The organism is Streptomyces sp. NPDC057280 (genome assembly GCF_042668605.1).
Classification (GTDB): Bacteria; Actinomycetota; Actinomycetes; order Streptomycetales; family Streptomycetaceae; genus Streptomyces.
This window is the reverse complement of record NZ_JBHUYR010000007.1, coordinates 110,451-167,517: the sequence shown is the minus strand read 5'-3', so window position 1 is coordinate 167,517 and position 57,067 is coordinate 110,451. Positions and strand designations below refer to the sequence as shown.

Annotated in this window: 47 protein-coding genes (2 of these 47 only partly in view); 22 read left to right on the top strand and 25 right to left on the bottom strand. The window is 70.2% G+C overall.

The features are described 5' to 3' along the window. From ACFUO4_RS33105 to ACFUO4_RS33085, 5 genes are all read right to left on the bottom strand, one after another. On the bottom strand, positions 1-229 hold the 5' portion of the coding sequence (locus ACFUO4_RS33105; RefSeq protein WP_383492249.1) for a glycosyltransferase. The gene continues 806 nt to the left of window position 1, outside the view; the window shows 229 of its 1,035 coding nt (coding positions 1-229); its start codon is at positions 227-229; the stop codon falls past the left edge of the window. A 327-nt stretch (positions 230-556) separates the two neighbouring features. Beyond that, complete coding sequence (locus ACFUO4_RS33100; RefSeq protein WP_079310553.1) at positions 557-781, bottom strand: DUF6458 family protein; 225 nt, start codon at positions 779-781, stop codon at positions 557-559. Between the two features lie 80 nt (positions 782-861). After that, positions 862-2,157, bottom strand: coding sequence for a M18 family aminopeptidase (locus ACFUO4_RS33095; RefSeq protein ID WP_079310552.1), 1,296 nt, complete (start codon positions 2,155-2,157; stop codon positions 862-864). Between the two features lie 99 nt (positions 2,158-2,256). Beyond that, positions 2,257-4,083 carry an acyl-CoA dehydrogenase gene (locus ACFUO4_RS33090; protein ID WP_383491802.1) on the bottom strand — a complete coding sequence of 609 codons (1,827 nt, stop codon included), beginning with the start codon at positions 4,081-4,083 and terminating at the stop codon, positions 2,257-2,259. A gap of 133 nt (positions 4,084-4,216) precedes the next feature. Continuing rightward, entirely contained in the window at positions 4,217-5,017 is an 801-nt protein-coding gene (locus ACFUO4_RS33085) for an intradiol ring-cleavage dioxygenase (protein ID WP_383491800.1), read from the bottom strand. A gap of 119 nt (positions 5,018-5,136) precedes the next feature. Here ACFUO4_RS33085 and ACFUO4_RS33080 point away from each other — a divergent pair, with 119 nt between their 5' ends. The 3 genes from ACFUO4_RS33080 (at position 5,137) to ACFUO4_RS33070 (ending at position 8,788) form a co-directional block, all read left to right on the top strand. Continuing rightward, positions 5,137-5,601 (top strand): SseB family protein, encoded by a 465-nt coding sequence (locus ACFUO4_RS33080; protein ID WP_059194285.1) that lies wholly within the window; start codon positions 5,137-5,139, stop codon positions 5,599-5,601. Positions 5,602-5,781: 180 nt separating this feature from the next. Then, entirely contained in the window at positions 5,782-7,701 is a 1,920-nt protein-coding gene (locus tag ACFUO4_RS33075) for a hypothetical protein (RefSeq protein WP_079310550.1), read from the top strand. A 115-nt stretch (positions 7,702-7,816) separates the two neighbouring features. Next, on the top strand, positions 7,817-8,788 hold the full coding sequence (locus tag ACFUO4_RS33070) for a pirin family protein (RefSeq protein ID WP_383491798.1): 972 nt from the start codon (positions 7,817-7,819) through the stop codon (positions 8,786-8,788). 65 nt (positions 8,789-8,853) lie between these two features. Here the strand turns inward: ACFUO4_RS33070 and ACFUO4_RS33065 are convergent, their stop codons facing one another. Beyond that, complete coding sequence (locus ACFUO4_RS33065) at positions 8,854-10,530, bottom strand: recombinase family protein (RefSeq protein ID WP_383491796.1); 1,677 nt, start codon at positions 10,528-10,530, stop codon at positions 8,854-8,856. Between the two features lie 253 nt (positions 10,531-10,783). Between ACFUO4_RS33065 and ACFUO4_RS33060 the strand changes: the two genes are divergently transcribed. Beyond that, positions 10,784-11,848, top strand: a complete 1,065-nt coding sequence (locus tag ACFUO4_RS33060) for an AI-2E family transporter (RefSeq protein ID WP_383491794.1) — start codon at positions 10,784-10,786, stop codon at positions 11,846-11,848. Here ACFUO4_RS33060 and ACFUO4_RS33055 read toward each other — a convergent pair. After that, a complete protein-coding gene (locus ACFUO4_RS33055) occupies positions 11,815-13,956 on the bottom strand; it encodes a SpoIIE family protein phosphatase (protein ID WP_383491792.1) in 2,142 nt (713 codons plus the stop codon). The two genes, ACFUO4_RS33060 and ACFUO4_RS33055, sit on opposite strands and share 34 nt — an antisense overlap. A gap of 184 nt (positions 13,957-14,140) precedes the next feature. Between ACFUO4_RS33055 and aspS the strand changes: the two genes are divergently transcribed. Beyond that, entirely contained in the window at positions 14,141-15,904 is a 1,764-nt protein-coding gene (aspS, locus tag ACFUO4_RS33050; RefSeq protein ID WP_383491790.1) for an aspartate--tRNA ligase, read from the top strand. Positions 15,905-16,022: 118 nt separating this feature from the next. Beyond that, entirely contained in the window at positions 16,023-16,964 is a 942-nt protein-coding gene (locus ACFUO4_RS33045) for an intradiol ring-cleavage dioxygenase (protein WP_383491788.1), read from the top strand. Positions 16,965-17,020: 56 nt separating this feature from the next. On the opposite strand, the gene ACFUO4_RS33040 is transcribed toward ACFUO4_RS33045, so the two are convergent. The 5 genes from ACFUO4_RS33040 to ACFUO4_RS33020 form a co-directional block, all read right to left on the bottom strand. Then, a complete protein-coding gene (locus tag ACFUO4_RS33040) occupies positions 17,021-17,623 on the bottom strand; it encodes a DinB family protein (protein WP_079310543.1) in 603 nt (200 codons plus the stop codon). 38 nt (positions 17,624-17,661) lie between these two features. Continuing rightward, positions 17,662-18,903 (bottom strand): MDR family MFS transporter, encoded by a 1,242-nt coding sequence (locus tag ACFUO4_RS33035; RefSeq protein ID WP_383491786.1) that lies wholly within the window; start codon positions 18,901-18,903, stop codon positions 17,662-17,664. Between the two features lie 13 nt (positions 18,904-18,916). Further along, positions 18,917-19,183: a hypothetical protein gene (locus ACFUO4_RS33030; protein ID WP_126273176.1), complete on the bottom strand. Its 267-nt coding sequence runs from the start codon at positions 19,181-19,183 to the stop codon at positions 18,917-18,919. A gap of 102 nt (positions 19,184-19,285) precedes the next feature. After that, entirely contained in the window at positions 19,286-20,572 is a 1,287-nt protein-coding gene (locus ACFUO4_RS33025) for an MFS transporter (RefSeq protein WP_383491784.1), read from the bottom strand. Continuing rightward, the gene (locus ACFUO4_RS33020; RefSeq protein ID WP_383491782.1) at positions 20,565-21,101 is read right to left on the bottom strand and encodes a DUF3291 domain-containing protein; all 537 of its coding nucleotides are present in this window, start codon (positions 21,099-21,101) and stop codon (positions 20,565-20,567) included. Before ACFUO4_RS33020 ends, ACFUO4_RS33025 begins: the two co-directional genes overlap by 8 nt. A 193-nt stretch (positions 21,102-21,294) precedes the next feature. On the opposite strand from ACFUO4_RS33020, the gene ACFUO4_RS33015 reads away from it, so the two are divergent. Genes ACFUO4_RS33015 through ACFUO4_RS32960 form a run of 12 tightly spaced genes read left to right on the top strand, consistent with a single transcriptional unit; the run spans position 21,295 to position 34,888 of the window. Further along, the gene (locus tag ACFUO4_RS33015; RefSeq protein ID WP_383491780.1) at positions 21,295-22,587 is read left to right on the top strand and encodes an ATP-grasp domain-containing protein; all 1,293 of its coding nucleotides are present in this window, start codon (positions 21,295-21,297) and stop codon (positions 22,585-22,587) included. Further along, the gene (locus ACFUO4_RS33010) at positions 22,584-23,900 is read left to right on the top strand and encodes an ATP-grasp domain-containing protein (protein WP_383491778.1); all 1,317 of its coding nucleotides are present in this window, start codon (positions 22,584-22,586) and stop codon (positions 23,898-23,900) included. Before ACFUO4_RS33015 ends, ACFUO4_RS33010 begins: the two co-directional genes overlap by 4 nt. Next, positions 23,897-25,390 (top strand): ABC transporter substrate-binding protein, encoded by a 1,494-nt coding sequence (locus tag ACFUO4_RS33005; RefSeq protein WP_383491776.1) that lies wholly within the window; start codon positions 23,897-23,899, stop codon positions 25,388-25,390. Before ACFUO4_RS33010 ends, ACFUO4_RS33005 begins: the two co-directional genes overlap by 4 nt. Beyond that, complete coding sequence (locus ACFUO4_RS33000) at positions 25,387-26,712, top strand: lysine N(6)-hydroxylase/L-ornithine N(5)-oxygenase family protein (protein ID WP_079310536.1); 1,326 nt, start codon at positions 25,387-25,389, stop codon at positions 26,710-26,712. Before ACFUO4_RS33005 ends, ACFUO4_RS33000 begins: the two co-directional genes overlap by 4 nt. A 14-nt stretch (positions 26,713-26,726) precedes the next feature. Continuing rightward, a complete protein-coding gene (locus ACFUO4_RS32995) occupies positions 26,727-28,118 on the top strand; it encodes a diaminobutyrate--2-oxoglutarate transaminase family protein (protein ID WP_079310535.1) in 1,392 nt (463 codons plus the stop codon). Further along, positions 28,115-29,413, top strand: coding sequence for a SidA/IucD/PvdA family monooxygenase (locus ACFUO4_RS32990; RefSeq protein ID WP_383491774.1), 1,299 nt, complete (start codon positions 28,115-28,117; stop codon positions 29,411-29,413). Before ACFUO4_RS32995 ends, ACFUO4_RS32990 begins: the two co-directional genes overlap by 4 nt. Before the next feature lie 13 nt (positions 29,414-29,426). Then, on the top strand, positions 29,427-29,909 hold the full coding sequence (locus ACFUO4_RS32985; protein ID WP_079310533.1) for a cupin domain-containing protein: 483 nt from the start codon (positions 29,427-29,429) through the stop codon (positions 29,907-29,909). Beyond that, positions 29,909-31,117, top strand: coding sequence for an FAD-binding oxidoreductase (locus tag ACFUO4_RS32980; RefSeq protein WP_079310532.1), 1,209 nt, complete (start codon positions 29,909-29,911; stop codon positions 31,115-31,117). The genes ACFUO4_RS32985 and ACFUO4_RS32980 overlap by 1 nt, the downstream gene beginning before the upstream one ends. After that, positions 31,104-31,709, top strand: coding sequence for a serine O-acetyltransferase EpsC (gene epsC / locus ACFUO4_RS32975; RefSeq protein ID WP_079310531.1), 606 nt, complete (start codon positions 31,104-31,106; stop codon positions 31,707-31,709). The genes ACFUO4_RS32980 and epsC overlap by 14 nt, the downstream gene beginning before the upstream one ends. Positions 31,710-31,723: 14 nt before the next feature. After that, positions 31,724-33,367 carry a methionine--tRNA ligase gene (locus tag ACFUO4_RS32970; protein WP_383491771.1) on the top strand — a complete coding sequence of 548 codons (1,644 nt, stop codon included), beginning with the start codon at positions 31,724-31,726 and terminating at the stop codon, positions 33,365-33,367. After that, a complete protein-coding gene (locus ACFUO4_RS32965; protein WP_383491769.1) occupies positions 33,364-34,461 on the top strand; it encodes a hypothetical protein in 1,098 nt (365 codons plus the stop codon). Before ACFUO4_RS32970 ends, ACFUO4_RS32965 begins: the two co-directional genes overlap by 4 nt. Further along, positions 34,409-34,888: a rhodanese-like domain-containing protein gene (locus tag ACFUO4_RS32960; protein ID WP_079311288.1), complete on the top strand. Its 480-nt coding sequence runs from the start codon at positions 34,409-34,411 to the stop codon at positions 34,886-34,888. Before ACFUO4_RS32965 ends, ACFUO4_RS32960 begins: the two co-directional genes overlap by 53 nt. A gap of 7 nt (positions 34,889-34,895) precedes the next feature. Here ACFUO4_RS32960 and ACFUO4_RS32955 read toward each other — a convergent pair whose 3' ends face one another. Beyond that, the gene (locus ACFUO4_RS32955) at positions 34,896-35,879 is read right to left on the bottom strand and encodes a helix-turn-helix transcriptional regulator (protein WP_079311287.1); all 984 of its coding nucleotides are present in this window, start codon (positions 35,877-35,879) and stop codon (positions 34,896-34,898) included. A 415-nt stretch (positions 35,880-36,294) separates the two neighbouring features. Between ACFUO4_RS32955 and ACFUO4_RS32950 the strand changes: the two genes are divergently transcribed. Then, positions 36,295-36,432 carry a hypothetical protein gene (locus tag ACFUO4_RS32950; protein ID WP_179143527.1) on the top strand — a complete coding sequence of 46 codons (138 nt, stop codon included), beginning with the start codon at positions 36,295-36,297 and terminating at the stop codon, positions 36,430-36,432. A 220-nt stretch (positions 36,433-36,652) separates the two neighbouring features. Here ACFUO4_RS32950 and ACFUO4_RS32945 read toward each other — a convergent pair whose 3' ends face one another. The 7 genes from ACFUO4_RS32945 to ACFUO4_RS32915 form a co-directional block, all read right to left on the bottom strand. Further along, positions 36,653-38,068 (bottom strand): VCBS repeat-containing protein, encoded by a 1,416-nt coding sequence (locus tag ACFUO4_RS32945; RefSeq protein WP_383491766.1) that lies wholly within the window; start codon positions 38,066-38,068, stop codon positions 36,653-36,655. A 65-nt stretch (positions 38,069-38,133) separates the two neighbouring features. Beyond that, positions 38,134-41,247: an FG-GAP-like repeat-containing protein gene (locus ACFUO4_RS32940; protein WP_079311285.1), complete on the bottom strand. Its 3,114-nt coding sequence runs from the start codon at positions 41,245-41,247 to the stop codon at positions 38,134-38,136. A gap of 161 nt (positions 41,248-41,408) precedes the next feature. Next, positions 41,409-41,774: a PH domain-containing protein gene (locus ACFUO4_RS32935; protein WP_383491763.1), complete on the bottom strand. Its 366-nt coding sequence runs from the start codon at positions 41,772-41,774 to the stop codon at positions 41,409-41,411. A gap of 86 nt (positions 41,775-41,860) precedes the next feature. Next, complete coding sequence (locus tag ACFUO4_RS32930) at positions 41,861-42,325, bottom strand: hypothetical protein (protein ID WP_079311283.1); 465 nt, start codon at positions 42,323-42,325, stop codon at positions 41,861-41,863. A gap of 55 nt (positions 42,326-42,380) precedes the next feature. Continuing rightward, positions 42,381-43,148, bottom strand: a complete 768-nt coding sequence (locus ACFUO4_RS32925) for a toll/interleukin-1 receptor domain-containing protein (RefSeq protein ID WP_383491761.1) — start codon at positions 43,146-43,148, stop codon at positions 42,381-42,383. A 56-nt stretch (positions 43,149-43,204) separates the two neighbouring features. Further along, positions 43,205-44,092: a helix-turn-helix domain-containing protein gene (locus ACFUO4_RS32920; RefSeq protein ID WP_383491759.1), complete on the bottom strand. Its 888-nt coding sequence runs from the start codon at positions 44,090-44,092 to the stop codon at positions 43,205-43,207. 156 nt (positions 44,093-44,248) lie between these two features. Continuing rightward, entirely contained in the window at positions 44,249-44,812 is a 564-nt protein-coding gene (locus ACFUO4_RS32915; protein WP_383491757.1) for an ATP-binding protein, read from the bottom strand. A 136-nt stretch (positions 44,813-44,948) separates the two neighbouring features. On the opposite strand from ACFUO4_RS32915, the gene ACFUO4_RS32910 reads away from it, so the two are divergent. Both ACFUO4_RS32910 and ACFUO4_RS32905 read left to right on the top strand, forming a co-directional pair. Further along, complete coding sequence (locus tag ACFUO4_RS32910; protein WP_383491755.1) at positions 44,949-45,836, top strand: helix-turn-helix domain-containing protein; 888 nt, start codon at positions 44,949-44,951, stop codon at positions 45,834-45,836. Further along, the gene (locus tag ACFUO4_RS32905) at positions 45,833-46,045 is read left to right on the top strand and encodes a DUF397 domain-containing protein (protein ID WP_383491753.1); all 213 of its coding nucleotides are present in this window, start codon (positions 45,833-45,835) and stop codon (positions 46,043-46,045) included. The genes ACFUO4_RS32910 and ACFUO4_RS32905 overlap by 4 nt, the downstream gene beginning before the upstream one ends. 88 nt (positions 46,046-46,133) lie before the next feature. Here ACFUO4_RS32905 and ACFUO4_RS32900 read toward each other — a convergent pair whose 3' ends face one another. The 4 genes from ACFUO4_RS32900 to ACFUO4_RS32885 all read right to left on the bottom strand — a co-directional run bounded on the left by ACFUO4_RS32900 (position 46,134) and on the right by ACFUO4_RS32885 (position 54,174). Continuing rightward, positions 46,134-46,511, bottom strand: a complete 378-nt coding sequence (locus ACFUO4_RS32900; RefSeq protein ID WP_383491751.1) for a hypothetical protein — start codon at positions 46,509-46,511, stop codon at positions 46,134-46,136. Beyond that, a complete protein-coding gene (locus tag ACFUO4_RS32895) occupies positions 46,508-50,446 on the bottom strand; it encodes a CHAT domain-containing protein (protein ID WP_383491749.1) in 3,939 nt (1,312 codons plus the stop codon). Before ACFUO4_RS32895 ends, ACFUO4_RS32900 begins: the two co-directional genes overlap by 4 nt. A gap of 115 nt (positions 50,447-50,561) precedes the next feature. Further along, the gene (metG, locus tag ACFUO4_RS32890; protein WP_383491747.1) at positions 50,562-52,277 is read right to left on the bottom strand and encodes a methionine--tRNA ligase; all 1,716 of its coding nucleotides are present in this window, start codon (positions 52,275-52,277) and stop codon (positions 50,562-50,564) included. Between the two features lie 139 nt (positions 52,278-52,416). After that, complete coding sequence (locus ACFUO4_RS32885; RefSeq protein ID WP_383491745.1) at positions 52,417-54,174, bottom strand: VWA domain-containing protein; 1,758 nt, start codon at positions 54,172-54,174, stop codon at positions 52,417-52,419. A gap of 315 nt (positions 54,175-54,489) precedes the next feature. Between ACFUO4_RS32885 and ACFUO4_RS32880 the strand changes: the two genes are divergently transcribed. Further along, positions 54,490-56,559 carry a PhoX family protein gene (locus ACFUO4_RS32880; RefSeq protein WP_383491743.1) on the top strand — a complete coding sequence of 690 codons (2,070 nt, stop codon included), beginning with the start codon at positions 54,490-54,492 and terminating at the stop codon, positions 56,557-56,559. Between the two features lie 33 nt (positions 56,560-56,592). Here the strand turns inward: ACFUO4_RS32880 and ACFUO4_RS32875 are convergent, their stop codons facing one another. Beyond that, positions 56,593-57,067, bottom strand: partial view of an FUSC family protein gene (locus tag ACFUO4_RS32875; RefSeq protein ID WP_079311278.1) — the final stretch only. The gene runs 1,463 nt beyond the window's last position; the window shows 475 of its 1,938 coding nt (coding positions 1,464-1,938); its start codon lies beyond the right edge, outside the window; the stop codon is at positions 56,593-56,595.

Sequence of the window (57,067 nt, the reverse complement as noted above, 5' to 3'; positions counted from 1 at the left end):
CGTCGAGGTGGGGCAGCATCCAGGCGATGGCCTGGTTGAGGGCGCCGGCCTTCTTGTGGGTGTTGCCCTGGGTGCGGAACACCTGGGCGCCGTGCGCGACGGCGACCTCGGCGGTGTCGTCGGTGCAGTTGTCGCAGACCACCACGACGAGGTCGGGGCGCCGGGTCTGGTCGCGCAGGCCGTCGATGGCGGCGCCGATGCGGTCCGCCTCGTTGTGCGCGGGGATCAGGACGGCGAGCCGGGGGCGGGCCGGCGGCTCCTCGGGGGCCGCGTGGGCGCGGCGGGCCGCATGGCGGGCCACCTGGTGCGGTCTCGGACCGCTCGGCGCCGCGAGGTCGAGCACGCCGGGCCCCCTGGTGCGAAGTCTTGCGAGGACAGGGCTCGGTACCACTCACCCCCCGAGCCCCTGAGTCCTCACAAGTCTTCACGAAATCCATACAAGCCGACAAGCAGTCCGGGGTAACGGACTGCTCACGGTTGTCTGGATATTTCCTGCGAGCCCCATTCGTGGCGAGCTGTCAGAAAGGGGCCGCTGTCGGCCGTTGTTCAGCCGCTGTCAGTACTCCCTGCGCCGTACCTCTTCGTCGACGACCGGCGCGGTGGGCGGCACCACGACCCGCCTGCGCCGCGCGATGCTGCTGAAGGTGGCGACCCCGATCAGACCGACGATCATCAGAATGACCCCGACCAGATCGAGATTGACCCCCTGCATGTCCCAGTCCGTCGCGAACGTGAGAATGGCTCCCACGGCGATGAGGATGATGCATCCGCCGAGGCCCATGTGTGTCGCCTCCCCTGCATGACGTTTCCGTCAGGGGCGGGTACCCAACCGGGGGAAGCTATCCCTCCCGTTCTCGCGACTTATCCCTCCAGGAACGCCACCAACGCGTTGGCCAGCAGATGAGGGTCGTCCGCGCCGCACAGTTCGCGTGCGCTGTGCATCGAGAGGATGGCGACACCGATGTCGACCGTCTTGATGCCGTGCCGGGCCGCGGTGATCGGGCCGATGGTGGTGCCGCAGGGCATGGAGTTGTTGGAGACGAAGGACTGGAAGGGGACGCCCGCCTTCTCGCAGGCGGCGGCGAACACCGCGCGTCCCGAACCGTCCGTGGCGTAGCGGTTGTTGACGTTGACCTTGAGGATCGGGCCGCCGTTGACCCGCGGGTGGTGCGTCGGGTCGTGCCGCTCGGCGTAGTTGGGGTGGACCGCGTGGCCCGTGTCGGAGGACAGACAGACGGTGCCCGCGAACGCTCTCGCCCGGTCCTCGTACGACCCGCCGCGCGCGAACACCGAACGCTCCAGCACACTGCCGAGCAGCGGCCCGTCCGCACCCGTGTCGGACTGCGAGCCGTTCTCCTCGTGGTCGAAGGCGGCGAGTACGGGGATGAAGCCCAGGTCCGAGCCGGCCGCGACCGCGGTCAGCGCGGCCACCCCTGCGTGCACGGACAGCAGGTTGTCCATGCGCGGCCCGGCCACCAGCTCCTGGTCGCGGCCCAGGTAGGCGGGCGGCTCGACGGAGTGGACCATCAGGTCCCAGCCGGTGACCTCGCCCGTGCCGAGCCCTTCCTCCGCCTCCAGGAACGCGATCAGATCGCCCTCGCGGACGTCATCGCCGAGCCCCCAGATGGGCTGCAGATGCCGCTGCTTGTCGAGCTTGAGCCCTTCCGCCGACACCGAGCGGTCCAGGTGGATGGCGAGCTGCGGCACCCGCAGCAGCGGCCGGCCCACGTTCACGAGCCGCGTCGAACCGTCCCGCAGGGTCAGCCGGCCGGCCAGGCCCAGATCACGGTCGAGCCAGGAGTTCAGCAGCGGTCCGCCGTAGATCTCCACCGCCACCTGCCGCCACCCGTGCGCTCCCGCGTCCGGCAGCGGCTTGACCCGCAGGTTGGGGGAGTCGGTGTGCGCGCCGACGATCCGGAACGGCGTGTGCGCCTCGGCTCCCTCGGGGACGTACCAGGCCACGATCGCGCCACCGCGCAGCACGTACTTGCCGCCGCTCGTCCCGTCCCAGGCGTCCGTCTCGGCGACCTGCCGGAAGCCGGCCTTCTCCAGCCGCTCGGCGGCGTTCGCCACGGCGTGGTACGGCGACGGGCTCGCCGCCAGGAAGGACATGAGGTCGTCGGTGTGGCCGCGGTCGAAGCGGGAGGGTTCGCTCATGGGGTTCACCTTAACGACGAAGGGATTCACCTGGACGACGGACGAGGGCCCGCTCCCGGCGAAGGAAGCGGGCCCTCAGGAGAGCTGTGCTGATGTGTCCTAGAACGCGGCCTCGTCCAGTTCCATCAGGTCCAGCTCGACGTTCTGGGCGAGCTTGCGCGCACCCGTGACACCCGGCAGGACGTTGGCCGCGAAGAACTTCGCCGCCGCGATCTTGCCCGTGTAGAACGCCTTGTCCTTGGCGGAGGCGGTCTCCAGCTTCTCGGCGGCCACGGCGGCGCCCTTGAGGAGCAGGTAGCCGACGACGACGTCACCGGAGGCCAGCAGCAGGCGGGTGGTGTTCAGGCCCACCTTGTAGATGTTCTTGACGTCCTGCTCGGTGGCCGCGAGGTCGGTCAGCATCAGACCGACGATGGCCTCCAGCTCGACGGCCGCCTTCGCGAGGTGCTCGCGGGCACCGGCCAGCTCCTCGCCGCCGGTGCCGAGCGCGAGGAACTTCTTGATGTCCTCGGCGAGACCGTTCAGGGCCGCGCCCTGGTTGCGGACGATCTTCCGGAAGAAGAAGTCCTGGCCCTGGATCGCGGTGGTGCCCTCGTACAGGGTGTCGATCTTGGCGTCCCGGATGTACTGCTCGATCGGGTACTCCTGCAGGAAGCCGGAGCCGCCGAAGGTCTGCAGCGACTGGGCGAGCTGCTCGTAGCCCTTCTCGGAGCCGTAGCCCTTCACGATGGGCAGGAGCAGGTCGTTGAGCGCGTGCTCGGCCTTGGCGTCCTCGCCCGCGGCCTCCTTGACCGCGATCGCGTCCTGGATCGAGGCGGTGTAGAGGACGAGCGCGCGCATGCCCTCCGCGTACGCCTTCTGCGTCATCAGCGAGCGGCGCACGTCCGGGTGGTGCGTGATGGTGACCTTGGGCGCGGCCTTGTCGCCGAAGGCGGCCAGGTCGGAGCCCTGGACGCGCTCCTTGGCGTACTCCAGCGCGTTGAGGTAACCGGTCGACAGCGTCGAGATCGCCTTCGTGCCGACCATCATGCGGGCGAACTCGATGATGCGGAACATCTGGCGGATGCCGTCGTGCTTGTCGCCGATCAGCCAGCCCTTGGCGGGGTGCTGGTCGCCGAACGTCATCTCGCAGGTGTTGGAGGCCTTCAGGCCCATCTTGTGCTCGACGTTCGTGGCGTAGACGCCGTTGCGCTCGCCCAGCTCGCCGGTCTCGAAGTCGAAGAGGTACTTCGGGACCAGGAAGAGGGACAGGCCCTTGGTGCCGGGACCGGCGCCCTCGGGACGGGCGAGCACGTAGTGAAGGATGTTCTCCTCCATGTCGTGCTCACCGGAGGTGATGAAGCGCTTCACGCCCTCGATGTGCCAGGAGCCGTCCTCCTGCTGGATCGCCTTGGTGCGACCGGCGCCGACGTCCGAACCGGCGTCCGGCTCGGTGAGCACCATGGTCGAGCCCCAGGTCTTCTCCACGGCGATCTGGGCGATCTTCTTCTGTACGTCGTTGCCCTCGTCGTAGAGGATGCCGGCGAACGCCGGGCCGGAGGAGTACATCCACACGGCCGGGTTGGCGCCGAGGATCAGCTCCGCGAAGCCCCAGATCAGGGAGGGCGGCGCGGTCGTCCCGCCGATCTCCTCCGGCAGGCCGAGCCGCCAGTACTCGGACTCCATGAAGGCCTTGTACGACTTCTTGAAGGACGCCGGGACGGGCGCGGTGTTGGTCTCGGGGTCGAAGACCGGGGGGTTGCGGTCGGCGTCGGCGAAGGACTCGGCCAGCTCGTTCTCCGACAGGCGCTTCATCTCGTCGAGGATGCTCTTCGCGGTCTCCGCGTCCATCTCCTCGAAGGGACCCGTGCCGTACAGCTTGTCGCGGCCGAGCACTTCGAAGAGGTTGAACTCGATGTCACGGAGGTTCGACTTGTAGTGCCCCATGGCGACGGCTCCCTGGAGAGACGGGCGAGGCACTGGATCCTCGCGCTAGTTCACGTACCGACAAGTAGCTTCGATACGATGATGCTACCCGCCGGTAATAAGCCGCAACCCCGATCCGGCCATCTGTGACGGTTCACACCGCAATGGTGAGAGTGGCGGTGTATCCGGAGCCCGTACTCCCCGCCACGACCGCCAGCTGCCGCTCGTACCCGTCCCGGAAGATGCCGTCGCCCTCCAGCGAGAGACTGCCGAGGTGGGTCACGCTCGCCTCGTAGCCCTCCGTGGCGTACACCGTGTCGCAGACGTCCTTGGGGAGGGCCAGCTGCGAGGTGCTGGTGATCGCCGTCGCGGCGGTGGCGTCCGCGAGACTGCCGTAGACCTCGAAGTGGATGTGCGGCCAGCGGCCGGTGTAACACCCCGGGAAGACGGTGGTGAAGGTGACCCGCCCCGACGCGTCCGTCTCCTGCACGCCCCGCAGATAGTTCTCGTCCCTCACGCCCTCCGTATAGAGGGAGTACGCGCCCTCCCGGTCGCAGTGCCACAGATACACGGCGGCGCCCTTCTTCGGCGTCCCGCAGCCCGAGTCCGCGTCGACGACGGTGAGCGTCACGGTCAGCGGGACACCCTGCGCCGTGCCGCCCGCCGAGTCGCCGAAGCTCCTCCTGATGTCGCCGCGCACGACACCGCTCTCCTTGAGGACGTTCACCCCGTTCGAACCGTCGGCGGGGTACGGACCGGCCGTCTCCTCGGGGATCGGCGCGCAGTCCGGGGTCGCGGCGGAGCCGGCGGCGTCCTCGTCCGCGGAACAGCCGACCAGCGGCACGAGGCCCGCTCCCGCCAGAAGCCGGATCATCCGGCGGCGGGCGAGGACGGGAAGGTCGTAGGACAGCCCCCGGTCGTGCTCATGGACCTCGTCCTGTGCGTCTCGGTGCATGGGAACGACGCTAGAAGCGGCGGCCTCCGGAACCCAGAGCCGACGGCTGTCGAGTCGCTGTCGGTTTCCCGCCCCCTGCGGGCCACCGCCACTCCACCCCGCTCGGTACGCTTGCGCCCATGTACGGCTACGACCAGAGCGCGGGTACGCAGCAGCAGTACGCCACGCCACAGCAGCAGATGCCGGGCGGGTACGGCCAGCAGCCGCCGCTGTACCCCGAGCCGTCCCCGCCGTCCCTCGCGGACGCGGTGCGCGCCTTCACCACCGGGCAGCTCGCCGCCGAGGACTTCCAGCAGGTCTTCGCCACGTCCAAGGTGTACTGCCCGCGCGGCGACAACCCCGGCTTCCTCGCCCTGCACAACACCCAGCAGCCGGTGATCCCGATGTTCACCTCGCTGAAGGAACTGCGCCGGTACGCGGGCAAGGAGTCCAAGTACTTCGTGATCACCGGCGCCGAGGTGATCGACCTCCTGCCGACCGGGTACGGCTTCGTCCTCGACATGGAGGGCGAGCACCGGATGGTGTTCGACGCGAAGGCGGTCGAGCAGATGGTCGAGTTCGCGATGCGAAGGATGTACGGCTAGCCGCTGCCCGGCGGAGGAAGAACCTCCACGTGATTGTCACAGGCATGCCATAGAGTGCCCTCTGGCAGCCGCGCCCCGCACGCCACCGCAGTTTCCCGCGGTCCGCGTCCGGGCGCCGCGCGGCGCTTCCAGCTCTCCCGGCACCGCCGGGTCTCTCTGTGGGGGTTCATCACTGTGCGCATGCGCAGCACCTCGACCGCGACGGCGCTCGCGGTCCTCTTCAGCTCGGCGGCGCTGAGCGTCGTCACGGCCGGGCCGGCCTCGGCCGCCACCGCCGTGGTCACCACGCCCGCCGGCATCGTCGCCGACGGCACCCGGGTCTTCCTCGGCGACAACGCCTCCGGCAAGGTCCTGGCCGCCAACCACTCGGGCACCGTGCTCGACTCGGCGACCGGCATCCCCGGCATCACCGACCTCGCCCTCTCCGCCGACGGCAGCACCCTGTACGCCGCCACCCCGGAACTGCACGAGATCGTCGCCCTCGACGCCGCCACCCTCGACGTCAAGACCCGCTACACCGTCGCCACCACCGACGGCCCGCGCCACGTCGCCTTCGCCGGCGGCAAGGTCTGGTTCAGCTACGGCGACCAGTGGTCCGGCGACCTGGGCTCCGTCGACCCGGCGGTGGACCCCGCGAGCGGCACCGACCCGGTCACCCTCGGCCAGTTCTCGGGCAAGGTCTGGGGCCAGGCCCTCCTCGACACCGACCCGAGCGCGCCCGGCCTGCTGGCCGTCGGCGAGACCGGTCTGTCCACCGACTCCATGGCCGTCCTCGACGTCTCCACCGGCACCCCGCAGCAGCTCGCCTGGCACAACGGCGACTACTCGCTCAACAACGGCATCGGCGACATCGACCTCGTCCCCGGCGCCCCGCAGGTGCTGTTCAACGGCAAGGACCGGGCCAAGTACGCCGACGGGAAGTTCACCCTCGCCGGCTCCTACCCCTCCGGCCAGCGCGCCGACATCGCCGCCAACGGTCTGGTCGCCCAGATCACCGGCGGCAAGGTGGCCGTCTACCAGCCGAACGCCGCCCAGCCGCTGCGCACCTACACCGCGTCCGGCACCGTGGACGTGACCTGGGCGCCGGACGCCTCCCGGATCTTCGCCCTGGTCGGCACGTCCGCCGGCTACACCCTCAAGGCGCTCACCGACCCCACGCTCAACGTCCCCACCCTCAAGGTCAACGCCCCGTCGACCGCGACCCGCGCCAAGACGCTCACCGTCACCGGCAAGATCTCGGCGTCGGTGCCGCTGCCGGCCGGCGTCCAGCTGTCGGTCACCCGCACCGACCTGGAGAGCCCGAACGGCAAGGCGCTGGCACCGGTGACGGTCAAGGCGGACGGCACCTACTCCTTCACCAACACCCCGCCGGCCGGCGGCAAGGTGAAGTACACGGTGAAGTACGCGGGCGACACCGCCCACACGGCCGTGAGCGCCTCGGACACCGTCGACGTCTCCCGTGCCGCGACCTCGCTGAGCCTGAACAACAACGGCAAGCTGTACTCGTACGGCGCCGACGTGAAGTTCACCGCGCACCTGGGCAAGACGTACAAGAACCGCTCGGTCTCGATCTACGCCGACCCCTTCGGCAGCGACAAGGGCAAGAAGCTGATCAAGACCGGCACGGTCAACTCCGACGGCAACATCAGCGCCTGGGTGGACATGACCCGGGACACGGCCGTCACCGCGGTCTTCGCGGGCGACTCCCGCTACAAGCCGAAGACCGTCAAGTCCACGGCCTACGCCAAGGTCAAGATCTCCACCGCCGTCTCCAAGCACTACAAGACGGCGAAGATCGGCTCGACGACGTACTACTGGTTCCACAAGAGCACGGACCCGCTGCTCACGACGACGATGTCGTACTACCCGGGCCGTCAGCAGCGCTTCGACCTCCAGGTCTACTACCAGGGCAGCTGGTACTCGACGGACTCGGAGTACTTCCCGCTCGGTTCGAACGGCAAGTCGGCCGTGTCCCTCGGGGCGCCCGGTGAGTCGGGCATCCGGGCGCGGATGCGGTCGGTGTACGTCAACGGCTCGTCCGGCGACAGCGTGAACTCGACGACGTACGGGTCGTGGAAGTACCTGTACTTCAGCAACTGACGCGGGTCAGGCCCGCGTGGTGGAGCCCGGAGGGAATGTCCTCCGGGCTTCTGCCGTTAGGAGTGGCAGAAAGTTCAATGCTCAACTAAACTGGTCGCACCAAGGAGGTACCGACATGCCTGCAGTGACCGTCGAGAACCCACTGACGCTTCCCCGCGTCGCCGCCCCCGCGGACGCCGTGGCCCGTCCCGTGCTCGCCGTCACGACCGCGCCGAGCGGGTTCGAGGGTGAGGGCTTCCCGGTGCGCCGTGCGTTCGCCGGGATCAATTACCGCCATCTGGATCCGTTCATCATGATGGATCAGATGGGAGAGGTGGACTACGGTCCCAACGAGCCGCGAGGCACCCCCTGGCACCCGCACCGGGGCTTCGAGACCGTGACCTACATCATCGACGGCACCTTCATCCATCAGGACTCCAACGGTGGTGGCGGCACCATCACCAACGGCGACACCCAGTGGATGACGGCGGGCTCGGGCCTGCTGCACATCGAGACTCCACCCGAGTCGCTCGTGATGTCCGGAGGCCTGTTCCACGGTCTTCAGCTGTGGGTCAACCTTCCCGCCAAGGACAAGATGAAGGACCCGCGCTACCAGGACATCCGCGGTGGCCAGGTCCAGCTTCTGACCTCGCCGGACGGCGGTTCGCTGCTGCGGGTGATCGCGGGTGAGCTCGACGGCCACGAAGGGCCGGGCATCACGCACACCCCGATCACGATGATCCACGCGACGCTGGCGCCGGGGGCCGAGATCACGCTGCCGTGGCGTGAGGACTTCAACGCGCTGGCGTACGTCCTGGCGGGCCGCGGCTCGGTCGGTGCGGACCGGCGCCCGGTCCATCTCGGCCAGACGGCGGTCTTCGGCAAGGGCTCCTCGCTGACCGTCCGCGCGGACGAGAAGCAGGACTCCCACACCCCGGACCTCGAGGTTGTCCTCCTCGGCGGACAGCCGATCCGTGAGCCGATGGCCCACTACGGTCCGTTCGTCATGAACACCCGTGAGGAACTCCAGCAGGCGTTCGAGGACTTCCAGAAGGGACGGCTGGGGACGGTCCCGGCCGTGCACGGGATGTCCGAGGGCGGACTGTAGCCAGTCGGTCCCACATCGTCGGCCGGTCGATTGCCGGCCGACGATGCCGTACTGCGGGACACTGCTCAGGCGGACTTGGGCAACTTCTCGCTGTTCGCCAAGGCGTCGACAATCACGCCGCCTGCCCAGGTGATGCTGAGACGGCTCGCGGTGGGAACCCCTCGTCCGGCGTTCCGATACGCCTTGCGGACCTCGACGCGGTCGAGGAAGAGGCGGAAGAAGGCGCGTTTGTCGTCCCGGGTGGCCCGATGCCACCAGGAGCCCGGGCCGAGGGGATCCGGGCCGTCCTGCGGTAGCCAGGTGGAGCAAGGCAATTCAGACTGCTTGCCGTCACCGAGTCCGGCGATACGCGCGTCCAGTGCCGCCATGTGCTGGGGGAGATCGCGGGCGCGTTGCTCGTCCCCGTGGTGCTGCTGGAGGGAGTGGCGCAGGTTCGCGCGTTCGGCCAGGAGGCGATCCCGTTCCCGGGTGATGTGCGGGGGTTCGTGTTGCTCCTGTGCTTGTGCGTACCTTGCTGACGCGTGCGCGAGTACGGTCGTCGTCGGCTCGTCGTCCTTGGGTGTGGCGATCATGGCGAGGATCCGACGGGCCAGGTACTCCTCGATGCCTTTCGAGCCGATGGACACCGTGCCCAGGTGCTGGCCCGGTTTCATGACCCGGCGGCGGCAGCGGTAGTGCTTCTTCGAGCCGCTTCCGCCGTGCGTCATGTACGAACCGCACTCACAGGCCAGGATTTTCATCGTGGACAGAATTCCTTTGGGTTCGCTCTGCCAGTCCCCACCACTGGGATGACGGCCTTTCACCCATTGCTGCACGCGGTACCAACGCTCGGGGCTGATGATCGGCTCGTACGTCGTCACGGGGTCGCCGTTGTCGTCCCGGACAATCCGGTACTCGGCGATTTTCCTGCTTGACGTGCCGTCACGGCGGACGCCGTACACGCCTTCACAGGCGAATCCGGCGATGCGGGGGTCAATCAGGATGCGTTTCACGGTGGCCATGTCCCAGGAGGCCTCCGCCTGCTGCTGTGCCGCCCTCTTGCCGCGTGTGAAATGTCCTTCCGCTTCGAGACAGCGGGCGAGTTTCCAGCAGGAGCCGGAGGCGTCGTCCGTGGCGACCCACTCCTCGATGATGTCCACGATGCGTCGGACGATCGGGGCTTCGTGCTCTTCGTCAGGTGTGAGGATCTTGACGCTGACCGGTTTGCCGTCGGCCGACCTCCGTGTCTCGTGGACGAGGGTGAATCCGAAGGGGACCTTTCCCGTGTAGCCGCCCAGGCTCGCTTCCAGGGCCTTGGCGGCTTTGACGGCGAGGCTCTTGTTCAGGCTCTCCTCATGATTGGCCTGAAGCTTGAACAGCAACTCCGTGAGGGCGTGCGGGTTGTCGGCGTGGAACTCGCGGTGCTCGCCCACGCTGATGATGCGTACACGGTTGGTGAGGAGCGGCAGGAGTTCGGCATAGGTCTCCGTGGCGTGCTTCCGGCTGAGGCGGGACATGTAATGCACCATGATCACGTTGATGCGGCCGGCTCGTGCGTCGCGCAGCAGGCGTTCGTACGCTGGGCGTTCCACGTTCTTGTAGGCGCTGATCCCCAGGTCCTCGTACACCTCGATGTGGGCCGGAGGGACGTCCCATTGAGTCAGGGCCTTCATGCACTCGCCGAGCTGAGCCGCGGTGCTGGCCTCGCTGCCGCTGGTGCGCCGCTCGGATTGGCGTAGGTACACCCCTACGTGGATTGCCATGCCGGTTACGGCTGCGGGGCGTGCGGTGGCGGGCAGGGCGGAGTTAGAGTCGCTTCCATCCATGAGATCGGTCCGTTCGATCCTGTGGTGAGACCCCGGCGGGTGCTGCGAACACCTGGCCGGGGTTGTTTGTTACCAGGAACGCTAAGCGATCATTACGGAGTGTCGCAGCCGATTGCGAAAAGTGATCGTCCCGCGCCTCGTTCGGCTGCGACTGCGCGACACCGGAACTGGCGTATGGCCAGATGGGAGCATGCAGGAACCGTCGACAGCGTTGCTTCCGGCCCCGGTTCGCCGTATCGCCGCCTGGTGTGCCGTCACCCTGCTCGTCGCCGGGGTCGGGTACGTCGGGATCCGGCTGTGCGGGGAGTTCCGTACCGCTGTCGTGCCGGTGCTGCTCGCGTTGCTCGGGACCGCGTTGCTCGGGCCGTTGCACCGGTGGCTCATCAAGGTCGGGGTCGGGCGGTCGCTCGCCGCCGGGCTCACCTGTGTGGCCGTGGTGGGGGTGGTCGGTGGGGCCGTCTATATCGTCGTCGCCGCGCTCATCGACACCGGGGACCAGATCGTCGCCTCGCTCAAGGACGCGGCTCAGGGGATCGCCGATCATTTCGGGGCCGCCGGGACCTCGCTCGATGACCTGGCCTCCAACGCCAAGGAACTGCTGGGCCGGTTCGGGGGGACCGCCGCTTCCGGGGTCATCAGCGGGGTGAGTGTGGTCGGGGAGGTCATCGCCATGGCCGTTCTCGCGCTCTTTCTTGTCTTCTTCTTCCTGCGGGACTCGCATCGGGCCGTCGGTGCGTTGCGGGCAGTGGTCCCCGCCGCCTCCGGTGATCTCGTCGAGGCCCTGGCGCGGCGGGCCTTCGGGGCCGTGGAGGGGTTCATGCGGGGGACCACGATCATCGCCCTCATCGACGCCGTCTGTATTGGGGTCGGGTTGTTGGTCCTTGATGTCCCGGGGGCCGTGGGGCTCGCGGCGCTCGTGTTCGTCGGGGCCTACATCCCGTACCTCGGGGCGTTCATCTCGGGGGCCGTGGCCGTGCTCGTCGCGCTGGCCGACCGGGGGGTCGTCATCGCTCTGTGGGCGCTCGGGATCGTGCTCGCCGTGCAGGTGCTGGAGGGGCATGTGCTGCAGCCGGCCATCCAGAGCCGCACCGTGCAGATGCATCCGGCCGTGGTGCTGGTCGCCATCACGGCCGGGGCGTCCACCTCCGGGGTGCTCGGGATGCTGCTCGCCGTACCCCTCACCGCCGCCGCGTTCGCGGTCGGACACGAGCTGCGGGAGCGTTACGCGCGGGACGCCTCGGCCGTGGACTCGTAGAGCTCGAACCAGATGCTCTTGCCCTCGCCGCGCGGGTCGACTCCCCAGGCGTCGGCGAGGAGTTCGATGAGCATCAGGCCGCGGCCGGAGGAGGCGAGTTCGCCGGGGCGGCGTTTGTGGGGGAGGTCGTCGCTGGTGTCGGTGACCTCGATGCGCATCCGGCGGGTGCCGGGGCCGTCGCCGTGGATCTCGGCGAGGAGCAGCGCGTCGGCGTCCGTGTGGACGAGGACGTTCGTCAGCGTTTCCGACAGGAGCAGGACCGCGGAGTCGATCTGGTCCTGGGAGGGCCAGTCGTGGAGGAGTTCCCTGAGCTGTGCGCGGGCCACCGCGACGCGTTCCGGTTCCGCCTGGGCCACCGTGAGCATCGTGCGGCGGACCTGGGGCCGGGTGACGGTCTCGCCGCAGCCGCAGCCGTCTCCCTCGCGGTGCAGCAGCAGGACCGCTATGTCGTCCTCGCGGCGGTCGGTGAGGGGGCCCGGGGTGTGGTGGGAGGAGGGGCCGTGGACCGCCTGGACCAGGGCGTCGGCGAGTTCCTCGAGGTCGTCGCCCTTGTGTTCCTCCAGGATGGTGCGGACCCGCTGCCAGCCGGTGTCGAGGTCGTGGCCGCCGGTCTCCAGGAGGCCGTCGGTGCAGACCATCATCGTCTCGCCGGGTTCGAGGGTGAGGCGGGTGGTGGGGTAGTCGGCGTCCGGGTCGATGCCGAGGGGGAGGCCGCCGTCGGTGCGGCGGGCCAGGACCGTGCCGTCGGCCATCCGGATCGCCGGGTCGGGGTGGCCGGCGCGGGCGATGTCCAGGGCGCCGGTGCCGGGGTCGACCTCGGCGTAGAGGCAGGTCGCGAAGCGCAGGTCGCCGGGGTCCTGGTCGTCGTCGTAGGCCATGCCGTGCAGGAAGCGGGAGGCGCGGGAGAGGACGGCGTCGGGGCGGTGGCCCTCGGAGGCGTAGGCGCGCAGGGCGATGCGGAGCTGGCCCATGAGGCCGGCGGCCCGGACGTCGTGGCCCTGGACGTCGCCGATGACGAGGGCGAGGCGGCCGTTGGGCAGCGGGATCATGTCGTACCAGTCGCCGCCGACCTGGAGGCCGCCGCCGGTGGGGACGTAGCGGGCGGCGACGCTCATGCCGGGTATCTCGGGGCCCAGTTTGGGGAGCATGGAGCGCTGGAGGCCGTCCGTCAGCTCGCGGGCGGATTCCGCGGCCTCGGCGCGGGAGAGGGCCTGGGCGAGCATGCGGGCGACGGTGGTGAGGACCGAGCGCTCGTCGGGGGTGAAGGCCACCGGGTAGGTGAAGGCCGCCATCCAGGCGCCCATGGTGCGGCCGGCGACGGTCAGGGGCAGGAAGGCCCAGGACTGGCGGCCGAAGTGGGCGGCCAGCGGCCAGGTGACCGGGTAGCGGTCACGGTAGTGGTCGGGGCTCGACAGGTACACCGCGCGGCCGGTGCGCACGACCTCCGCCGCCGGGTAGTCCGTCTCCAGGGACATGTGGGAGAACGGGCCCTCGTCGCCGGGCTGCTGGCCGTGGTGGCCGATGATCTTCAGGCGGTCGCCCTCGACGCCGAACACCGCCAGGCCGTCGGGGGAGAAGCCCGGCATGGACAGGCCCGCGGCCACCCGCAGGACCTCTTCCGTCGAGCGGGCCTCGGCCAGGGCGCGGCCCGCGTCCAGCAGGAAGGCCTCGCGGGAGCGGCGCCAGTCGCCGGTGACGGCGGTGCTGCTGCGGGCGGCGGCGGTGGTCGGCGAGGGCTCGGTGACCTCCTGCATCGCGCCGATCAGGACGAAGGCGCGGCGTTCGGCGTCGTACGACGGCTTCGAGCGGCTGCGGACGACGCGGATCACCCGGTTCTGCTCGTCCATGATCCGGATGCGGACCTCGGCGAGGGTGCCCTCGGCGACGGCGAGCTGGATCACGCCCGTGATCTCGTTCCAGTCCACGGGGTGCATGCGGGCGCGTGCCTGGACCTCGGTGAGGGTGGTGGCCTCGGCCCGCAGGCCGAGCAGCCGCGCGGCCTCGGCATCCACGGTGACCAGGCCTGTCGCGGTGTCCCAGTGCCACAGGCCGGTGGCGAGGGCGGAGAGTACCTCCCCCACGGCGGGCAGGGGCTCACCAGTGCGCATTGCCCCACTGTAAGAACAGGCGATCGCACCGTGCCACTGATGGCCCATGCACGCAGGCGACGGAAATGGTGGAGAGCCGATCTTGGGGCGGCCGGTACCCTTGGGAGGTCCGGGCACCATGGCCCGTTCACGTCGGGGAGTGACCCTCGGCACACAGCCCACACTGTAAGGACGATGAACGACGATGCATCGGTACAGGTCCCACACCTGCGGCGAGCTCCGCTCCTCTGACGTCGGCACCGACGTCCGGCTGAGTGGCTGGCTGCACAATCGGCGCGACCTGGGCGGCATCCTCTTCATCGATCTGCGCGATCACTACGGCATCACGCAGCTCGTCGCCCGGCCGGGCACGGAGGCCTACGAGGCGCTGGACAAGGTCTCCAAGGAGTCCACGGTCCGTATCGACGGCCGCGTTGTCTCCCGTGGAACCGAGAACGTGAACGCGGACCTGCCGACCGGTGAGATCGAGGTCGAGGTGAGCGAGGTCGAGCTGCTCGGCGCCGCCGCCCCGCTGCCGTTCACGATCAACACCGAGGACGGGGTCAACGAGGAGCGGCGCCTGGAGTACCGCTTCCTCGACCTGCGCCGCGAGCGCATGCACAAGAACATCATGCTGCGGTCGTCGGTCATCGCCTCGATCCGCTCCAAGATGGTGGCCCTCGGCTTCAACGAGATGGCGACGCCGATCCTGTCCGCCACCTCCCCCGAGGGCGCACGTGACTTCGTGGTGCCCTCCCGTCTGAACCCGGGCAAGTTCTACGCCCTCCCCCAGGCGCCGCAGCAGTTCAAGCAGCTGCTGATGATCTCCGGCTTCGACCGCTACTTCCAGATCGCGCCCTGCTTCCGTGACGAGGACGCCCGCGCGGACCGCTCGCCGGGCGAGTTCTACCAGCTCGACGTCGAGATGAGCTTCGTCGAGCAGGAGGACGTCTTCCAGCCGATCGAGAGGCTCATGACCGAGCTGTTCGAGGAGTTCGGCAACGGACGGCATGTGACCTCGCCGTTCCCGCGGATCCCGTTCCGTGAGGCGATGCTGAAGTACGGCTCCGACAAGCCGGACCTGCGGGCCCGGCTGGAGCTCGTCGACATCACCGACGTCTTCGAGGGCTCGGAGTTCAAGGCCTTCGCCGGCAAGCACGTGCGCGCGCTGCCGGTGCCGGACGTCTCCGCGCAGCCGCGGAAGTTCTTCGACCAGCTCGGCGACTTCGCCGTCACGCTGGGCGCGAAGGGCCTGGCGTGGGTGCGGGTGGCCGAGGACGGTTCGCTGACCGGCCCGATCGCCAAGTTCCTCACCGAGGAGAACGTCGCCGAGCTCACCAAGCGGCTGTCGCTGGCCGCCGGTCACGCCGTGTTCTTCGGCGCGGGCGAGTTCGACGAGGTCTCGAAGATCATGGGCGCGGTGCGGGTCGAGGCCGCCAAGCGTGCCGGGCACTTCGAGGAGAACGTCTTCCGGTTCTGCTGGATCGTCGACTTCCCGATGTACGAGAAGGACGAGGACACCGGCGCGATCGACTTCTCGCACAACCCGTTCTCGATGCCGCAGGGCGGTCTCGAGGCCCTTCAGACCCAGGACCCGCTGGACATCCTGGGCTGGCAGTACGACATCGTCTGCAACGGCGTCGAGCTGTCCTCCGGCGCGATCCGCAACCACGAGCCCGAGATCATGCTGAAGGCCTTCGAGATCGCCGGCTACGACCGCGAGACCGTCGAGGAGAAGTTCGCCGGCATGCTCCGCGCGTTCCGCTTCGGCGCCCCGCCGCACGGCGGCATCGCCCCCGGCGTCGACCGCATCGTGATGCTCCTCGCGGACGAGCCGAACATCCGCGAGACCATCGCCTTCCCGCTCAACGGCAACGCCCAGGACCTGATGATGGGCGCGCCGACGGAGCTGGAGGAGGCGCGGCTGAAGGAGCTGCACCTGACGGTGCGCAAGCCGCAGCCGAAGTAAGGCAGTTGGGGGAAAGGGCTCGAAACCGGCGTCGGTTTCGAGCCCTTTCGCTTTCCTGTGAGAAGGGCACAGCTCTTACCGGTGGCCTTCCCAGGCTTCTTACCTAACTTCCCTGCCCATGACGGGAAACCACACAGAACACCAGCAGGACAACGGGCCGCGGCACAAGCGGGATCTGACACGGCGCAAGGTCGTCGTGGCGGGGGCGGGAGCCGCCGTCGCCGTGGGAGCGGGCACGGCTCTCGCCTCGGGCGCGTTCGCCGACGAGACGAGCACCGCCGGTACGTCCACCACGTCCGAGGCGTGCTACAAGCTGACCTCGGAGACCACCGAGGGGCCCTACTACATCGATGCCGACAAGATCCGCCGGGACATCACCGAGGACAAGGAGGGCATCCCGCTCGTCCTGAACCTCAAGGTGATCGACGCCGAGACCTGCAAGCCGATCGCGAACGCCGCCGTGGACATCTGGCACTGCGACGCGCTGGGCATCTACTCCGGGTACGAGAGCCTGTCGACCGGCGGTGGCGGCACGGCCCCGACCGACGCCCCCTCGGGCACGCCGAGTGGCACGCCGACCGGTGAACCGCCGTCCGGAGCGCCCTCCGGCGGCACCGGTGGCGGCGGTGGCGGCGGCCACGAGGAGCCCACCGACGACGAGCGCTACCTGCGCGGCACGTGGAGGACGGACAAGCAGGGCCGGGTCGCCTTCAAGACGATCTTCCCGGGCTGGTACCGGGGCCGTACCGTCCACATCCACACCAAGGTGCACGTGGACGGCAAGTGGACCGACGCCGGCTACGAGGGCGGGCACACCTGCCACACCGGCCAGTTCTTCTTCGCCGAGGAGGCCGTGCTCGCCTCCGCCGAGGTCGAGCCGTACTCCACCAGCACCACGGAGCGCACCACGCTCACCGAGGACACCATCTACGACCAGAGCGGCACCACGGGCGGTCTCCTCAAGCTGAAGTACGACAAGAAGAACATCGCCAAGGGGGTCGTCGGTTCGATCACCATGGGCGTCGACCCGGACTCCACGAACGACGGCACCTCGCTGTAGTCACGGACCTGCGCGAAGGCGCCCGGGACGGTCAAGTCCCGGGCGCCTGACGGTTGTTACAGGCCCAGCGACAGGTACGTCGCGTCCAGTTCCGCCACGTCCAGGCCGGCCGCCTGGCGGACCAGGCGGATCGCGCGGTAGATCTGGTTGATGTGGGCGATGTCGTGGCCGACCACCTTCTTGATCATGACCTCCATGGTCTCGCCGCCCTGCTCGCCGTGGTGTCCGGTGCGCTGCCAGGCCTCCGGCGGCAGGGCCGCGAGCAGGGCCACGTTGGAGGCGCGCAGACCGGTCCAGGCGTCGAGCATCTGGCGGAACGGGAGGCGGGGCAGCGGGGCCCACTTCTCCTCGTCGTAGCCGGGGTAGACCGGGGCGTCCTCGGTGGCGACCAGGCGCCAGCGGAAGCCGTAGACGATGTCGACGTCGAAGAGGTGCCCGACCGTGAACGCGGCCGGCCACTCCCCCTCCTCCGGGACCGTCTCGGCGAGCTCGGTCGGCAGGTCCGCGAAGAGCCGCGCGGCCCACACCGGCGTCTTGGCGAGGACGTCGAACGGGTCGCGCTCGGCGGCTACTTCGAGGAGCGCCGTGACGTACGCGGCCGGGTCCTCGGTCGCGGAGGGGATGTCGATACGGGGAACTTCGGTGCTGGTGACGGTCATCGGGGTCTCTCGGGTGTGAAGGGGTGGGTACGGGAGGGTCAGTTGGTGGTGGCGGGCACCGGCTCGGGCGTCTTTGCCACCGGAGTCTCCGTCTGCCGTGTGCCGGGCTTGGCGCCCAGGACCAGGACCGCGCCGAGGACGGCGACGGCGGCGCAGACGGTCCAGTGCAGCGGGGCGTTGATGCCGTAGAGGAGGCCGCCGACGGCCGGGCCGAGGGTGCCGCCGAGGGTGTGGGCGAGGCCCTCGGCGCCCTGGTAGCGGCCGCGCAGGTGGGCCGGGGAGAACTCGGCCGGGTAGGCGTTGGCGATCGGGGTGTAGATGGTCTCGGCGACCGTCCACAGGACGACCGTCAGGGCCAGCAGCCACACCGCGTTCATGGCGCCCGTCAGCCCCATGCCGGCGCCGAGCAGCAGCAGGCCGAGGGCGATGACGCGGCGCGGGTCGCGGCGCTCGGTGTGCCGGGTCAGGGGCAGCTCGATGACCACGCACAGCAGGGCGTTGAGGCCGAGAAGCAGGCCGTAGACGGTGTTGGAGAAGCCGGCGTCGGTGACGTGCAGGGGGAGGGTCGCGGTGGTCTGGCCGTAGACGAAGGTCGCGGCGACCATCGACAGCAGGAACAGGACGTAGGGGCGGTCGGTGAAGACCTCGCGGTAGCCGCCCTTGCCCGCCGCCTCGGAGGCGGTGACCGGGGCCTGCACCGGGCGGCCGGCCGGCAGGAGCAGCAGGGCCAGGGTGCCGAAGGCGAGGGAGAACAGGGCGTCGCCCGCGAAGACGTACGTGTAGGAGTGGCCGCTGAGCAGGCCGCCGACCAGCGGGCCGACCGCCATGCCGACGTTGACGGCGAGGCGGAGCACGGCGAACGCCATGACCCGCTGCTCCCCGTCGACGACGTCGACGAGCAGCGCGCCGGCCGCCGGGCGGTACAGCTGGGCGAAGATGCCGACCAGGCAGACCAGGGCGGTCGTGGTGATCAGGCCGTCGGTGAAGGGGACGGTGGCGGTGGCCGCCGCCGAGCCGAACATGGACACCGCGATGGCGCTGCGGCGGCCGAACCTGTCGGCGACCGTGCCGCCGATCATGTTGCCGACGAAGGTGCCGAGGCCGACCGCGGCGACCGCGAGGCCCGCCTGGGCGGCGGAGTAGCCGCGGGAGACGAGGAAGAGCACGAGGAAGACGTTGAGGAAGTTCCCGAACTTGATCAGGAACATCCCCGCGAAGATCACCCAGGCGCTGCGCGGCAGTTGGCGCAGGCGCTGGTGCAGGGGGGCGGTGTCCGCCATGGGTGGGGCTCCTTCAGGAGGGGAGGTCGGAAGGGGCGTCGGCCGCCGGTACCCGCCGCGCCGCCACCAGCACGCAGACCACCAGGGCGTAGGCGGCGGCGGTGGTGACGGCGAGGAAGGTGGCCGCGCCGTCGAGGAAGGCACCGGTGCCTTCGGTGGTCTCGCCCATCGGCACGAAATAGGCCTCCAGGGTGATCTTCAGCCCCGCTCCGACGAAGGTGAGCAGGAAGGCGGCGGTGGTCATCACCAGGAGGAACTGACGAGTGCGGGGCTCATACATGACAGGGGAGTTCCTTGGGCGGGGCGGGGGCGCCGGTTCTTTTGGGGGACGGGGGGACGGGGGACGAGGGGACGGGGGGGAGACGGGAGGGGCTGCGGGGTGTCAGCCCGCTGCCGGGGCCAGCTCCTTTTCCTCCAGCGGGGCTTCGGGCACCGCCGGGGTCTCCGCCGGGGGCACCCGGCTGGCCAGGACCAGGACACAGGCCGCCGCCGCGAGGGCCGCGCAGCCGAGGGTCACCGGGGTGTAGCTGTGCGTCGCGTCGGCCATCAGGGCGCCGGCTTCGCTGGTGAGGGCGGTGCCGAGGGCGTGGACCGTCCACACCAGGCCCATGCCGAAGCCGCGCACCTCGACGGGGAGGACCCGGGCCGCCCACATGGTGGTGGCGATGACGGTGGCCAGGTAGCTGATGCCGAAGACGATGCCGAAGGCGATCGCGACCGTGCCGGTCGGCGTGAGGGCGACCAGCAGCATCGCCACGCCGCGCACCGCGTACGCGCTCAGCAGCACGGCCTTGATGCGGCCCCGGTCGCACAGCCAGCCCGCGAGCAGGCCGCCGGCGATCTCGAAGACGCCGAGCAGGGCGACGGCGGTGGAGGAGACGGTGTGGCCCAGCCCGTGGTCGTGCATCAGCGGGATGAAGTGCACGTCGATGAAGGCCATCGTGGCGCCGCAGGCGAACATGGCGAGCGCGAGCCGCCGCAGGTCGGCGTTGCGGGTGGTGAGCCGGAACCGCTCGGCGAAGGAGAGCCGGACGGCGGGCTCCTCGGAGCCGGCCTCTTCCGCCGACGCCGTGGACGACGTCACCCTGCCCGACGCCCGCGCCACCAGCAGCGCGACCGGCGCCAGCACGAACAGGAACACCAGGCCGACCACGAGCAGCACGTTCTCCCAGCTCGCCCAGGTGCCGAGCCAGGACCACAGCGGGACCAGGACGACGAAGCCGACGGCCGCGCCGTTGGTGAGCAGCGCGTACATCAGGCCCTTGCGGCCGTCGCGGAAGAGCTCGTCGACGAGGACGCCGAGGGGGACGTACGACAGCATCGTGGACGCGAGCGCGGCGACGACGGCGTACACCGCGACGAAGAGCCACAGCCGGCCGGCGAGCGCGCAGCCGACGAGGGCCGCGCCGGACAGGGCGGTGCCGACGGCGAGGGTGGCGGCACCGCCGATCCGGTCGGCGATCGCGCCGACCAGCGGGGAGGCGACGGCGACGGTGACGGCGAAGAGCGTGGTCGCCCAGGCGAGGGCGCCGCGCGAGCCGCCGAAGGTGTCGGCCATCGGCACGAAGTAGACCTGGACGGTGTTCTTCAGCGCCGAACCGGCGAGGGTCAGCAGGAAGGCCGCGGCGCTCAGCACCAGCAGCAGAGCCCGGACGTTGGGCTTAGACATGGGTCACCTCGGGAGCGGGGGACGAGGACACGGGGCGGCCCTCGGGGTCGAAGGGCTGCCTGAAGTCGAAGGCGTGCGCGCTGGGACCGTGCGCGTCCAGGTGCTCGAGGCGCCGGCAGGCCTCGGTCCAGGTGGGGATCTCGGTGTCGCCCACCCACCAGGCCGCGTACAGCTTGTGGGGGATCTGGGCGAACCAGCGGCGGCGGTCGCGCAGCGCCTGCCGGTGCAGACCGCCGTACGCGTACGCCTTCACCGAGGCGAGGTCGGTCCACAGCGAGAGGGTGGAGGCGCGGGTGTCGGTGTCGTCGGTGCGGCCGCCGGTGTAGAAGGCGGGCGCGTCGAAGAACCCCCACGCGCCGTAGTCCCGGCCGAAATTCGTCCACTTGGTGGCGACGACGTCGATCGCGGTGGCGCGGGCGATGAAGCCGGGGCTGGTTTCCGAGGCGCCGAAAACCAGGGGTTCGAGTGCGTTGAAGTCGTCGTTCGACAGGTGCGGATACGGCTGCTTGAGCACGGCGAACGTAGTCATCGCGATCCTTGGCATGACCTCGATGTTCCCGGTGCGGCCGCCGTGCAGGAAGGGGAAGAGGCGGGCACCAAAGTGCGTGGCACAAACGTGCCAGGGCGATTTTCCGAAGGCCCGCTGCGTCTTTTGTGCCGGGCATTCTTGTGCCAGCCGGAAAGTATTTTCCCGCCGGAATTCATGGCCCAGAGTTTTCGCCATGACCCAGCAATCAGCGACCTCGCGATCAACCGGTGACCACACGCTGCTCGTGGTGGGCGGCCGGATCCAGACCCTGCGCAAGGCGGCCGCCCTCGGCATCCGTTTCGTGCTGATCCAGCACCAGGACCACTTCGTGCCGGAGGCGGCGAAGCTCGCCGAGGCCGTGATCATCTCGGACTACACGGACTGGGAGACCACCCGCCCGCTGATCGAGGCCGCGCACACCGCGTACGGCTTCACCCGGGTCGTGTCGATCACCGAGCCCGGTCTGGTGCCGGCCGCGCGGATCAGCGACCACCTGGGACTCGGCGGGACCACCGAGCGCACGGCCGAACTCCTGCGGGACAAGCGGGCGATGCGTGATCTGCTGGCCGCCTCGGACGAGACCCGGGACCTGTCGGTCGCCGCCGCCGAGGTGACGGACGCCGACGACCTGGTGGCCTTCGGCGCCGCGCACGGCTACCCGTTCGTGCTCAAGCCCGCCGACGCCACCGCGAGCCTCGGTGTCGAGCGCATCGACGGCCCCGAGCAGGCCGCCGCGGCCTGGGAGAACGTGGAGGCGCTGCGGGCGCGCACCGACCTTCAGTGGGGGAACTTCTTCCACATCGAGCGCTTCCTCGTGGAGCAGTACATCTCCGGGCCGGAGTTCAGCGTGGAGTCGTTCTCCTTCGCGGGCCGGCACGTGGTCCTCGCGGTCACGGAGAAGCTGACCGGCGGCGAGAACGGGTTCATCGAGTTCGGGCACGCGCTGCCGGCCCGGCTCACCGCCGCGCAGGAGCGGAGCATCGAGGACACGGTCGCCCGCTTCCTGGACGCCCTCGGACTCACGGACGGCGCCGCCCACACCGAGCTGAGGCTCACTCCCACCGGCCCGAAGATCATCGAGAGCCACAACCGCATGGGCGGCGACCGCATCTTCGACCTGCTGAACGCCGCCTACGGCATCGATGTCGAAGAGTGGATCGTGGCCTGGCAGTTCGGGCTGATCCCGGCCCTGGACGCGCGCCCGGTGCCGGAGCGCTCCGCCGCCACCCGCTTCCTGTCCGCCCGCCCCGGCACGGTCGTCGAGGTGCAGGGCGTCGAGGAGGCCAAGCAGCTGGCCGACGTCATCGACGTCGAGACCACCGTCAAGCCGGGCGACGTCCTCGGCGAACTGCGCGGCAACTGGGACCGCGCGGGCCAGGTGCTGACCACCGGTCCGGACACCACGGCGGCGATCGAGACCGCCGAGGCCCTGCTGGAGCAGATCACCGTCGTCACCGTCGAGCTGGAGCAGAAGGTCGCGGCATGAGCAACAAGCCTCTGAGCAACAAGATCCTGCTGATCATGCGGAACACCTACGCGTGGCACCGCGAGCACATCGAGACGCTGGAGCGGATGGGCCTGGAGATCCACCTGGCGACCGGTGTGAAGCAGGCCGCCGCGGACGGCCGGTTCGCCTCCGTGATCCCGGTCCCGGAGGAGCTGGAGGGCGAGTCGATGGCCGCCTTCTGCGCCGACGCGGCCCGCAAGCAGGGCATCGCCACCGCGATCACCTTCTACGACAGCGACATCGCCGTCACCTCCCGCACCAACCAGCTCCTCGGCCACACCTGGCCGCGCCCGCAGGCCGACGCGATCTCCAGGGACAAGAAGCTCCAGCGCACATTCCTCACCGAACACGCCCTTCCCGCACCGCAGTTCGCCGGGGTGACCGGCGTCGAGGCGGGTCTGAAGGCGGCCGAGGACTTCTCGTACCCCTTCATCGTCAAGCCCAGCGCGCTCGCCGCGAGCATCGGCGTGAGCCTGGTCCGCGACCGCGACGAGCTGGAGCGGGCGCTGGCCGACGTGGCGCGGCTCGCCGAGGAGTGGGGCGGCTACTTCCCGAGCGACGGCCCCGAGATCGCGCTGATCGAGGAGTTCCTGCCGGGCAAGGAGGTCACCCTCGACGGGGTCGTGGTCAACGGCGAGTTCCATCTCGTCGGCGTCACCAACAAGATGCAGATGCCGGGCCCCTACTTCGAGGAGGACTTCTACACCCTGCCCTTCCGCACCCCGGAGGAGGAGCCGGAGCTGGTCGCGGTCGCCGAGGGCATCGTCGCCGGACTCGACGTCCAGCACTGCCTGTTCAACGCCGAGTTCCGGCAGGACGCCCAGGGCCGGTACCGGGTCGTGGAGTTCGCCACCCGGATGAGCGGCGGCCAGAACTACCGCAACCTGCGCGAGGTGCACGGCATCGACGCGGTACGGCTGTACGCCAAGGCCGTGCTCGCCGGTGACGACACCGAGCAGCGGGCCGCCGTCCTCGACGGCGAGGTCCGCAGGGCGGCCACGCCCCGCGCCGCGACCTGCATCAAGTTCGCCTACCGGACCGGCACGCTGGTCCGCAACAACCCCGGCGACGCCTACCACTCCCCCTACTTCCGCTCCTACATCCCCGCCTCCAAGCCCGGCGACCGGCTGCGCCGCGCCCCCGAGGGCTGGTACGAGATCGCCGGCTCGCTGGCCGTCGCCGCGCCCTACCGGGGCGTCGAGGACATCGACCGGGTGGAGCGGATCGCCGCCGAACTGGACGAGCAGCTCGACGTCGTCATGGTCCCGCCCGTGGTCAGGGGCGCCGCGTGATCTTCCGCATGGGCATCACCGAGCCCACCGCCATCGACCCGTACAAGGCCCAGGAGGGCGAGGGCATCCTCGTCTGCAAGGCCCTGTTCACCGGGCTGCTCGCGCTCGACGAGGACGGCGGGCTGATCCCGGCGACGGCCCGGGAATGGGAGTCCGACCCGACCGCGACGACCTGGACGTTCCGGCTGCGCACCGACACCGTCTTCAGCGACGGCGAGCCGGTCACCGCGCACAGCTTCGTACGGGGCTGGCGGCGGGCGCTGGATCCCGAGGCCAACACCGAGACCGCCTACCACCTGGCGGGTGTACGGGACTTCACGGCCGTGGACGACGCCACGCTGGTCGTCGAACTCGCCGAGCCGGACGTCCAGTTCGACCTCAAGACACTCCAGCCGATCTTCTTCCCGGTGCCGTCCTGGACGCCGGCCGCGCTGGAGACGTCGTACAACGATCTCCCGGTCGGCAACGGCCCGTTCGTGATGGACGGACCCTGGCGGCACGGCGAGGCGATCCGGCTGCGGCGCAACGAGAGGTGGTTCGGGCCGCGGCCGGAGATCGAGGAGATCCAGCTCGACATCCTCGACCCGGTCACCGCCCTCGACGACGAGTACGCCCGGTTCGCCGACGGCACCTACGACTACGCCCGCATCCCCCCGGCCCGGACCGAGGAGGCGTCCGAGAAGGACGGTTACCTGGAGCAGGAGGGTGCCGGGCTCTTCTACCTCATCCCCTTCTGCCACCAGGCGCCCATGGACTCGGTGGACGCCCGCCGGGCGGTCTCCGCCGCCATCGACCGGCAGGGCCTCATCGACACCCACTTCCACGGCACCCGCACGGCCGCGCACTCGCTGCTCTCCCCGTGGTTCGGCAAGGCGCACACCCCGCGCGCCGAGATCGAGGACGACTGGACGGCGTACGACCCGCAGCGGGCCCGGGAAGCGGCCGAGCGGGCGGGGCTCGGGCCCGGCACCCGCGTCGACCTCGCCTACAACACCGGCGCCGGGCACGACGACTGGGTGCTCGCCCTGGCCAAGGGGCTTGAGGAAGTCCACGGCTGGCGGGTCGAGCTGCTGCGCACCGACGCGCGCGGTCTCGTCGACCACCGCACCTCGATCGCGGCGGCCGGTCTGTGCCGGGCCGGGTGGGCCTGCGACTACCCCACCCCCGACAACATGCTCTTCCCGCTGCTGCACTCCTCCTGCACCGCCCCCGACGCCGCGGGCACCGCCCACGGCGACAACGAAGGGCGGTACGTCGACGCCGAGTTCGACGCCCTGGTGGCCCGCGCCCGCGCCGCGGTCGACCCCGCCGAACGCGTCGACGCCTGGCGGCGCGCCGACCGGATCGCGATCCGCGACCTCGCCCTCATCCCCCTCTGGTACCGCACCGACCAACGCGTGTACGCGGCCGACCGCCTCGGCGGCCTGCGCATCGACTTCGACGGCAACCCGACCTTCACGACCGTGACCGCAAGGAGCACCCAGCGATGAGCACAACTCCCGTGTACGACATCCTCGGCATCGGCTTCGGACCCGCCAACCTCGCCCTCGCCATCGCCCTGGAGGAGCGGAACTCACCGCTGACGGCACGCTTCCTGGAGGCCCGGCCCAGTCCGGAGTGGCAGCCCGGGATGCTGCTCGACGGCTCCGACATCCAGAACCACCCCAGCCGCGACCTGGTGACCCTGCGCAACCCGCGCTCCCGCTACAGCTTCCTCAACTACCTGCACGAGCAGGGCCGGCTGCTGCGCCACCTGAACCTGCCCTCGGAGTTCCCGCTGCGCAAGGAGTACGCCGGGTACATCCGCTGGGCCGCCGGCTTCTTCTCCCACCTCGTCGACTGCAACCAGCGCGCCGAGGGCCTTCAGGTCGTGGAGGAGAACGGGGAGCGGCTGTACGAGGTGACGACCATGTCGGGCAACCGCTACCTCGGCCGCACGCTGGTCATGGGTCCCGGACGGACGCCTTACGTTCCGGCGCCTTACGACTCCCTTCGTGGCGAGCGGGTGTTCCACCTGACGCAGTACCTGCCGAAGCTCGCCTCGCTGACCGCGTCCGGTGAGCCAGCCTCGGTCGCGGTCATCGGCGGCAGCCAGAGCGCGGTGGAGCTGGCGCTGGACCTGGGGCGGCGCTTCCCGCGGACGCGGGTGACGACGTACACCCGCTCGCACTCGCTGCGGCAGAAGGACACCAGCCCGTTCAGCGAGGAGGGGTACTTCCCCGAGTTCACCGACTACTACTTCCGGGCCTCGCGGGACGGCAAGAAGGCGCTCGACGCGTACATGCACCCGACGAACTACTCGTCCGCCGACATCGACGTGCTGCGCGAGCTGTACCTGGAGATCTACGAGCAGGAACTCGACGGCGACCAGCGGCTGTTCGTCCGCGGCAACCTGGAGGCCGTGTCGGTGGCCGAGGCGGACGGCCGGGTGGACATCGACTTCCGGGAGCGCAACACGGGCGAGACGGTGACCGACTCCGTGGACTTCGCCGTGCTCGCCACCGGCTTCCGGAACATGGGGCCGGGGGCGCACGAGGAGCTGTGCCCGCCACTGATGGCCGGGCTGGCGGGGCGCTTCGCGAAGGAGAGCGACGGGCGGCTGGAGGTCTCCGGCGACTACGCGCTCAAGCCGGTCGTCGACGGGACGCCGCCGCTGTTCCTGAACGGGCTGTGCGAGTCGAGTCACGGGATCGGTGACGCCGGGTCCTTCAGCCTCCTGTCCCTGCGCGCCTCCACCCTCACCGACGCCCTCACCGAGCGCCTCTCCGCCCGCTCCACCACCGACCGCAGCGCCGTCCTGGCTGCCGCCTGACCAACGGAACCGAGATGACTGCAACCATCGATCACGCTGCCCCCACCTCCTCCGGCTACCCCGGTCCCTACGTCTCCGGCACCCTCCCGGGCCCCCGCAGCGCCGAGCTCCTCGACCGGCAGGCCGCACGCGAATCCAATTCACGCTCCTATCCGCGGAAACTTCCCATAGCGATACGACGCGGCAAGGGCAGCTATGTGGAGGACCTCGACGGGAACGTCTTCCTCGACTTCCTCTCCGGGGCCGGCGTGCTGTCCCTCGGGCACAACCACCCCGAGCCGCTCGCCGCCGCGCACCGGCAGCTCGACGAGTTCGTGCACGGGCTGGACTTCCCGACCCCCATCAAGGACGAGTTCACCGAGCTGACCATCGGGATGCTGCCGGCGCCGATGCGGGAGCGGACGCGCATCCACTTCTGCGGGCCGACCGGGGCCAACGCCGTCGACGCCGCGCTGAAGCTGTGCAAGACCGCCACCGGCCGCGAGGAGATCATCACCTTCCAGGGCGGCTTCCACGGCGCCACGATGGCCGCGATGAGCGTCACCGGGCTCGTCGAGCAGAAGGAGCCGGTGCGGGGCCGGATGCCGGGCGTGCACTTCTTCCCGTACTCCAACTGCCACAGCTGCCCCCTCGGCCTCAAGCGCGAGAACTGCGAGGTCAACTGCGCCACCTTCCTGGAGCGCGCCCTCACCGACGTCAACGGCGGCATCACCCTTCCCGCCGCCGTGATCATGGAGCTGGTCCAGGGCGAGGGCGGTGTCATCCCGGCCGACGTGGAGTTCGTGCGCCGGGTGCGGGAGGTCACCAAGCGGCTCGGCATCCCGATGATCGTCGACGAGGTGCAGAGCGGCTGCGGCCGCACCGGCACCTGGTTCGCCTTCGAGCAGTACGGCATCGAGCCCGACGTGGTGTGCGCGTCCAAGGCACTGAGCGGCATGGGCCTGCCGGCCGCCGTCATCCTCTACGACGAGAAGCTGGACGCCTGGGCGCCGGGCGCCCACACCGGCACCTTCCGCGGCAACCAGCCCGCCTTCGCCGCCGCCGTCGCCACGATGAAGGTCGTCGAGCGGGACCGTGTCCTGGAGAACGTCCGGGCGCGGGCCGAGCAGCTGATGGTGCACCTCCAGGGGCTGCGGGGCGTCAGCCCGTACGTCGCCGACGTGCGCGGGCTCGGGCTGATGACCGGTGTCGAGCTCAACGACCCCGTCACCGGGCAGCCCGCCACCCGGCTCGCCAAGCGCGTGCAGTGGGAGGCCGTCAGCCGCGGCCTGATCCTCGAACTCGGCGGCCGTGACGACTGCGTCGTGCGCATGCTGCCGCCCCTGAACTGCTCCGAGCAGGAGATCGACATCGCCGGACGCATCCTGCGCGAGGCCCTCACCGCCGCCGAGGAGGCCCTCCGATGAGCGCTCACGACGTCCATGACCTGGTCGTCGCCGGGTTCGGGCCCTCCGGCATCGCGCTCGCCGCCGCCGTCGAGGACCACGACGACCAGCACGGGGGCGCCCTCGACGCCCGCTACCTGGAGAAGGCCCCCGACTCCGCCTGGCAGCCCAACCTCGTGCTGCCCGGCACCGACATCCAGCACCACTTCCTGCGCGACTTCGCGACTCCCCGCGACCCGCGCTCCCGGTTCGGCTTCCCGAGCTATCTGCACCAGACCGGCCGCTTCTACCCGTTCACGCTGATGGGCGGCTACCCGAGCCGCCTGGAGTGGTCGGACTACGTGCAGTGGGCGGCCGGGCAGGTGCGCGGCCAGGTCGACTACCACCGCGAGGTGCTGTCGGTGGAGCCGGTGGTCGGGGATGACGGGCGGGTGCTCAGTGCGCGGGTCGTCTCCCGGGACCCCCGGGACGGTGCCCTGCACACGGTCGAGGGACGCAACATCGCCCTCGCCACCGGTCACGAGGCCTACGTCCCCGAGGTGTTCCGGCCCGCGCTCGGTGAACGCGTCTTCCACGCCAGCAGGTTGCTGCCCTCCCTGGCCGGCCTCGGCCGGCTCGACCGGGTCGCCGTCATCGGCGCCGGGCAGACCGCCGGTGAGATCGTGCTGCACCTCGCCGGGCTCAACCCCGACGCCCACATCCACTCCCTGGTCCGGCACGCCGGCTTCCGGATGTACGAGCTGGGCCACTTCAGCAACGAGGTGTACTTCCCCGACGAGACCGACTACTTCTACGCGCTCGGCGACGAGGAGCGCGAGCGCGCCCTGGACCAGGCCCGCGCCACCAACTACGCCGCCGTCGACCCGGATGTCTCCACCGGGCTCTACCAGGCCGTCTACCAGGACCGGCTCACCGGACGGCAGCGGCTGCACATGCACCGCCGCACCGACGTGCGCGAGGTCTCCGTCATGGGGGACGTCGTACGCCTGGAGACTGAAGAGGTCTTCACCGGGGAGCGGAGCGTCATCGAGGCCGACGCCGTCATCGTCTGCACCGGCTACCGCGAGCCCGCCTTCCCGCGTCAACTGGAGGCGTTCAAGCCCTACTTGAAGTTCGACGCGCAGGGCCGCCCCGACGTCACCCGGGCCTACCGCGCCGAGACCACCGACGACTGCGAGGTGGGTCTCTACCTCGACGGCCTCACCGAGTGGCGGCACGGCATCGGCTCCGCCACCTCCTTCAGCCAGATGGCCGCCAAGGCCGACACCATCCACCGCGACCTGCGCAGCCGACTGCGCCAGCCCGTCGCCGCGTGAAACGGGGGACCCCATGAGCGAGCAACAGCCCGAGAAGAAGAGCTTGATGCACGTGTTCAGCGCGCACGAGGAGGACATGGTCTTCGAGGAGCCGTACAACGTCAGCGGCCGGCGCATCTTCCCCTGGCCCGGCGCGGTCGAGGAGCCCACCTGGGGCGGCGCCTGGGTGGACGTGGCGCCCGGCGAGACGTCCACCGCCCACCACCACGACGAGAACGAGATGTTCTTCATCACCGAGGGCAGCGGCGTCATGCGCATCGGCGACGAGACGCGCCGGGTGCGGGCCGGGGAGACGGTGTTCATCACGCCGTACCAGGACCACGACCTCACCAACGACGGCGAGACCCGGCTGCGGTTCGTCACCATCTGGTGGGGCGGCGCCGAGGCGATCGCCCGCGAACGCGCCAAGTGGGCCTCCGTGTTCGAGATCGACGACCCGTCCGGCCCCCTCCACTCCCGTGTCGGCGCCGGAACAGGGGCAGGGGTGTCCGTCTGATGAGTCCCATCGTGCACGCGCACGCCGACGCGGTGGTCGTCGGCGGCGGGGTGATCGGCGCGGCCATCGCGCACCAGCTCGCGCTGGCCGGGCTCGGCCGGATCGTGCTGTGCGACCAGGGCCGGGTCAACGCCCAAGGGGCCACGTCCCGTTCGGGCGGGCTGCTGCGGCTGCACCACACCGCCGTCGCCGACACCCGGCTGGCCGCGCGCTCCCTGCCGGTGTTCGAGCAGTGGGCCGACGTCATCGGCGGCGACTGCGGCTACCGGCGCACCGGGTTCGTGATGATCGTCGGCGACAACCACGCCGAGGACCTGCGGCACAACGCCGCCGCCACCACCGACGCCGCGGGGCACCGGCGGGTCGAGATCGTCGACCCGTACGAGCTGAAGGAGATCTATCCCGGGCTCAGCACCGAGAACATCGCGCTGGCCGCCTACGAGCCCGAGGGCGGCTACGCCGACCCGATGGCCGCCTCCGGGGCGCTGCTGGCCGCCGCCTACCGGCTCGGGGTCTCCCCGTCCGAGGGCATCCGGGCGATGAAGGTCCTGGAGCACGCCGGTGTCGTCACCGGGGTCCTCACCTCCATCGGGCGGATCGACGCCCCGCTGGTCGTCCTCGCGGGCGGCGCCTGGGGGTCCGGCCCCGCCGAGTACCTCGGCGTGCACATCCCGGTGACCGCCCGCCGCATCGGCCTCGCGCAGGCCGAGCTGCCGGGCGCGGGGCGGCGCGGCTCGCGGGCCTCGGTGCCGACCTGCATCGACGACACCACCGGCTCCTACTTCCGGCCCGACGGCCTGGACCGCTTCTACTTCGGTGTGCCCAGCAAGCCGGACACCGAGCTGGGCCGGGACGTGGAGCCACTCACGCAGGCCGAGCTGGAAGCGGCGATCAACGCGATCGCGGTCCGCGTCCCGCAGGCGGCCACGGCTCCGCTGGCCGGCACCCGCTCGGGCCTCGACGGCTACACCCCCGACAAGCGGCCCGTCGTCGGTGCCGCCGGACCCGACGGGCTCTACCTCGCCCTCGGCTTCAGCGGCGGCGGCTTCAAGATGGCGCCCGCCGTCGCGGAGCTGGCGGCGAAGGAGATCGTCGAGGGCGGCGCCGTCCCCGGCAAGGCCGTCCAGGAACTCCTCGAGCCCTACCGTCCGCAGCGCTTCCTCGCGGGCCGGCCGGTCAGACCGGAGGCGCCGTATGACCACATGTGAGAAGGGACCGCGGCTGCGGGCGCTGCTCGCCGAGGACATCGCCACCGTCCTCGCCAAGGACCCCGCCGCCTCCTCCCGCGCCGAGGTGCTGCTCTACCCGCACATCCACGCCCTGTGGACGTACCGGGTCGCGCACCGCCTGTGGCGGCGCGGGCACCGCTTCACCGCCCGCGCCCTGTCGCTGCTGGCCCGCGCGGTCAGCGGCATCGAGATCCACCCGGGCGCCCGGATCGGCCGCCGCTTCTTCGTCGACCACGGCACCGCCGTCGTCATCGGCGAGACCGTCCGCATCGGCGACGACGTGATGCTGTACCACCAGGTCACGCTCGGCTCGGTCGGCTGGTGGAAGGACCTGCGCCGCCCGGCCGGCTCCCGCCGCCACCCCGTCGTCGGCGACCGCGTGATCATCGGCACCGGCGCCAGCGTCCTCGGCCCGGTCACCGTCGGCTCCGACTCCCGGGTCGGCGCCCACGCCATCGTCCTGGACGACCTCCCGCCGCACAGCCGCGTGGTGGCACCGACCTGCGAGGTGCTCCCGGCGCTCGACACCGGCGCCGTGCCGGAGCCCGCCCTGAACCAGCTCGCATCGTAAGGACTTCGAAGACCATGACCTCGTACGTCGTCACCAGCGCCCCGCCCAACCCCAACGGCGACCTCCACCTCGGCCACCTCTCCGGCCCGTTCCTCGGCGCCGACATCCTCAGCCGGCATCTGCGCCAGCGCGGCCACGACGTCCGCTACGTCGGCTACTCCGACGAGCACTCCTGCTACGTCCCGCGCCGCGCCGCCGAGATCGGCTCCACCGCGTACCCGACCGCGAAGCTGTTCGGCGACCGCATGGAGCAGACGCTGTCGCTGGGCTCCATGCACCACGACTGGTTCACCCGCCCGCTGACCGACACCACGCACACCGAGTTCGTGCAGCGCTTCTTCCTGGAGCTGTGGAACGCGGGCGCGCTGAAGGTCGAGGAACTGCCCGTCTTCCGCTGCGAGCCCTGCGACCGCTACCTCTACGAGGCCGAGGTGCGCGGCGAGTGCCAGTTCTGCGCCGACCCCTCCGACGGCATCTACTGCGAGGCCTGCGGTCTCGCCCAGGACCCCGCGGGCCTGGCCAACCCCAAGTGCACGTCCTGCTGGCAGAAGCCGGGCCTGACCACCCTGCGCCGGATCGTCTTCCCGCTCGACGACTACCGCGACCGGCTCCAGGCCTACTACACGGACGCCCAGTCGAAGGCGGAGTGGCGCCCCCGCCTGATCTCCTACCTGGACGGCCTCTTCGAGCGCGCGCTGCCCGACACCCCGATCTCCCGCGAGGCCGACTACGGCATCCCGGTCCCGCTGGAGGGCTGGGAGGGGCACATCCTCGACACCTGGTTCAGCGGCATCTTCGGCTACGCCGCCGCCACGGCCCGCCTCTCCGAGGCGCACGGCGACAAGGCGGAGTGGGAGCGCCTGTGGACGAACCCCGACACGAAGATCGTCAACTTCATCGGCTTCGACTGCTCGTTCTCGCACGCGGTGCTGTGGCCGGCGCTGCTGCTCGCCCAGGGCACGCTGACGCTGCCCTCGCAGGTCGTGATCAACGAGTTCTACCGCCTGGAGGGCGACAAGTTCTCCACCAGCCGCGGCCACGCCATCTGGGGCGGCGAGTTCCTGCGCCGGGTCAACGCCGACGCGCTCCGCTTCCACCTCGCGCTGACCGGCCCCGAGCGGGAGCAGAACAACTTCTCCATGAAGGAGTTCGCCGACACCGTCAGCACGGTCCTGGCGGGCGGCATCGAGCGCTGGACGGACACGGTCCTGGACCTCCTCTCACAGGACTTCCAGTCGGTGGTCCCGGAGACGGCCCTGTCCGTCACCTTCCTCGACGAGGACCGCGCCGAACTGCCCGCCCGCATCGCCGCCGCGCTCGGCGCGGAGACCTTCTCCCCGCAGAAGGCCGCCGCCGAACTCGCCGTGATCGTCGACCGCGCCGTCGACGACCTGCGCCAGCTGTCCCTGGTCCGGGCCGCGGGCCCGCGCGAGGAGTACGCCGCCCGCCTCGTCGCCCACCTCGAGCTCCTCGCGGCGGTCGCGGTCACCTCGGCCCCCCTGATGCCGGGCTGGTCCGCCCACCTCGCCGGACAGCTGGGCGTGCAGGTGGACATGACGACGCAGATGCCCAAGTGGGCCGCGCTGGACGGCCGCCTGGTCCCGGCGGGCACGCAACTGCCGGACGCGGCGCCGCTGTTCTTCCACGAGCTGTCATGAGGGACGGGGGTGCGGGGGTGCGGGCGGCCGGTCCGGGACCGGCCGCCGGGGCCGGCTCGGGTGCTGGGGCCGGGGCGTCGGCTGCCGGAAACCCCGCGGCCGGTGCGCGCGGCCTCGTGGCCGCCGGGAGCCGTGCTCTTGTCGGCGTCCTCGGCGCGGGTGTCCTGCTGTTGCCCGCCGCTCTTGCTCCCGCGCCGGTCGGGGCGTCCGTGGTGGTCGCGCTCGTGGTGATCATCTGGTGCCTGCTCGTCGCCGGTGCCGGCGGCACCGCGCAGGGCGGGGCCGTCGGGTTCGTGCGGCGGCGACTGGGGTTCCGGGCCGCCCGGACCGTCACCGGGCTGTACTTCGCCGGGTTCGCCACCGGGCAGGCCGCGGTCGCGCTGACAGCCGGGGAGTTCGCGGCCCGGCTGGGAGGCGACGCGTACGGCTGGTCGGTCGCGGTCCTGCTGGCCGCCGCCACCTGGGCCACCTACCGCCCCCGGCCGCTGTCGGCGCCGGTGCGGCGGCTGCGGCTGGCGGCCGTGCTGGCGGCGGCCGGGGGATGGTGGGCGCTGGGCGGGGCCCCCGACGCCACCGCCTCCTGGTGGGTGCTGCTCCCGCTGCTGTTCGGCTGGGTCGGCATCGAAGGCGCGGTGCCCGGACGGGCCGGCCTGACCGGAACGCTGCTCGGCGTCACGGCCGCCGCCGCCCTGTACGCCGTACTCCTGCGACCGCCCGCCCCCCTCGCCGACCTCCCCCTCGCCCCCCTCGCCCTGCTGAGCGCCCTCGTCCTCGCCCTCTACTGCCGCACCAACCTCCAGGCCACCGGCGCCCGCTGGCACGAACTGACCGGCCGCCCGCAGGCCGAGGGCACCGCCACCGCCGCCACCCTCGCCCTCGTCACCCTGACCCTCGCCCATCTCGCGGGCGGCACCACCGCCGCTCTGCTCCTGCTGCCCGGCAGCGCGACCGCGGCGATCCTCGCGGTCGTCGCCGTAGCCGCCGCACGCCACCTCACCAACCGATCGAACCGATCGAACCGATCGAAGGAGAAGAAAACTCATGACCACGACCACCACCGCCCCCTCGAAGGTGCTGCGCGTCCCCGCCGCTGACCCCGCCGAGGCGCTCGCCCACTTCCGCGGGCGGCTGTCCTTCGAGGCCGACGCCTCCGACGTGCACGCCGACATCGAGTCGGGCGCGAAGGGGTTCGTGCTGATCGACACGCGCAGCACCGAGGCGTGGGAGCAGGGGCACATCCCGGGGGCTGTGCATCTGCCGACGGACGAGATCGCCGAACGGGCCGCCGAGGTGGTCCCGGCCGGGTCGCTGGTCGTCACCTACTGCTGGGGGCCCGGCTGCAACGGCGCCACCCGGGCCGCGTACGCCTTCGCCGGACTCGGCTACCCGGTCAAGGAGATGCTGGGCGGCTTCGAGTACTGGTCCCGCGAGGGATTCGAGGTCGAGGACGCGGCCGGCCTGCGCAAGCAGGCGGTCGACCCGCTGACGGCACCGGTCAGCGGAATCGCCTGCGCCTGCTGAAGTCCCCCTACAACAGCCCGTGTTCCACAGCCCGCTGCCCCAGCTGGAAGCGGCTCTGCGCGTCCAGTTTCTCCATCAGCTCCGAGATCAGGCGCCGTTCGCTGCGCAGCGAGATGCCGAGGCGGCGGGCGGCGGCCTCGTCGGTGTAGCCCTGGGCGAGCAGGCGGAGCAGTTCGCGGGGCTGGGAACCGGGGTCGTCGAGGCTGCGGCGGGCCGGTTCGCCGAAGGGGGTGGCCGTGGCCCACACGGCGTCGAAGAGGGCGCAGAAGGCGGCCACGGCACCCGGTTCGCGCAGCAGGACGGCGCCCAGGGAGCTGTCGGCCGGGTCGATCGGGACCAGGGCCTTCTGCCGGTCCAGGATGATCATCCGCATCGGCAGCGAGGGGACGGTGCGCAGCTCGCCGCTGTGCTCGGTGAGCCAGCGGGCGTGTTCGACGCTGACCGGGTCGTTGCGGAGGGAGTCCTGATAGACGCCCTTGACCTTGACCCCGCGGTCGAGGAGGCCGGTGGTGATGGGCTCGCTGGCCTCGAACTGGGCCGCGGGCTGCGGGCCGCCGGGGTGGAAGCTGATGATCTCGGTGCGGACGTCGGCGGTCAGCTCGGTGATCTTGGCGCGGACCGCCTCGACTCCGAGGAATCGTTCCGCCCCCTGCTCGGGCTCCTCCGGGTGCAGCTCGGCGTACTGGGTCAGCAGCGCGTCCGCGGCGGCCTGGCTCTCGGCGAGGGCACGCTGCCGTTCGACGATCTCGGCCTGCTGGTGGGCGAGCAGGGAGTCGAGCGCCGCCTTGGGAGCGACCACGCGCAGCCGGCCGTCCCGGCGCCAGGTAGGGGTGAGAAGGGAGAGACGGGTGAGTTCCTCCAGCTCCTCGCGCACCTTCTCCTCGGTGACACCGAGTTCTTTCGCCGCATCCGCGACGGCCAGATCCGGCCGTCTGAGAATGGCCCGATACAGACGGTCGGACTGCTCGGTCAGTCCGAGAGAAACCAGCACGCAAGCCCCCCAGCTTCGTGTCACGGAGCGGCGGCGGGTCCCGACAACGCTGGCGGCACATGGGGGACGGGCCCGTCCCAGCCCCGGCGCGGCCACTCCGTGGGTCAAGTCATGCGGAGGGATTGTGCCGCTGGACGGGGTCTCACCACAACCCTGTCCGGGGAGCGGACGCGCAGGTCAGCAGCGTGACGTGATCACGCTAGTGGCGACTTCGCAAGATCACCCCGAACGACTGTGAAGATCCCGTGCCCGCCCGTCCGGTCCTCCGGGCCGCGCGCTGGCACACATGTGCCAGATCGTTTCGTGCCACGGAAAACACGCGACTCGAGGATCACTCGAACCCCACTATGGAGTCACGCCGAACCGCCCGGAACGGTCCAACTCCAGCTAAAACGCCACTACTTGGGGGAACCAAATGCGCCGCACGCTCGCCACGCTCGTCGCCGTCACCGCCGCCGCCCTGATCGCCGTCCTCGGCGCGAGCGACTCCGGCGCCGACGCCCGGACGACCACCGTGGCGACCGCGAAGGTCACCGACCCGGGCTGGTCCTAGTCCGTATCCCCACCCCCGAGAAGGGGCCCGGAACCGCCACACGGTTCCGGGCCCCTTCGCTTTTTGTTCATGTCCAAGGCGGCTGCTACGAGAGAGACTTGTCGCCGCCGAAGCCGGTCTCGATCTTCGCCCGCGGCACGAACGACCCTTTGCCGTCACCACTGTTGCGGTACAGGTTGCCGCCTTGAAGGTGCCTTGCCGGCCGAGACGTCGCTCCTCCTCAGATCACCCAGAGCAGTCCGTTGCCGCCCAAAAGCGTGCTGCTCTGCTGGCTGAGGCCGACGGACGCGGCCGTGAACAGCTTGCTGCCGGTGGCCGTCGGACGGGACGAACCACCGGGGAAGACCCACACCGCGCCGGTGTAGTTGTTCTCGCCGGCCGCGCCGACGAACAGTTCCGGCCTGCCGTCCTTGTTCACGTCCCCGACCGAGACCGTGGTGCCGAAGAAGTCGTCCGTCTCCGAGGCTCCCGGCACCCCCGCCTTGTCCTGGGAGAAGGAGTACGAGCCGGTACCGAGGGCGCCGGTGGCCCGGCCGGGGATGACGGTCACCTGACCGGCACGGCCCTCGGCGAGGTCCTCGAAGGGCGAGCCGACGACGATGTCCGCGAGGCCGTCCCGGTCGAGGTCGGCCACGGTCAGCGCGCCACCGAAGGCGTCGTACTTCTCGCTCGCGCCGGGGACACCGGCGGTGTTCTGGGTGATGACGGCGGGCGCGGTGTCGGTTGTGACGCCCGCCGCCGAGCCGTACCAGACCAGCACTCGGCCGCCCGACGCGCCGTCCCGGCCCGCCTGTTCGGGCTCGTCGGGATCGCCGGCCACCAAGTCGGCGTAACCGTCGCCGTTGAGGTCGCCGGCCGCGACGATGAGGCCGTTGCCCGTCAGGTCCTTGTCGTACGCGAGGTCGGTGTAGATCTGGCCGCCGGTCAGGCCGTCCAGCCGGGAGGTGGCCACGGCCGGGTCGGGGACTGCGTCACCGTTGAAGTCGCCGAGCGCGACCGACTCGGTGGACGGGGTCTCCTGGTTGTAGTGGACCGAACCGAACGTGCCTGTCTGGCTGAACGGTCCGCTGAAGATCACCGTTCCGTCCCACCCGGAGACGGCGACCCGTGTCTTCGCACCCCCGCCTGTGCCGAGGGCGGCGATGTCGTGCCCGTAGTAGCCGGGGTCGTCGGCCGGTGTCGACAGCTCCGTACCGCTCGTCAGCCCGCCGGCGCTGCCCCAGAGGACCGTGACCGAACCGGAGTCGGTGCCCTTGGCCGTGTCCTCGTACGGAGCCCCCACGACCAGGTCGGAGTATCCGTCCCGGTTCAGGTCGGCCGTCGCGGTGGCATAGCCGAACATGTCGTTCTTCTCGGCCGTCCCCGGCACTCCCGAGGTGTTCTGCGTGATCGTCTTCCGGTGGCTCGCGGCCAGGCCCGTCCTCGAGCCGTACAGCACGACCACCGCCCCCGCCGCCTCCTTGCCGGACACGTTCGCCCCCGGCGCGGGCAGCACCGCGTCCTTGTAGCCGTCCCCGTTGAAGTCCCCCGGGACCCCACCATGCACCGCCGCCGCCGGAACCGCCGACAGCAGGGTGCCCCCCATCAGGCCCACGACCGCGACTGCGGCCAGGACCCATCCATGTCTTGGCGTCACGGGCACAGCGTAAAGGCGTCCGGAGTCGCACGGACCCCGGACGCCTCTTTTCATCAACTGGCCTACTAAGACAGGGATTTGTATCCGCCGAAGCCGGTCGCGATCTTCGCCCGCGCCCCGAACGACCCCTTCCCGTCACCGCTGTTGCGGTACAGGTTGCCGCTCGTGTCGCGGGAGACGAGGTCGGCCTTGCCGTCGTCGGTGATGTCGCCGACGCCCACGACCGCGTCGTAGGAGCCGCCCCAGTCGGCGAACAGCTTCACCCGCGCCTTGAACGTGCCGTCGCCCTTGCCGCCGTAGCGGTAGAGGACGTTGGACTTGTCCTGGGCGAGGAGGTCGCCGATGCCGTCGCCGTCGAGGTCCCCGGCGCCGACGATCTTCTTGTAGCCCTTCCAGTCGTCGTAGAGCTTCACGCGCGACGACAGCTTGCCGGTGCTGGTGCCCTTGTAGAGGTAGACCGTGCCGGTGGCGGAGTTGCGGGCGATCAGGTCCGGGCGGCCGTCGCCGCTGACGTCGCCCGGGTAGGTCAGCACGTCGTACTGCGTCCAGCCGCTGCTCGCCAGCGTCGTGTACGACGTCGACGGCTTGACCGCCTTGCCGCAGCCCGGCTTGTACAGGCGCAGGGCGCCGGAACTGTAGCGGACCAGGACGTCGTTGCAGCGGTCGCCGCTCAGGTCACCGAACGGGATCGCCTTGACGCTGGTCGCCCAGCCGGTGCCGGTGTACTTGTCGCCGAACTTGCCGGTGCCGGTGCCCGAGTGGAGGGTCAGGCCGCCGGAGGAGTTCAGGGTGAGCAGGTCGCCACGGCCGTCGGGGCCGTCGGGGCTGACGAAGTCGTGCCGGACCGCCGCACCGTTCTGCAGGAAGCCGGTGCCGGTGGCCGCCGTGACCGCCGTCGAGGTGCCGAGCGCCGTCCCCTTCAGGGTCCAGGTGAAGCCTCCGTTGGGGAAACGGTCCCCGGTCACCGTGGTGCCGTACCAGTCGGTCCCCACCCACGCCTTGGCCCCGGCGCCCTTGACGGTGGTGGTGACCTTGCCGTTCGCGCCGCTCTGCACCGAGGTGAAGGTCACCGACCAGGAGCTGACCGGGCGGGACAGCAGCCACAGGCCCTCGAACTTCGTCCCGGCGGCCACATAGCCGCTCGCCTGTGTGTCGAAGACCGTCAGCGCGGACGCGGTGACGCCCGCCGTGGCGACATGGGTGCGCTCGTACTCGTCGAACCAGGCCACCAGGCCCGAGTACTCGTCCACCGTCCAGCGGTAGCGCCGGTCCACGGACAGGCCGTTGTCGGGCAGGCCGGAGGCGACCGTGCGGGTGGTGCCGGTGGCCGCCTCGGTGAGCACCAGGGTGCCCGCGGTGTGGTCATGGCGGACCGTGAAGCCGTCGCCGAGGAGGACGTCACCCGGGGTGACCGCCGTCGCCGTACCCGCCCGGGTGTCGTACACGCCCGCCGAGTCCGTGCCGCACGCCCAGTACACCCAGCGGCCCGCCGCCTGCAGTTCGCTCGGCACACAGGCCAGGCCAGGCACGGTCACCGTGGCCAGCGTCTTCGCCAGCGGCATGCTGTACGAGGTGAGCTTGCCGGCCGTGGTGGTCGCGCTCCAGAGCGTGGAGCCGCTCAGGGCGGCGGCGCGCACGGACCGCTTCAGCTTCTCGCCCCACCCGAACTCGCCGACGTACTGCACCGGCGACGCACCACCGGAGTTGTAGACGGCGTAGTCGTCGGAGACGTCCACGATCGCGCCGTCCCGGCCGCCGAAGTCCAGGTCGGGGCCGCCGATGGCGACCAGCCGGTCGTCACCCAGGCTCTCGCCCTCGTCGGTGCCGCCGTTGGTGTCGAGGTAGACGTCCTTGCCGTCGACGTTGCCCCACAGCGCCGCACAGGTGGTGTCCGCGTACGGGCAGACGACCATGGAGTTGTAGGAGGCGTCGGCGGTCGCGTCGTACGCCTTCAACGCGGTGGATCCGTTGGTGGACAGCTCACGCACGGAGGTCGTGCGGTCGGACTCGGCGACCCGCAGGCTGCCGCGGCTGAGCGCGATGCCGGTCTTGGCGTTCTCCAGCGCCGGGGCCTGGGACACCTTCTCCAGGGTGGGCGTGCCGTCCTGGGCGAGGCTCACCCGCTGCACCCACCAGTCGGTGGCGTCGGTGCCGCCGCTGACCAGCGCGGTGCCGTCACCGGCCGCGAGCGTGTACGCGCCGGCGCTCTCCAGCAGCGTCCGCTGCCGGGTGGGGTCGGTGATGTCCACCGCGATCAGCTTCGAGCCGAGACCGCTGGAGGACAGCGGCAGCAGCAGCCAGTCGCCGACCAGGACCGGGTCGCCGTCGAGGGCGCCGGGATTGGCGGGCAGCGTGATGACCTGCTCGGCGGCGGTGAGGTCGGTGCGGGACTTCAGGTGCAGTTCGGCGGTGCCGTTGTAGTACCAGCCGACGCGGTCCGTGCTCATCAGGTACGACGAGTTTCCGGTGGCGCCCTCGAAGACCTGGGTGCCCACGGCCGACCCGAGGTCGATGTAGTGGAGGGAGCCGAAGGTGCTGTTCTGCACGAGCAGCCCGGAGGCGTCGGCCGCGAGGACGCCCTCGGACTGGATGTTCACCGTGTCCCCGGTGACCTTGCGGGTGTGCCACTCGCCGTCGACCCGGTCGATCAGGGAGTTGGTGGTGACGATGGTGTCCCCGGCCAGCGCCCGGTAGTAGCCCTGGCCGTACTGGAGGGAGCTGTTCCAGCTGACCCTCTTCGAGGTCGCCGTCGCCGGGTCCCAGAGGGTGGCGTACGCGTCGCTTGCCGTCGTCGGCAGGGCGACCAGGTCGCCGTCCACGCCGTACCAGGCCGTACGGCACTCGGAGCCGATGACGGTGCAGCCCGTGCCCGGCGTGTAGACGCCGTCGGCGTTCTCGACCGTGACCGTCGCACCGGTCGCGAAGTCGGTCCACAGCAGCCCGTCCCGGCCGGTCTGCCGGTGCAGGAAGCCGGTATCGCCGTCGACGTACGGGCGGTCGGTGCGCGGTGTGGTGCTGCTCGGGTCGGTCAGGGTGACCATGGTGGTGTCGGCGGCCTCGGCCGCCTCCGCGGAATCGCCGCCCTCCGACAGGACGACCACCGATGCGGCCGCGACGGCGACCGCGAGTGAGGAGACGGCAGCGGCGAGACCGCCCCGTCTCAGGGCGTGTCTGCCCACGTGAGGTTCCCTCCCCTGCGAGAGCCCCTGCTCTCGCACAAGTGCGCGGATATTACCAAGGGTTCTTAAAGTCGCTGCAGGGTCCTCGGCACGGTCGCACAGGGGACATGCCGACGCCCCCCGGAGTCGTCTCCGGGGGGCGTCGGACTGCGGGGCCTGCGTCAGCGGGCGACGTACTGCGTGAGGATCGCCTGCACCTCGTAGATGTCGACGCCCTTGGTGAACGTCTTCTGGATCGGCACCGACTGGCCCGAGACCCAGATCTTCAGCTCGGCGTCGAGGTCGAAGGTGCCGGCCGTCTCCACCGCGAAGTGCGTGATGCTGCGGTACGGGATGGAGTGGTACTCGACCTTCTTGCCGGTGATGCCCTGCTTGTCGACCAGGATCAGCCGCCGGTCGGTGAACATGATGACGTCACGCACCAGCTGGTACGCCGCCTGCACACCCTCGCCGGAGCCCAGCAGCTTGGCGAAGTCCGAGGCGGCCTTGCCCGGGTCTATGGTGTGCGCGTTGCCGAAAAGTGCCATGGATGAAACCCCCCACTAGTGATCTTCGGGCATGTATAGCGCGTTGCCGGGGCCTCTGCCTAGATCATGTGAAGGAACCGTGATCGTCAGGCGTCGTAACTCCCGTCCCAGGGCGGCCCGAAGCCCAGCCGGTCCGGATACAGCTCGGCCCACCCCTCGCCGTCCTCCTCCCCGGTGACGAGCCCGAACAGTACGCCGTCCACGACGAGTTCGAAGGGCCGCACCGCGATGTCGGTGTACGTCCGCCGGGGCAGGCTCCGCAGCCGGGTCGCCAGGTGGGCGCGGGCACGCGCCAGCACGGACCCGTCCCGCTGCTGCTCGGCCCAGGTCCCGGCACACCAGATCTCCGAGTCGCGGTAACCGCCCTCGGCGTCGAAGGTGTGCAGCACGGAGTAGAGGCGCTTCTGCTCCTCCCAGCCGTCGTCGGGCCGGAAGCCCTTGGGGAAGGCGTAGGTGACCGACCCCAGGAACTGCCCTTCCGCGTAAAGCCCGATGGCCTCGGTACGGCCGTGCGGCTCGTAGGCGATCGGGATGATCCCAGGTACTGCCATGGCGCAAACCATACGTATGTTTCCTGGCAAGTTCCGCCCCCTGCCCACAACTTGATCACGGACTGGGGTAAAGATTTACCGGCAGGAACCGCCAGACGCCGTCGGACTGGTGGCCGTTGATGCGGCTGTGGGTGTGGAGGTGGAGTTCCGTACCGTCTTCGTGGAGGGTGCCTTCGTATTCGATGGTGCCGATGTCGATCTTGGTCGTGAACTTGATGAGGTTTCCGCTGATTTCGTACGTCCCCTTGCCGAAATACGGCATCGGATTCTCTTTGGTGAACCACCGGGCGATCTCCGGACCCCGTCCGGTGGTCGTCGTACTCAGCACGCTGCGGTCGGCGTAGAACCTGAGGAGCTGCGTGTACTGCTCGGTGACCTGCGCGTACAGCCCGTCGTACCGGACGCCTTGCTCGGTTACGGGACTCCTGCCCACTGCCGCCAGCGACCGCAGCAGCCTGCCGTAACCGTCCTGCTTGAACAGGTCCACCCGGTGCCACCTCTGCAGCCGCTCCGGGACCTCGCAGTCCTCCAGGCGGGCCGGGATGACGTAGATCGTGCCCTCGGGCTGGTGATCGGCCTCGTCGAGGACGATACGGATCTCCTTCTGCACGTATCCGGTCTTCGTGACCGAAGCCCGTGAGAGGCAGACCAGGACCAGATCGGAGGCGCGGATCGCACGGCGGATCTCACGGTCCCAGTCCTGGCCCGGGAGGATGTCCTCCTCGTCGAGCCAGGGCTGGAAGCCCGCGGACAGCAGCTGTGTCCGCAGGCGCCGTACTTCTTCCTTGTCCCCCGACGAATGGCAGAGGAAGATCTTCAGCACGCCCCGCCCCTCGCCTACTCCGCCGTGCCGTCCTTGTCGGCCCCGTCACGTCCATGCTAGGTGGCCTCCGGGAGATCGGTTCTGCAGTCGCGGCAGCGGCCGGGAGCGGGGGCTCGGAAGGCGCGGTTGCAGCCCTCGCAGGTCTGGAAGGGATGTCTGGGCTCCGGGGCCGGTGGCGCCGGGGGCCGGACCGGAGGTGGGGGCGGCAGCTGGGCGGCCAGCCGGTGGGCGAGGAAAGCGGCCGGGCGGATCAGGGGTTCGTTCGGGAGGTTCTCGGTCAGGGCGTGGCGTACGGCGGTGGGGGCGACGTCGCGCTCCAGCCAGGCGGCGACGCCGGGGGCGAGGTGCTCGGCGTCGGCGGCGGAGAGGAGGAGGCGGGGGTCGCGGCGGCGGAGGCCGGCGAGGACGTCGACGGCGGTCCGGAGGAGGGCGGGGTGGGGGTGTGAGGGCTGGGGTACGGCGGGGAGGCGTTTGCGCGGGGGCGGCTTGTCCGGGGTCGGCTTGTCCGGGGTCGGCGTGCGCCGGGCGGACCCTCTGCCGGAGGGCTCGGACCGGGTCGCCCGGTGTCCTGGCCGGTTGCAGGAGACCGTGCGGGTGACGACCCGGCCGGTTGAGGTGCGTTCGTGGGTGCGGCGCAGGTAGCCGTGGGTTTCGAGCTCGCGCAGGGCGGCGGCGATGCGGGTGCGGCCTTCTGGGAAGCGATCGGCGAGGGTTTTGATGTCGACGGCGGTGCCCGCGCGAACCGACTGGATGTAGCACGCCAGGCCGATGGCGAGTCCGGAGAGCTCCTGGTGCTGGATGAGGTCGTTGCCGATCACCGTGAAGTTCTCGGTGTGGCGGGCGTTGTCGTGGACGACGCCGGAGTGCGGCTGCCCGTGGGAGTGGTTTTTGCCCGCGATACGGGACTGGGCGCGCAGGGGCGCGCTAGGGTTTTCGGTGTCCATCGGGAAGCTGTCTTCTTCCTTGGTGGTCAGGCCCTCGCATTGGGATGCCAGTCCCGGCGGGGGCCGTCGTATGTCTGCTGTCTGCGGTTGCGTGGTGCTGCTCGCGCTGAGCGTAAGGCAGGCAACCAGCCCCAAATCCAGCCGAGTTGGGCATATTCACTCGCGGGAGTGAGTTTGCGCAGCGGGAGGGAGGGGTGGGGCTTGGTGGGGTGCTTTCTCCCCAGTGGGTGGTTCATAGGGAGCGCCGGTCGGACCGGAGTGCGGGGCGGCGGGCTTCGGTGACTCCGGTGTCGGGGCGGGGAGTTCGAGTTCGGCCCAGACCGTCTTGCGTGGGGGCAGGCCCTGTCTCACTCCCCAGCGGTCGGCGAGGGCGGCCACGAGGGCCAGGCCGCGGCCGGCTTCGCTGTCGGGGGTGGTGGGTTGGGGGTGCGGCAGCCGGTCACCGTGCGTGTCGGTGACTTCGATGCGGAGGGTGTCGCCCACGACGTAGAGCAGCAGTTGGAAGTTTCGACCCGGGACACGGCCGTGCGTGGCCGCGTTGTTCGCCAGTTCCGCGACGATGTTCGCCGCCGGGTCCAACGGGATTTGCCAGCTGCGCAGTTGTTCGGTGGCGAGCAGGCGGACGAGGCGGGCTCCGCGTGGGGTGGGGGACAGCAGGACGCTGAAGTTGCGGATGGGGTTGTCGGCGGGTTTCTGAGTCACGTCACTCAGCGTGGCCATGTGCGCTTACCGTGTGGAGTGATCACGCCGGTACGTAGAGCGACTGTCCAGGACTTGTCCAGACGTGTCCAGGCTGTCCAGAGGGTGCGTGCGGGTGGGGGCGTTGCGGCACGGTCGTACGGCGGAGGGGTGCGGGATGTCGGTGTCGGCGGAGTCGGAGGCGGAGGCGGGACGGCTCGCGAGGGAGGCGGATGAGCCGGGTTGGGAGGTGGACCCGGACGATGACTGGGGTGTGGCCGTCATCGCCACGGTGGGACGGCAGTTGAGGCTGCGGCGGGAGGCGGCGGGGATGCGGGTGCCCGAGTTCGCGAAGGCGGTCGGGTACGGGGAGGACCTGGTCTACAAGATCGAGGGTGGGAAGCGGATTCCGCGGCAGGAGTATTTGGACAAGGCCGACGAGGTGTTGGGGGCGGATGGGCTTGTCTCGGCGGCTTGGGAGGACGTGAAGAGGGTCCGGTATCCGAAGAAGGTGCGGGACTTGGCGAAGATGGAGGAGAAGGCGGTCGAGATCGGGGTTTATGAGTGCAGCAACATTGCCGGGCTTCTGCAGGCGCCCGAGTACGTGCGGTCCCTGCTGCAAGCGGCGCAGCCCGCGTATGCCCCTGAGGACTTGGAACGGCGCGTGGCGGCGCGCGTTGCCAGGCAGTCTGTGTTCGAGCGAACGCCTGCTCCCGCCCTCGGGTTTGTCATGGAAGAGGCCACGCTGCGCCGCAAGGTAGGAGACACAATGGTGCGGCGACAACAGTTCGAGTACATGCTGGAGTTGGGGCGGTTGAGCAATGTCACGCTCCAGGTGATGCCGATCGAGAGTCCGGCCCACCCGGGAATGATCGGCAGAATCGAGTTGCTGAAGTTCGAGGACGGGACCGCAGTCGGGCGGTCCGACGGAGCCTTCAACGGCCGTCCGGTCACCGACCTGAGGCAGTTGCGCATTCTCGAACTGAGGTATGGCACTATCCGTGCCCTGGCTCTGCCACCGGGCGAGTCACTGGCCCTGATTGAGCAACTCCTGGGAGAAACATGATGCGCAAGCCCACTGCCGGTGACCTCTTCGAACTGGCGTGGTTCAAGAGCAGCTACAGCAGCAGCCCCGACGGCGACTCCTGCGTCGAGATCGCCACCACCCCGGCGACGATTCACGTCCGCGACTCGAAGTACCGCGACACCAGCCCGCGCCTCGCGCTGGCTCCCGAGGCATGGGCGGACTTCGTGGCGTACGCGTCTGGGAACTGACTCACTCCGCCGGTCAGCGGGTCGGCTGCCGATGCTTCATTCGCAGCGGCTCCAGACCCGCCGCCAGGGCGAATGGGGGTCCCTGGATTCAGGTTGCTGAGTCCTCGTCGGCGATGAGGTCCAGGAGCTGGTCTGGGGTGAGCGTGGCAAGGTCGACGGAGCGGTCTTCGCACACGAGTCGTGCCGCCGCCTGCTGCGCCCTGAGCTGTTGTGCGCGTTCGATGAGTTCACTGGCGCGGCGTCGTTTGTGGATACGGTCGGCGATGTCGGCGACCGCGAGCATGGCCGACGGAATGGACACGATCAGGGACGTCAGCGCGATGGGGTCGATGCCCTTGGTGTCCGGACGGGTCGCTGGTTCCGCTGCCGGGGCTGGTTCAGGTGAGAAGCCCCAGCTCGCGGTCAACGCGGCGACGCTCTTCCCGGCGGCTTCGGCGTCCGCTCCGACGAACTCGATGATCATCATTCCTCGTTTCCGTCGTCAGTGGCATTCAGTAGCTCATCGAGCTGGTCAACAACATCCGACAGACCGATCTTGGCGGCAGCGGCTCGGCTCGTCTGAAGCACCTGTCGGGCCTGCCCGCTTTCACCCGCGGCCAGCAGAAGTTGGCTGAAGGTAGTCCCGACAATCGCGATGCCATCCGGCCGTTGAAGCTTTAGGAAGAGCTGAAACGAGGTGATCAGCCTTGGCGCGGCCGCGTCGAGATCCTGGCGACTCAGATCGAGTAGTGCAAGGTCCCAGTTGGCTGCCGCGATGCCGTCCATGTCGCCTAGCTTTTCATTGGCTTCCAGGCGCTTGAGCTGCAGTTCGAGGGCCTCGTCGATCTCGCCTCGCTGCTGGAGGATGTCGGCGATCTTTCCCCAGGTGATCGCGGCTTCGCGGGTGTCACCGATCCGCTCGTAGACCGGCAGGGTGACCTCGCGGCGGATTCGCAGGGCCTCGTCGATCTCGCCTCGCTGCTGGAGGATGTCGGCGATCTTTCCCCAGGTGACCGCAACCGAGCGGGTGTCACCGATCCGCTCGTAGACCGGCAGGGTGACCTCGCGGCGGATTCGCAGGGCCTCGTCGATCTCGCCTCGCTGCTGGAGGATGTCGGCGGTCTTTCCCCAGGTGAGCGTGGCCGAGCGGGTGTCACCGATCCGCTCGTAGACCGGTAGTTCGACCTCGCGGTGGATTCGCAGGGCCTCGTCGATCTCGCCTCGCTGCTGGAGGATGTCGGCGGTCTTTCCCCAGGTGAGCGCAGCCGAGCGGGTGTCACCGATCCGCTCGTAGACCGGTAGTTCGACCTCGCGGTGGATTCGCAAGGCCTCGTCGATCTCGCCTCGCTGCTGGAGGATGTCGGCGATCTGGCCCCAGGTGACCGCGGCCGAGCGGGTGTCACCGATCCGCTCGTAGACCGGCAGGGTGACCTCGCGGCGGATTCGCAAGGCCTCGTCGACCTCGCCCCGCTGCTCGAGGACGTCGGCGATCTGGCCCCAGGTGACCGCGGCCGAGCGGGTGTCACCGATCCGCTCGTAGACCGGTAGTTCGACCTCGCGGTGGATCCGCAGGGCCTCGTTGACCTCGCCCCGCCGCTCGAAGATGTCGGCGATCTTTCCCCAGACGACCGCGGCCTGGCGGGTGTCACCGGCGTCGGTGAACAGTTGGCGGGCTTGGTGGAGCAGGTCCTCGGCCTGGTCGACCTCGCCGCGGGTGATCAGGCGGTTGGCGTGGTCGTAGAGGACTGCGGCGTGGCCGGCCGGGTCGGTCTGCCAGTCGCTGTTCTGGGTCTGCTGGACGGCACGGCGGAGCAGGATGTCGGCGTGGTCACCGTCGCCGCTGGTGACGGCCGCGTCGGCGACAGTCCGTAGCAGGGTGAGGGGGACCTCGTGGTGGTGGCGGTCGAGGAGGGCGATCGCGTGGTGGCCGAGCTCGGCGGCAGTGGCGGCCGGGCCTTGCCGCAGGGCTGACACCGCTGCGGCGGCGCAGTCGGCGGTGATGGTCGGGTTGTCTACGGCCAGGGCCAGTCGGGTCAGTTGCAGGTTCAGGTGGGTGCCGCGGGCGGGGCGGGGAGAGGCACCGCCCCACTGGGCGTAGAGCGGTTCGGCGGCCAGGGTGGCTAGGGCGGCCTGTTCGTCGGGGGTGAGAGGGGTCAGACGTCCGGCCGCGAGGGCGTTAACGGCCAGGGCCGGGACATCGGGGCGGTACTGGTCGGGGAAGGCGTCGAGGAGTCCGAGGCCGCACAGGCGGGATGCTGATCCGCCGACCGCGGCGGCGAGGGCGTCGATGACGGGTTGCGGGACCGGGACGCTGAATAGGGTGCAGGCCCGCAACAGGTCGCGGTGGGTGGGTCCGGCCTGGTCGACGAGAGCGTCAAGGGCCAGATTCTCCAAGAACTTGCTGATGTCTGGGTTGTCGGCTGGGGGGTCACCCTGGTGCAGGTAGGCCTCCATGTCGGCGACGGCGGCCTCGGCGCGAGCCTGGTCGACCTGGCTGCTGTAGACCAGGCGCAGCCCGATGAGATCCTGAAGCCCGGGGTTGCCGCAACTGACGTCCATGGCCCGTTGGGCCAGGTCGGCGCGCTGGGTCCGGTACTCGACCGGGGCGAGGTCTTGCTGACGGCGTTGGAGCTTGAGCTGGGCCGCCGTCGACAGTGGTTGCAACTGGACCGGTTCTAGCCGGGTCTCCAGCCCGTCGAGGGTGAATGTGTAGCGGCTGGTGACCAGTAGTCGGCTGTCCGTGATGGCCGGGTCGAACGCGGAGAGCACGTCGGCGAGCACGGTCGCGTGTTCGGCGTCGAGCCGGTGCGGGCCGTCGGGGCTGGCGGTCAGGATCTGTTCGAGATCGTCGATGATCAGCAGTAGGGGTTTGCGGACGTCGTCGAGTTCCTGGGCGCACGGTCCGGCCAGCAGATCGATCAGCAGCGGTTTGAGACGGTCCGGCTGCTCGCGGACCTCGGCGCGCCTGCCTTCGATGAGCGTGCGGGCATCAGGGTTGGTGGCGACGGCGTCGGCGATGGCATCCAGGATCGCTGCCGGGGTGTAGTCGCCGAACACGACTGCGACGGCTCGGTTGGGGTGACGGTCGGCGATGCGCGCGGCGAGGCTTGACTTGCCCAACCGGCCCTGCCCGTGGAGCAGGACCCCGGCCTTCTGCCCGCCGCGCAGGGCACGCAGCGTGTGCTGCATTTCCGGGCGGCGGCCGACGAACATTTCGGCGGCCGCGACCGGCAGTTGGTGCTTGCGGTCCAGGAATGTCTTGGTCACATGGTGTGGAGGCACCAAATGGCGCTTATGGTTTCCCGCGACCAGCGGGCCACCACCCGCCGGTCCCAGCCACAGCCTCGCTAGATGCCAGTCGGCGCGCACGTGCTCATCGGAACAGGCCAGCAAATGGCGGCGGGCGTCGGCGACGGCCAAGGCCACCTCGACACGGCGGCTGAGCTGCCGATACAGGCGTTCGGCGAAACGAGTGCCGGCCTGGTCGCTGACCGAGCCGTCCCAGCCGATGACCGCGGGGATCCCGGCGGCCACCAGCCCCGTGGCCATCGAGTGCGCCACCGTAACGCCGGGCTCGGCTGCCGGACCGCCTCGGCGGCCGGCGCCGGCGGGAACGTGCCCGGCCACGTCGGCACCGGTGGCGGTCAGGCAGGCCGACACGAAGGCCAGCCTCGGGCGCGGAGTCAACAGTCCCACCAGCTCGTCCGCGCTCGTCGGACACCCGTCCCCGAGATCATCTTCCATCAGCAGGACGGGAGTGGCGGGCCTGTCCGGCCCCGGGCGCCAATTGTGCAACCCGTGACACGACAGATGAACCACCGGCATCCCGCCGAGCTCGGACAGTCGCAGGCCGAGATGCTCGGGATTGCCGGAGTCCTCGACGACGAGATCAAGGCTCGTCTCCCCGACGGCGTTGAGGATGGCCATCTCCTCGGCCTCGAAGTCGAGATCGTGCTGGCCCCGGGGTGCCGAGGCCATGAACGCCACCCCGAGCCGATACCGGTCCGGGCTCTGCGCCGGGCCCGGGGCACCGAGCCGACGCGCCACAGCGAACAACTCCGGCGCCGCAGCGAGGAACCCGCCCTCAGGGGTGGCCAGCAGCTCGTACGGAGCCCGCAACAATGCCCACGCCGCCGCGGACGGTCTCGCCGGCGCCCTGACCTCGAACACCAGCGGCGCCGACGCCGTATCAAGCAGGCGCGTTAACTGGCCCAGGTCGCCGTCGAGCCACCGGTACAACGCGCGCCCCACCGCGAGCAGCGCCGGCTCCTTGGAGCCGCCGCGCACGGCATCCACATACTGGCCTGCGACGTCATTGAGCAGGCCGATGTCGGAGGTCTGCAACTTCCGGCGGGAACCGACATGTTGGCCGTCGACGACCAGCTCAAATCCGCTGGCGTCCACAACCAGCCCGGTAACCATAAGTCATCTTAGCGTCACCAAATGCCACCGTTCCAGGGTGTACTTGGTGTGACTGACTCTCAGCGCAAGGGGCCCGAGACCGGTGTCGGTTTCGGGCCCCTCGTGGCTTGTCGGGTTACTCCGCCGTGCCGCCGAAGCGCTCCTTGTACGTCTCCAGGTCCTCGTCCGTGAGCTTGGCGAACAGGACCGGCGGGACGGTGAAGGGGGTGCCGGCCGGGACGGAGGTCAGGGACTTCGCCTCGGCCTCGCTGATCCAGGTGGCCGTGTCGTCCTTGAGCGCGAAGGCCTGGCGCATCGCGGCCGAGGTCGCGGGGATGAAGGGCTCCGAGACCACCGAGTAGAGGTGGATCAGGTTCATCGCCGTGCGGAGGGTGAGGGCCGCGGCGTCCTTGTCGGTCTTGATCTCCAGCCAGGGGGCCTTCTCCTCCAGGTAGGAGTTGCCGGCCGACCACAGGGCACGCAGGGCGGCCGCCGCCTTGCGGAACTGGAGGGCCTCCATCTGGGTCTCGTACTCGGCGAGGAGACGGGCGATCTCCTCGCCCAGCTTCGCCTCCGCCTCCCCCGGCGTGCCGCCCTCGGGGACGTCGTCGCCGAAGCGCTTGCGGGAGAAGGACAGGACGCGGTTGACGAAGTTGCCGAGGGTGTCGGCCAGGTCCTTGTTGACCGTGGCGGTGAAGTGCTCCCAGGTGAAGGACGAGTCGTCGGACTCGGGAGCGTTGGCGATCAGGAAGTAGCGCCAGTAGTCGGCGGGCAGGATCTCCAGGGCCTGGTCCGTGAAGACGCCCCGCTTCTGGCTCGTCGAGAACTTGCCGCCGTAGTACGTCAGCCAGTTGAAGGCCTTGACGTAGTCGACCTTCTTCCACGGCTCGCGGACGCCGAGTTCCGTCGCCGGGAACATCACCGTGTGGAAGGGGACGTTGTCCTTCGCCATGAACTCCGTGTAGCGGACCGTCTCGTCCGACTCGTACCACCACGACTTCCAGTCGCGCGTCGACGGGTCCTCGTCCGCCCACTCCTTCGTCGCGCCGATGTACTCGATCGGGGCGTCGAACCAGACGTAGAAGACCTTGCCCTCGGCCGCCAGCTCCGGCCAGGTGTCCGCCGGGACGGGGACGCCCCAGTCCAGGTCACGGGTGATCGCGCGGTCGTGCAGGCCCTCGGTCAGCCACTTGCGGGCGATGGAGGAGGCGAGCTGCGGCCACTCCGCCTCGTGCCGGGCGACCCACTCCTCGACCTCGTGCTGGAGCTTCGACTGGAGGAGGAAGAGGTGCTTGGTCTCGCGGACCTCCAGGTCGGTGGAGCCGGAGATCGCCGAGCGCGGGTTGATCAGGTCGGTCGGGTCCAGGACGCGGGTGCAGTTCTCGCACTGGTCGCCGCGGGCCTTGTCGTAGCCGCAGTGGGGGCAGGTGCCCTCGACGTAGCGGTCCGGGAGGAAGCGGCCGTCGGTGGGGGAGTACACCTGGCGGATGGCTCGTTCTTCGATGAAGCCGTTCTCGTTGAGGCGGCGGGCGAAGTGCTGGGTGATCTCGACGTTCTGCTGGGAGGAGCTCCGGCCGAAGTAGTCGAAGGCGAGCGCGAAGCCGTCGTAGACCGCCTTCTGCGCGTCGTGGGCCTGGGCGCAGAAGTCGGCGACGCTGAGGCCGGCCTCCTTCGCGGCGAGCTCCGCCGGGGTGCCGTGCTCGTCGGTGGCGCAGATGTAGAGGACGTCGTGGCCGCGCTGGCGGAGGTACCGGGAGTACACGTCCGCCGGGAGCATGGACCCCACCATGTTGCCCAGGTGCTTGATCCCGTTGATGTAGGGAAGGGCGCTGGTGATGAGGTGTCGAGCCATCGGGGGCTGCTCCCAGGTCGGATTTGGATTTCGTGATGCTTTACGAACCAAGAAATCGTAGCCGACATGGGGGGACCGCCCGCTTTCCGTATTGCAGGGTGGAAGGCGGGCGGCCGGGTGTCTCGGGTTGCGGGTGCGGTTACGGGCGCCAGTCGATCAGTACGCCGTCGTAGAGCTCCGCGTCCGTGAGCTCCTTCGGGGTGGGGCCCGCGTGGAAGAAGGCCGTGTTGTCGGTCTTCAGCTTGCGGAGGTAGTCGAAGGCCTTGTTCTCGTGCTCGCCGAACGCGACGAAGGAGAAGAAGACGGACGGGTGGGACTTGGCCGCCTCGGTCAGGGCCTGGGTGGCGGGGGTCTTCGCGTCCGGGGCGCCGTCGGTCTGGAAGACGACGAGGGCGGGGGTGTTCGCGCCGGGGGCGGTCGTCTTGTCGTAGTGGGCGAGTACGGCTTCCACGGCGGCGTGGTAGCTGGTACGGCCCATGCGGCCGAGGCCGGCGTGCGCCTCGTCGATGGCGTCCTTGGGGGAGGCCGGGGTGAGGTCGAGGGTGCCGTCGACCTCGGTGGAGAAGAAGACGACGTGGACGGAGGGGGTGTCCTCGGTGTCCGGGGTGAGGTGGGTGGCGAGGGCGAGGGTCTGCTCGGCGAGGGCTTGGGCGGAGCCGTCCTTGTAGTACGGGCGCATGCTCGCGGAGCGGTCGAGGACGAGGTAGGTCTTGGCGCGGGCGGTGGTGAGGCCGGCCTTGGCGAGGGCGAGGGCGGCGGCGCCAGTGCCTGCGGCGGCGATCGCGGGGGTCGCCTCGGCTTCGCCTTCGGCGTCCGTGTTCCCACCCGCACCACCCGTGACGGTTTCGATGTCGTCTGCGGGTGGCCCCTGCGGGGCGGACTCGCCGTCGGCGGCTGCGGCGACGGGGGTGGATTCCGGGGTGGATTCGGGGGTGGGCTCGGCCTCGGGGGCGGCTGCGGGTTCCGGGGTGGCGGCTGCGGTGGCCTCCGGCTCCGGGTCGGCCTTGGCTTCGGGCTCAGCCTCCGGCTCCGGCTCCGGCTCCGGGGTGGGCTCGACATCGGCGGCCGCGGTGGCGGGCTCGGGCTCCGGCGTGGGCTCGGCGACCGGCTCGGGGGTGGCCTCGGCGGCGGGCGTCTCTTCCGCGGTGGGCTCCTCCGCGGCAGCCTCGGCCACGGGCTCGGCTTCGGGCTCGGGCTTGGTCTCCGTGACCGGCTCCGGGGTGGGCTCCGGGGTGGGCTCCTCCGCAACCGGCTCCTCGACGGGGGCGCTCTCCTCAGCGGCCTCCGGCGCGGGAGCGGGCGCGGGCTCGGTCGTCTCCTCGGCAACGGGCTCCGCCTCGACGACAGGTTCAGCCTCAGCCTCTGCGGAGGACTCAGCCTCGACCTCGGCCACCGGCTCAGCCTCGACCTCGGCCACCGGTTCAGCGCCGGCCTCGGCCACCGGCTCCTCGGCCGCCGGCTCAGCGTCAGCCTTGACAACCCGCTCCTCAGTCACCGGCTCAGCCTCAGCAACCGGAGCTTCAGCCACCGGCTCCTCAATCACCGGCTCCTCAGTCACCGGCTCAGCCTCAGCCTCAGCCACCGGCTCCTCAGCCACCGGCTCCTCGGCCCCCGCCTCCCCCGGCTTCCCAACCGTCGGCTCCTCGCCCGCCGGTGTCTGCCGGGGCACCGTCACGTTGTCGAACGCCGCCGCCACCAGATCGTGCTCGTCCTTGGTCGACAGGGACGTCGACGTGCGCGGCTCCGGAACCTCGACCTTGGCCTCCGGCTCGGGCGACGCGGGCGCCGGTACCGTCGGCTGAGCTGTCGGCTGCGTCCCCTCCGCACCCTCTGCCTCGGCGGTACGCCCCTTGCGTGAGCGGCCGAATGCGTTCCGCAGGAGAGTGAGAATGCCCATGTGCGCAACCCTTCGCATGAGTTGATGCCCGTCAATCCCTGGCCAGGACGGACACGTAAGGTTAGCGGCCCTGGAGAGGGATCTTGGGCCGGGGAGGGCAGCGCAAGCCGCATCCGTCAAGGGCCGTATTCGGTCTTATCGTGCAAGCCGCCCGCAAGCCGCCCGCAAGCCGCCCGCAGGCCGCCCCCGACTCCCGCCCCGCTACCCCGCATTCACTGCGCGTTCATCGCCAGTCCCCGCTCCCGCACAAACCGGCCCTTAGCGTCCGTGGCGCGGATTCAAGGGGAGTCCATGGGGAAGCAAGGGGATTACAAAGTGCGCATACCGCTGCCGTTGATCAGCACGCCGTCGTCCGACGGACACCAGGGCGGGCGTTCCGCCATGACCTGCCTCTACCGGTGCGGCAACGCCTGTTTCCACGAGGTGCCCAACACCAGCGCCAACGAGTACGTCGGTGACGTCATCGCCGGTGCCCTCAGCCGCCGTTCCCTGATGCGGACCGCCGCCGTCGTCACCGTGGCCGCCGCGGCCGGCGCGACCGTCGTCGGCGCCCCGCAGGCCCACGCCGCGACCGGCACGGCGCCGACCCCCTCGTACCAGAAGAGCGGCAAGGCCGCCCGCGGGCTGCGGTACAGCCCCGTCGCCCCCAACACCACCGACGCCGTGACCGTCCCCGACGGCTACGCGCAGAACGTCGTCATCCGCTGGGGCGAGCCCATCCTGCGCGGCGCGCCCGCCTTCGACCCGGAGCGGCAGACGGCCGCCGCGCAGGCCGGCCAGTTCGGGTACAACAACGACTTCCTCGCGCTGCTCCCCCTCGGCCACGGCAAGCAGCTCCTCGTCGCCAACCACGAGTACACCGACGAGGTGCTCATGTTCCGCGGGTACGACCCCGCCAACCCGACCCGCGAGCAGGTCGAGGTCGCGTGGGCCGCGCACGGGCTGTCGGCTGTCGTGGTGGAGGAGGACCGCAGGAGCGGGAAGCTCACCGCCGTGTCCCGGCATCCGCTCAACCGGCGCGTCACCGCCACCACCGAGTTCCGGCTCACCGGGCCCGCGGCCGGCTCGGACCTGCTGAAGACCTCCGCCGATCCGACCGGCACCAAGGTCCTCGGCACGCTCAACAACTGCTCCGGCGGCACCACCCCGTGGGGCACCACGCTGCACGGCGAGGAGAACTTCAACCAGTACTTCGCCAACAGCAGCCGCGCCACGGACAAGCGGTACGGCATCGGCACCGGCGCGAGCGAGCGCAAGTGGGAGCGGTTCGACCAGCGCTTCGATGTCGCCCAGGAGCCGAACGAGGTGCACCGGTTCGGGTACGTCGTCGAGTTCGATCCGTACGACCCCACCTCCACCCCGCGCAAGCACACCGCCCTCGGCCGCTTCAAGCACGAGGCCGCGACCGTGCGGCTGACCTCGGACGGACGGCCCGTCGTCTACTCCGGGGACGACGAACGGTTCGACTACTTCTACAAGTTCGTCAGCAGCAAGAGGGTCAAGAAGGGGACCTCGCGCGCCGTTCGCGAGCACAATCTCTCGCTTCTCGACGAGGGCACGCTCTACGTCGCCAAGCTCAGCGGTGACTCCCCCGCCATCGAGATCGACGGCACCGGCAAGCTCCCGGCCGACGGTGAGTTCGACGGCAGTGGTCAGTGGATTCCGCTGGCCACCGCGACCGCCAAGGGTGCCGTCTCGCACGTGGAGGGGATGACGGCCGAGGAGGTGTTCGTCTTCACGCGGCTCGCCGGTGACAAGGTGGGCGCCACCAAGATGGACCGGCCCGAGGACATCCAGCCCAACCCGGTCTCCGGCAAGGTCTACGTCGCCCTCACCAACAACACCAACCGCGGGGTCGGCAGCAACGCCCCGGCCGACGAGGCCAACCCGCGCAACGCCAACAAGCACGGGCACATCCTGGAGCTGACCGAGCGCTGGAACCGGCCGGAGAGCCAGAAGTTCGCCTGGTCCCTGTTCCTGGTCGCCGGTGACCCGGCCGACCCGGCCACCTACTTCGCCGGGTTCCCGAAGGACCGGGTCAGCCCGATCTCCTGCCCGGACAACGTGGCCTTCGACCCGTACGGCAACCTCTGGATCTCCACCGACGGCAACCAGCTCGGCTCCCACGACGGCCTGTTCGGCGTGGCCACCAAGGGCGACCGGCGCGGTGAGCTGAAGCAGTTCCTCACCGTGCCGACCGGCGCGGAGACCTGCGGGCCGATCATCCAGGACCGCCGCGTCCTGGTGGCCGTCCAGCACCCGGGCGAGATCACCGGCGCGACCGTGGAGAACCCGGCCAGCACCTGGCCGGACGGCCCGGGGAAGATCGTGCGCCCGGCGGTGGTGGCCGTGTGGCGCAAGGACGGCTCGGACATCGGCGTCTGAATCGCCGATCGCTTCACCCCGGTGCCTTGCGTGTCACCGGGGTGAGGCGATCGCCCGGGCCGCCGCGACCTCCTGGCGCAGCGGCTCCAGGACGCTCCCGGACGGTCCCGTGAGGTCGGTGCGGACCGCGTACAGGGTCTCCGCCTGGCGTACGCCCTCCGCCAGTTCGCGCAGTTGCAGGACCACTTGGGCCACTTCCGCCTCCGAGGGCGGCGGGGCGCCGTGCTTGGTGCGGACGCGGGCCGCGGTCGTCGCGTCGACGATCCGCTCCACCGCGACCACCAGGGGCCACCAGGCCGCCGCCCGGCGGCCGGTGGGCGGGGGTTCGGTGAGGGCGCGCTGGAACTCCGTGCGGATCACCGACAGGTCGCGGTAGAGGCGGCGCCGCATGCGGGCGCGGGCCGGGGGGTCGGTGAGATCGCGGCCGAACGCCGACTCGACGTATGCCGCGGTGTCGTCCACCGCCTTCGCCAGGCGGTCGCCGACGCGTGTGTGCCAGCTCTCCGGC

Excerpts from the sequence above, each read along its gene's own strand:
- ACFUO4_RS33030 (WP_126273176.1), bottom strand. The coding sequence starts at position 19,183 with ATGTATGAGCCCCGCACTCGTCAGTTCCTCCTGGTGATGACCACCGCC.
- ACFUO4_RS33000 (WP_079310536.1), top strand. The coding sequence starts at position 25,387 with ATGAGCACAACTCCCGTGTACGACATCCTCGGCATCGGCTTCGGACCC.
- ACFUO4_RS33060 (WP_383491794.1), top strand. The coding sequence starts at position 10,784 with ATGCAGGAACCGTCGACAGCGTTGCTTCCGGCCCCGGTTCGCCGTATC.
- ACFUO4_RS32950 (WP_179143527.1), top strand. The coding sequence starts at position 36,295 with ATGCGCCGCACGCTCGCCACGCTCGTCGCCGTCACCGCCGCCGCCCTG.
- ACFUO4_RS33025 (WP_383491784.1), bottom strand. The coding sequence starts at position 20,572 with ATGTCTAAGCCCAACGTCCGGGCTCTGCTGCTGGTGCTGAGCGCCGCG.
- ACFUO4_RS33080 (WP_059194285.1), top strand. The coding sequence starts at position 5,137 with ATGTACGGCTACGACCAGAGCGCGGGTACGCAGCAGCAGTACGCCACG.
- ACFUO4_RS33085 (WP_383491800.1), bottom strand. The coding sequence starts at position 5,017 with ATGCACCGAGACGCACAGGACGAGGTCCATGAGCACGACCGGGGGCTG.
- ACFUO4_RS32915 (WP_383491757.1), bottom strand. The coding sequence starts at position 44,812 with ATGGCCACGCTGAGTGACGTGACTCAGAAACCCGCCGACAACCCCATC.
- ACFUO4_RS32910 (WP_383491755.1), top strand. The coding sequence starts at position 44,949 with ATGTCGGTGTCGGCGGAGTCGGAGGCGGAGGCGGGACGGCTCGCGAGG.
- ACFUO4_RS32995 (WP_079310535.1), top strand. The coding sequence starts at position 26,727 with ATGACTGCAACCATCGATCACGCTGCCCCCACCTCCTCCGGCTACCCC.
- ACFUO4_RS32970 (WP_383491771.1), top strand. The coding sequence starts at position 31,724 with ATGACCTCGTACGTCGTCACCAGCGCCCCGCCCAACCCCAACGGCGAC.
- metG (WP_383491747.1), bottom strand. The coding sequence starts at position 52,277 with ATGGCTCGACACCTCATCACCAGCGCCCTTCCCTACATCAACGGGATC.
- epsC (WP_079310531.1), top strand. The coding sequence starts at position 31,104 with ATGACCACATGTGAGAAGGGACCGCGGCTGCGGGCGCTGCTCGCCGAG.
- ACFUO4_RS32985 (WP_079310533.1), top strand. The coding sequence starts at position 29,427 with ATGAGCGAGCAACAGCCCGAGAAGAAGAGCTTGATGCACGTGTTCAGC.
- ACFUO4_RS33045 (WP_383491788.1), top strand. The coding sequence starts at position 16,023 with ATGACGGGAAACCACACAGAACACCAGCAGGACAACGGGCCGCGGCAC.
- aspS (WP_383491790.1), top strand. The coding sequence starts at position 14,141 with ATGCATCGGTACAGGTCCCACACCTGCGGCGAGCTCCGCTCCTCTGAC.
- ACFUO4_RS33100 (WP_079310553.1), bottom strand. The coding sequence starts at position 781 with ATGGGCCTCGGCGGATGCATCATCCTCATCGCCGTGGGAGCCATTCTC.
- ACFUO4_RS32885 (WP_383491745.1), bottom strand. The coding sequence starts at position 54,174 with ATGGGCATTCTCACTCTCCTGCGGAACGCATTCGGCCGCTCACGCAAG.
- ACFUO4_RS33095 (WP_079310552.1), bottom strand. The coding sequence starts at position 2,157 with ATGAGCGAACCCTCCCGCTTCGACCGCGGCCACACCGACGACCTCATG.
- ACFUO4_RS32900 (WP_383491751.1), bottom strand. The coding sequence starts at position 46,511 with ATGATGATCATCGAGTTCGTCGGAGCGGACGCCGAAGCCGCCGGGAAG.
- ACFUO4_RS32935 (WP_383491763.1), bottom strand. The coding sequence starts at position 41,774 with ATGGCACTTTTCGGCAACGCGCACACCATAGACCCGGGCAAGGCCGCC.
- ACFUO4_RS32965 (WP_383491769.1), top strand. The coding sequence starts at position 33,364 with ATGAGGGACGGGGGTGCGGGGGTGCGGGCGGCCGGTCCGGGACCGGCC.
- ACFUO4_RS32960 (WP_079311288.1), top strand. The coding sequence starts at position 34,409 with ATGACCACGACCACCACCGCCCCCTCGAAGGTGCTGCGCGTCCCCGCC.
- ACFUO4_RS33055 (WP_383491792.1), bottom strand. The coding sequence starts at position 13,956 with ATGCGCACTGGTGAGCCCCTGCCCGCCGTGGGGGAGGTACTCTCCGCC.
- ACFUO4_RS33070 (WP_383491798.1), top strand. The coding sequence starts at position 7,817 with ATGCCTGCAGTGACCGTCGAGAACCCACTGACGCTTCCCCGCGTCGCC.
- ACFUO4_RS33010 (WP_383491778.1), top strand. The coding sequence starts at position 22,584 with ATGAGCAACAAGCCTCTGAGCAACAAGATCCTGCTGATCATGCGGAAC.
- ACFUO4_RS32920 (WP_383491759.1), bottom strand. The coding sequence starts at position 44,092 with ATGGACACCGAAAACCCTAGCGCGCCCCTGCGCGCCCAGTCCCGTATC.
- ACFUO4_RS32980 (WP_079310532.1), top strand. The coding sequence starts at position 29,909 with ATGAGTCCCATCGTGCACGCGCACGCCGACGCGGTGGTCGTCGGCGGC.
- ACFUO4_RS33020 (WP_383491782.1), bottom strand. The coding sequence starts at position 21,101 with ATGACTACGTTCGCCGTGCTCAAGCAGCCGTATCCGCACCTGTCGAAC.
- ACFUO4_RS33035 (WP_383491786.1), bottom strand. The coding sequence starts at position 18,903 with ATGGCGGACACCGCCCCCCTGCACCAGCGCCTGCGCCAACTGCCGCGC.
- ACFUO4_RS33015 (WP_383491780.1), top strand. The coding sequence starts at position 21,295 with ATGACCCAGCAATCAGCGACCTCGCGATCAACCGGTGACCACACGCTG.
- ACFUO4_RS32895 (WP_383491749.1), bottom strand. The coding sequence starts at position 50,446 with ATGGTTACCGGGCTGGTTGTGGACGCCAGCGGATTTGAGCTGGTCGTC.
- ACFUO4_RS32905 (WP_383491753.1), top strand. The coding sequence starts at position 45,833 with ATGATGCGCAAGCCCACTGCCGGTGACCTCTTCGAACTGGCGTGGTTC.
- ACFUO4_RS33075 (WP_079310550.1), top strand. The coding sequence starts at position 5,782 with ATGCGCAGCACCTCGACCGCGACGGCGCTCGCGGTCCTCTTCAGCTCG.
- ACFUO4_RS33065 (WP_383491796.1), bottom strand. The coding sequence starts at position 10,530 with ATGGCAATCCACGTAGGGGTGTACCTACGCCAATCCGAGCGGCGCACC.
- ACFUO4_RS33040 (WP_079310543.1), bottom strand. The coding sequence starts at position 17,623 with ATGACCGTCACCAGCACCGAAGTTCCCCGTATCGACATCCCCTCCGCG.
- ACFUO4_RS32930 (WP_079311283.1), bottom strand. The coding sequence starts at position 42,325 with ATGGCAGTACCTGGGATCATCCCGATCGCCTACGAGCCGCACGGCCGT.
- ACFUO4_RS32990 (WP_383491774.1), top strand. The coding sequence starts at position 28,115 with ATGAGCGCTCACGACGTCCATGACCTGGTCGTCGCCGGGTTCGGGCCC.
- ACFUO4_RS33090 (WP_383491802.1), bottom strand. The coding sequence starts at position 4,083 with ATGGGGCACTACAAGTCGAACCTCCGTGACATCGAGTTCAACCTCTTC.